Source organism: Bacillus sp. EB106-07-01-XG149, assembly GCF_058791555.1.
On the sequence record NZ_JBYTDP010000002.1, the window covers coordinates 1,018,622 to 1,073,475 of the forward strand.

The 54,854-nt window shown below is 35.4% G+C and carries 69 protein-coding genes, 2 pseudogenes and 2 riboswitches (1 of these 73 cut by a window edge); of the genes and pseudogenes, 38 read left to right on the forward strand and 33 right to left on the reverse strand.

All coding sequences use genetic code 11. From position 1 onward, the window contains the following. The 6 genes and pseudogenes from mnmM to AC3WTA_RS11455 all read left to right on the forward strand — a co-directional run. Positions 1–87, forward strand: the 3' portion of a protein-coding gene (gene mnmM / locus AC3WTA_RS11430) for a tRNA 5-(aminomethyl)-2-thiouridylate-methyltransferase MnmM (RefSeq protein ID WP_000764504.1). The gene continues 486 nt to the left of window position 1, outside the view; only the last 87 of its 573 coding nucleotides appear in the window; the start codon falls outside the window, past its left edge; its stop codon occupies positions 85–87. Positions 88–351: 264 nt separating this feature from the next. Further along, complete coding sequence (locus AC3WTA_RS11435) at positions 352–1,185, forward strand: ABC transporter ATP-binding protein (protein WP_000959719.1); 834 nt, start codon at positions 352–354, stop codon at positions 1,183–1,185. A gap of 18 nt (positions 1,186–1,203) precedes the next feature. After that, positions 1,204–1,884, forward strand: coding sequence for a hypothetical protein (locus AC3WTA_RS11440; RefSeq protein ID WP_000457768.1), 681 nt, complete (start codon positions 1,204–1,206; stop codon positions 1,882–1,884). A gap of 24 nt (positions 1,885–1,908) precedes the next feature. Next, a complete protein-coding gene (locus AC3WTA_RS11445; protein ID WP_000579319.1) occupies positions 1,909–2,577 on the forward strand; it encodes an aspartate/glutamate racemase family protein in 669 nt (222 codons plus the stop codon). A 2-nt stretch (positions 2,578–2,579) separates the two neighbouring features. Next, a pseudogene (locus tag AC3WTA_RS11450) lies at positions 2,580–3,104 on the forward strand (hypothetical protein). A gap of 115 nt (positions 3,105–3,219) precedes the next feature. After that, positions 3,220–4,521, forward strand: a complete 1,302-nt coding sequence (locus AC3WTA_RS11455; protein ID WP_492332883.1) for a PepSY-associated TM helix domain-containing protein — start codon at positions 3,220–3,222, stop codon at positions 4,519–4,521. 35 nt (positions 4,522–4,556) lie between these two features. On the opposite strand, the gene AC3WTA_RS11460 is transcribed toward AC3WTA_RS11455, so the two are convergent. The 3 genes from AC3WTA_RS11460 to AC3WTA_RS11470 all read right to left on the reverse strand — a co-directional run bounded on the left by AC3WTA_RS11460 (position 4,557) and on the right by AC3WTA_RS11470 (position 6,736). After that, positions 4,557–4,769: a hypothetical protein gene (locus AC3WTA_RS11460; protein ID WP_000811315.1), complete on the reverse strand. Its 213-nt coding sequence runs from the start codon at positions 4,767–4,769 to the stop codon at positions 4,557–4,559. Positions 4,770–4,830: 61 nt separating this feature from the next. Next, a complete protein-coding gene (locus AC3WTA_RS11465; RefSeq protein ID WP_001102481.1) occupies positions 4,831–5,895 on the reverse strand; it encodes a tetraprenyl-beta-curcumene synthase family protein in 1,065 nt (354 codons plus the stop codon). A 37-nt stretch (positions 5,896–5,932) separates the two neighbouring features. Further along, the gene (locus AC3WTA_RS11470; protein ID WP_000267433.1) at positions 5,933–6,736 is read right to left on the reverse strand and encodes an alpha/beta hydrolase; all 804 of its coding nucleotides are present in this window, start codon (positions 6,734–6,736) and stop codon (positions 5,933–5,935) included. 74 nt (positions 6,737–6,810) lie between these two features. On the opposite strand from AC3WTA_RS11470, the gene AC3WTA_RS11475 reads away from it, so the two are divergent. The 3 genes from AC3WTA_RS11475 (at position 6,811) to AC3WTA_RS11485 (ending at position 9,153) form a co-directional block, all read left to right on the forward strand. Then, complete coding sequence (locus tag AC3WTA_RS11475; protein ID WP_000640203.1) at positions 6,811–7,323, forward strand: gamma carbonic anhydrase; 513 nt, start codon at positions 6,811–6,813, stop codon at positions 7,321–7,323. Positions 7,324–7,464: 141 nt separating this feature from the next. Next, positions 7,465–7,998, forward strand: coding sequence for a phosphatase PAP2 family protein (locus AC3WTA_RS11480; protein WP_000868584.1), 534 nt, complete (start codon positions 7,465–7,467; stop codon positions 7,996–7,998). A gap of 12 nt (positions 7,999–8,010) precedes the next feature. After that, positions 8,011–9,153 (forward strand): glycosyltransferase family 4 protein, encoded by a 1,143-nt coding sequence (locus AC3WTA_RS11485; protein ID WP_098251602.1) that lies wholly within the window; start codon positions 8,011–8,013, stop codon positions 9,151–9,153. A 282-nt stretch (positions 9,154–9,435) separates the two neighbouring features. Here AC3WTA_RS11485 and AC3WTA_RS11490 read toward each other — a convergent pair whose 3' ends face one another. Both AC3WTA_RS11490 and AC3WTA_RS11495 read right to left on the reverse strand, forming a co-directional pair. Then, positions 9,436–10,038 (reverse strand): molybdenum cofactor guanylyltransferase, encoded by a 603-nt coding sequence (locus tag AC3WTA_RS11490; protein ID WP_097860436.1) that lies wholly within the window; start codon positions 10,036–10,038, stop codon positions 9,436–9,438. Beyond that, positions 10,035–10,544 carry a MogA/MoaB family molybdenum cofactor biosynthesis protein gene (locus AC3WTA_RS11495; RefSeq protein WP_000115584.1) on the reverse strand — a complete coding sequence of 170 codons (510 nt, stop codon included), beginning with the start codon at positions 10,542–10,544 and terminating at the stop codon, positions 10,035–10,037. The genes AC3WTA_RS11490 and AC3WTA_RS11495 overlap by 4 nt, the downstream gene beginning before the upstream one ends. A 331-nt stretch (positions 10,545–10,875) precedes the next feature. Between AC3WTA_RS11495 and AC3WTA_RS11500 the strand changes: the two genes are divergently transcribed. Both AC3WTA_RS11500 and AC3WTA_RS11505 read left to right on the forward strand, forming a co-directional pair. Then, the gene (locus AC3WTA_RS11500) at positions 10,876–11,055 is read left to right on the forward strand and encodes a hypothetical protein (protein WP_000424809.1); all 180 of its coding nucleotides are present in this window, start codon (positions 10,876–10,878) and stop codon (positions 11,053–11,055) included. A 6-nt stretch (positions 11,056–11,061) separates the two neighbouring features. Further along, entirely contained in the window at positions 11,062–11,241 is a 180-nt protein-coding gene (locus tag AC3WTA_RS11505; protein ID WP_088107412.1) for a hypothetical protein, read from the forward strand. A gap of 41 nt (positions 11,242–11,282) precedes the next feature. On the opposite strand, the gene metK is transcribed toward AC3WTA_RS11505, so the two are convergent. After that, entirely contained in the window at positions 11,283–12,482 is a 1,200-nt protein-coding gene (metK, locus tag AC3WTA_RS11510) for a methionine adenosyltransferase (protein WP_492332884.1), read from the reverse strand. Between the two features lie 169 nt (positions 12,483–12,651). Continuing rightward, positions 12,652–12,773: riboswitch (SAM riboswitch) on the reverse strand. 228 nt (positions 12,774–13,001) lie between these two features. On the opposite strand from metK, the gene pckA reads away from it, so the two are divergent. Beyond that, entirely contained in the window at positions 13,002–14,588 is a 1,587-nt protein-coding gene (gene pckA / locus AC3WTA_RS11515; RefSeq protein ID WP_000108819.1) for a phosphoenolpyruvate carboxykinase (ATP), read from the forward strand. 314 nt (positions 14,589–14,902) lie between these two features. Beyond that, positions 14,903–15,100: a hypothetical protein gene (locus AC3WTA_RS11520; protein WP_078182819.1), complete on the forward strand. Its 198-nt coding sequence runs from the start codon at positions 14,903–14,905 to the stop codon at positions 15,098–15,100. 114 nt (positions 15,101–15,214) lie between these two features. Here AC3WTA_RS11520 and AC3WTA_RS11525 read toward each other — a convergent pair whose 3' ends face one another. Then, entirely contained in the window at positions 15,215–15,598 is a 384-nt protein-coding gene (locus AC3WTA_RS11525) for an ATP synthase subunit I (protein WP_000624934.1), read from the reverse strand. 291 nt (positions 15,599–15,889) lie between these two features. Here AC3WTA_RS11525 and AC3WTA_RS11530 point away from each other — a divergent pair, with 291 nt between their 5' ends. After that, positions 15,890–16,111: a hypothetical protein gene (locus AC3WTA_RS11530; RefSeq protein ID WP_000639042.1), complete on the forward strand. Its 222-nt coding sequence runs from the start codon at positions 15,890–15,892 to the stop codon at positions 16,109–16,111. Positions 16,112–16,139: 28 nt separating this feature from the next. Here the strand turns inward: AC3WTA_RS11530 and AC3WTA_RS11535 are convergent, their stop codons facing one another. Together AC3WTA_RS11535 and AC3WTA_RS11540 are read right to left on the reverse strand one after the other, a co-directional pair. Further along, entirely contained in the window at positions 16,140–17,045 is a 906-nt protein-coding gene (locus tag AC3WTA_RS11535; RefSeq protein WP_001255388.1) for a DMT family transporter, read from the reverse strand. A 196-nt stretch (positions 17,046–17,241) separates the two neighbouring features. After that, positions 17,242–17,565 (reverse strand): iron-sulfur cluster biosynthesis family protein, encoded by a 324-nt coding sequence (locus AC3WTA_RS11540; protein WP_000289559.1) that lies wholly within the window; start codon positions 17,563–17,565, stop codon positions 17,242–17,244. A gap of 123 nt (positions 17,566–17,688) precedes the next feature. Between AC3WTA_RS11540 and AC3WTA_RS11545 the strand changes: the two genes are divergently transcribed. Next, entirely contained in the window at positions 17,689–17,853 is a 165-nt protein-coding gene (locus AC3WTA_RS11545) for a hypothetical protein (RefSeq protein WP_088610036.1), read from the forward strand. A gap of 215 nt (positions 17,854–18,068) precedes the next feature. Then, positions 18,069–19,238 carry a collagen-like domain-containing protein gene (locus AC3WTA_RS11550; RefSeq protein ID WP_492332885.1) on the forward strand — a complete coding sequence of 390 codons (1,170 nt, stop codon included), beginning with the start codon at positions 18,069–18,071 and terminating at the stop codon, positions 19,236–19,238. 263 nt (positions 19,239–19,501) lie between these two features. Here AC3WTA_RS11550 and AC3WTA_RS11555 read toward each other — a convergent pair whose 3' ends face one another. Continuing rightward, positions 19,502–20,722, reverse strand: a complete 1,221-nt coding sequence (locus AC3WTA_RS11555) for an ATP-binding protein (RefSeq protein ID WP_001030580.1) — start codon at positions 20,720–20,722, stop codon at positions 19,502–19,504. Continuing rightward, the gene (locus AC3WTA_RS11560) at positions 20,719–21,975 is read right to left on the reverse strand and encodes an ATP-binding protein (protein ID WP_000678737.1); all 1,257 of its coding nucleotides are present in this window, start codon (positions 21,973–21,975) and stop codon (positions 20,719–20,721) included. Before AC3WTA_RS11560 ends, AC3WTA_RS11555 begins: the two co-directional genes overlap by 4 nt. 184 nt (positions 21,976–22,159) lie before the next feature. Here AC3WTA_RS11560 and AC3WTA_RS11565 point away from each other — a divergent pair, with 184 nt between their 5' ends. Continuing rightward, the gene (locus AC3WTA_RS11565; protein ID WP_001013527.1) at positions 22,160–24,190 is read left to right on the forward strand and encodes a catalase; all 2,031 of its coding nucleotides are present in this window, start codon (positions 22,160–22,162) and stop codon (positions 24,188–24,190) included. A gap of 16 nt (positions 24,191–24,206) precedes the next feature. Then, positions 24,207–25,016: an alpha/beta fold hydrolase gene (locus AC3WTA_RS11570; RefSeq protein WP_000498269.1), complete on the forward strand. Its 810-nt coding sequence runs from the start codon at positions 24,207–24,209 to the stop codon at positions 25,014–25,016. A 207-nt stretch (positions 25,017–25,223) separates the two neighbouring features. Here AC3WTA_RS11570 and AC3WTA_RS11575 read toward each other — a convergent pair whose 3' ends face one another. The 3 genes from AC3WTA_RS11575 to AC3WTA_RS11585 form a co-directional block, all read right to left on the reverse strand. Then, entirely contained in the window at positions 25,224–27,368 is a 2,145-nt protein-coding gene (locus tag AC3WTA_RS11575; RefSeq protein WP_002096251.1) for an LTA synthase family protein, read from the reverse strand. Positions 27,369–27,640: 272 nt separating this feature from the next. After that, the gene (locus AC3WTA_RS11580; RefSeq protein WP_000227436.1) at positions 27,641–27,871 is read right to left on the reverse strand and encodes a hypothetical protein; all 231 of its coding nucleotides are present in this window, start codon (positions 27,869–27,871) and stop codon (positions 27,641–27,643) included. 11 nt (positions 27,872–27,882) lie between these two features. Then, entirely contained in the window at positions 27,883–28,179 is a 297-nt protein-coding gene (locus tag AC3WTA_RS11585) for a DUF3986 family protein (RefSeq protein ID WP_000384368.1), read from the reverse strand. A gap of 120 nt (positions 28,180–28,299) precedes the next feature. On the opposite strand from AC3WTA_RS11585, the gene AC3WTA_RS11590 reads away from it, so the two are divergent. The 3 genes from AC3WTA_RS11590 to AC3WTA_RS11600 are packed head-to-tail and all read left to right on the forward strand — an operon-like array spanning position 28,300 to position 30,882. Beyond that, on the forward strand, positions 28,300–29,307 hold the full coding sequence (locus AC3WTA_RS11590) for an ABC transporter substrate-binding protein (protein WP_000733208.1): 1,008 nt from the start codon (positions 28,300–28,302) through the stop codon (positions 29,305–29,307). 11 nt (positions 29,308–29,318) lie between these two features. Then, a complete protein-coding gene (locus AC3WTA_RS11595; RefSeq protein ID WP_000009039.1) occupies positions 29,319–30,083 on the forward strand; it encodes an ABC transporter ATP-binding protein in 765 nt (254 codons plus the stop codon). After that, complete coding sequence (locus AC3WTA_RS11600) at positions 30,076–30,882, forward strand: ABC transporter permease (RefSeq protein WP_000368787.1); 807 nt, start codon at positions 30,076–30,078, stop codon at positions 30,880–30,882. The genes AC3WTA_RS11595 and AC3WTA_RS11600 overlap by 8 nt, the downstream gene beginning before the upstream one ends. Positions 30,883–30,915: 33 nt before the next feature. On the opposite strand, the gene AC3WTA_RS11605 is transcribed toward AC3WTA_RS11600, so the two are convergent. Both AC3WTA_RS11605 and AC3WTA_RS11610 read right to left on the reverse strand, forming a co-directional pair. Further along, complete coding sequence (locus AC3WTA_RS11605) at positions 30,916–31,143, reverse strand: hypothetical protein (RefSeq protein WP_000849118.1); 228 nt, start codon at positions 31,141–31,143, stop codon at positions 30,916–30,918. Between the two features lie 214 nt (positions 31,144–31,357). Beyond that, positions 31,358–32,470: a hypothetical protein gene (locus tag AC3WTA_RS11610; RefSeq protein ID WP_000661687.1), complete on the reverse strand. Its 1,113-nt coding sequence runs from the start codon at positions 32,468–32,470 to the stop codon at positions 31,358–31,360. A gap of 93 nt (positions 32,471–32,563) precedes the next feature. Here AC3WTA_RS11610 and AC3WTA_RS11615 point away from each other — a divergent pair, with 93 nt between their 5' ends. The 5 genes from AC3WTA_RS11615 (at position 32,564) to AC3WTA_RS11635 (ending at position 35,618) form a co-directional block, all read left to right on the forward strand. Then, positions 32,564–33,235 carry an HAD family hydrolase gene (locus AC3WTA_RS11615; protein WP_000617315.1) on the forward strand — a complete coding sequence of 224 codons (672 nt, stop codon included), beginning with the start codon at positions 32,564–32,566 and terminating at the stop codon, positions 33,233–33,235. A gap of 226 nt (positions 33,236–33,461) precedes the next feature. Next, positions 33,462–34,385 (forward strand): ATP-binding protein, encoded by a 924-nt coding sequence (locus AC3WTA_RS11620; RefSeq protein ID WP_000238739.1) that lies wholly within the window; start codon positions 33,462–33,464, stop codon positions 34,383–34,385. 14 nt (positions 34,386–34,399) lie between these two features. Beyond that, positions 34,400–34,744, forward strand: a complete 345-nt coding sequence (locus AC3WTA_RS11625; protein WP_000604190.1) for a hypothetical protein — start codon at positions 34,400–34,402, stop codon at positions 34,742–34,744. A gap of 27 nt (positions 34,745–34,771) precedes the next feature. Then, positions 34,772–35,164, forward strand: a complete 393-nt coding sequence (locus tag AC3WTA_RS11630; protein WP_000719388.1) for a hypothetical protein — start codon at positions 34,772–34,774, stop codon at positions 35,162–35,164. A gap of 13 nt (positions 35,165–35,177) precedes the next feature. Then, positions 35,178–35,618 (forward strand): hypothetical protein, encoded by a 441-nt coding sequence (locus AC3WTA_RS11635; RefSeq protein ID WP_000234732.1) that lies wholly within the window; start codon positions 35,178–35,180, stop codon positions 35,616–35,618. Positions 35,619–35,844: 226 nt separating this feature from the next. Here the strand turns inward: AC3WTA_RS11635 and mutTA are convergent, their stop codons facing one another. Together mutTA and AC3WTA_RS11645 are read right to left on the reverse strand one after the other, a co-directional pair. Continuing rightward, on the reverse strand, positions 35,845–36,324 hold the full coding sequence (gene mutTA, locus AC3WTA_RS11640) for an antimutator 8-oxo-(dGTP/GTP)ase (protein ID WP_000276386.1): 480 nt from the start codon (positions 36,322–36,324) through the stop codon (positions 35,845–35,847). Positions 36,325–36,408: 84 nt separating this feature from the next. Continuing rightward, on the reverse strand, positions 36,409–36,726 hold the full coding sequence (locus AC3WTA_RS11645) for a hydrolase (RefSeq protein ID WP_492332886.1): 318 nt from the start codon (positions 36,724–36,726) through the stop codon (positions 36,409–36,411). A gap of 83 nt (positions 36,727–36,809) precedes the next feature. On the opposite strand from AC3WTA_RS11645, the gene ytzI reads away from it, so the two are divergent. The 6 genes and pseudogenes from ytzI (at position 36,810) to AC3WTA_RS11675 (ending at position 38,191) form a co-directional block, all read left to right on the forward strand. Further along, entirely contained in the window at positions 36,810–36,959 is a 150-nt protein-coding gene (gene ytzI / locus AC3WTA_RS11650; RefSeq protein WP_000472802.1) for a YtzI protein, read from the forward strand. Then, positions 36,952–37,149: a DUF3953 domain-containing protein gene (locus tag AC3WTA_RS11655; protein WP_492332891.1), complete on the forward strand. Its 198-nt coding sequence runs from the start codon at positions 36,952–36,954 to the stop codon at positions 37,147–37,149. Before ytzI ends, AC3WTA_RS11655 begins: the two co-directional genes overlap by 8 nt. A gap of 43 nt (positions 37,150–37,192) precedes the next feature. Beyond that, the gene (locus tag AC3WTA_RS11660; RefSeq protein WP_088064643.1) at positions 37,193–37,423 is read left to right on the forward strand and encodes a YczI family protein; all 231 of its coding nucleotides are present in this window, start codon (positions 37,193–37,195) and stop codon (positions 37,421–37,423) included. A gap of 28 nt (positions 37,424–37,451) precedes the next feature. Further along, positions 37,452–37,685 (forward strand): annotated as a pseudogene (locus AC3WTA_RS11665) (DUF3953 domain-containing protein). 24 nt (positions 37,686–37,709) lie between these two features. Then, entirely contained in the window at positions 37,710–37,949 is a 240-nt protein-coding gene (locus AC3WTA_RS11670; RefSeq protein WP_000548100.1) for a hypothetical protein, read from the forward strand. Positions 37,950–37,960: 11 nt separating this feature from the next. Then, complete coding sequence (locus AC3WTA_RS11675) at positions 37,961–38,191, forward strand: YczI family protein (protein ID WP_000475806.1); 231 nt, start codon at positions 37,961–37,963, stop codon at positions 38,189–38,191. Positions 38,192–38,217: 26 nt separating this feature from the next. Here AC3WTA_RS11675 and AC3WTA_RS11680 read toward each other — a convergent pair whose 3' ends face one another. The 4 genes from AC3WTA_RS11680 to luxS form a co-directional block, all read right to left on the reverse strand. Then, on the reverse strand, positions 38,218–38,532 hold the full coding sequence (locus tag AC3WTA_RS11680) for a DMT family transporter (protein WP_000312450.1): 315 nt from the start codon (positions 38,530–38,532) through the stop codon (positions 38,218–38,220). Position 38,533: 1 nt separating this feature from the next. Then, complete coding sequence (locus AC3WTA_RS11685) at positions 38,534–39,229, reverse strand: DMT family transporter (protein ID WP_000126254.1); 696 nt, start codon at positions 39,227–39,229, stop codon at positions 38,534–38,536. After that, positions 39,226–39,990 (reverse strand): MerR family transcriptional regulator, encoded by a 765-nt coding sequence (locus AC3WTA_RS11690; protein WP_098076019.1) that lies wholly within the window; start codon positions 39,988–39,990, stop codon positions 39,226–39,228. The genes AC3WTA_RS11685 and AC3WTA_RS11690 overlap by 4 nt, the downstream gene beginning before the upstream one ends. Positions 39,991–40,118: 128 nt before the next feature. Then, positions 40,119–40,592: an S-ribosylhomocysteine lyase LuxS gene (luxS, locus tag AC3WTA_RS11695; protein ID WP_001141371.1), complete on the reverse strand. Its 474-nt coding sequence runs from the start codon at positions 40,590–40,592 to the stop codon at positions 40,119–40,121. Between the two features lie 128 nt (positions 40,593–40,720). Here luxS and yidD point away from each other — a divergent pair, with 128 nt between their 5' ends. Then, complete coding sequence (gene yidD, locus AC3WTA_RS11700) at positions 40,721–40,957, forward strand: membrane protein insertion efficiency factor YidD (protein WP_000809334.1); 237 nt, start codon at positions 40,721–40,723, stop codon at positions 40,955–40,957. On the opposite strand, the gene AC3WTA_RS11705 is transcribed toward yidD, so the two are convergent. Then, the gene (locus tag AC3WTA_RS11705) at positions 40,954–41,517 is read right to left on the reverse strand and encodes a beta-class carbonic anhydrase (RefSeq protein ID WP_000838167.1); all 564 of its coding nucleotides are present in this window, start codon (positions 41,515–41,517) and stop codon (positions 40,954–40,956) included. The two genes, yidD and AC3WTA_RS11705, sit on opposite strands and share 4 nt — an antisense overlap. Positions 41,518–41,741: 224 nt before the next feature. On the opposite strand from AC3WTA_RS11705, the gene cydA reads away from it, so the two are divergent. Both cydA and cydB read left to right on the forward strand, forming a co-directional pair. Then, positions 41,742–43,091: a cytochrome ubiquinol oxidase subunit I gene (gene cydA, locus AC3WTA_RS11710; RefSeq protein WP_098654854.1), complete on the forward strand. Its 1,350-nt coding sequence runs from the start codon at positions 41,742–41,744 to the stop codon at positions 43,089–43,091. Beyond that, positions 43,081–44,109: a cytochrome d ubiquinol oxidase subunit II gene (cydB, locus tag AC3WTA_RS11715; RefSeq protein WP_000017650.1), complete on the forward strand. Its 1,029-nt coding sequence runs from the start codon at positions 43,081–43,083 to the stop codon at positions 44,107–44,109. The genes cydA and cydB overlap by 11 nt, the downstream gene beginning before the upstream one ends. A 164-nt stretch (positions 44,110–44,273) precedes the next feature. On the opposite strand, the gene AC3WTA_RS11720 is transcribed toward cydB, so the two are convergent. Together AC3WTA_RS11720 and AC3WTA_RS11725 are read right to left on the reverse strand one after the other, a co-directional pair. Further along, positions 44,274–44,507 carry a spore germination protein gene (locus tag AC3WTA_RS11720; protein WP_033657613.1) on the reverse strand — a complete coding sequence of 78 codons (234 nt, stop codon included), beginning with the start codon at positions 44,505–44,507 and terminating at the stop codon, positions 44,274–44,276. A gap of 82 nt (positions 44,508–44,589) precedes the next feature. Beyond that, positions 44,590–45,363, reverse strand: coding sequence for an S-layer homology domain-containing protein (locus AC3WTA_RS11725; RefSeq protein WP_001049554.1), 774 nt, complete (start codon positions 45,361–45,363; stop codon positions 44,590–44,592). 710 nt (positions 45,364–46,073) lie between these two features. Here AC3WTA_RS11725 and AC3WTA_RS11730 point away from each other — a divergent pair. Further along, positions 46,074–47,108, forward strand: a complete 1,035-nt coding sequence (locus tag AC3WTA_RS11730; protein WP_000273522.1) for a YdcF family protein — start codon at positions 46,074–46,076, stop codon at positions 47,106–47,108. Positions 47,109–47,296: 188 nt separating this feature from the next. After that, on the forward strand, positions 47,297–48,169 hold the full coding sequence (locus tag AC3WTA_RS11735; protein WP_000411242.1) for a YitT family protein: 873 nt from the start codon (positions 47,297–47,299) through the stop codon (positions 48,167–48,169). A 109-nt stretch (positions 48,170–48,278) separates the two neighbouring features. Here the strand turns inward: AC3WTA_RS11735 and AC3WTA_RS11740 are convergent, their stop codons facing one another. The 5 genes from AC3WTA_RS11740 to AC3WTA_RS11760 all read right to left on the reverse strand — a co-directional run bounded on the left by AC3WTA_RS11740 (position 48,279) and on the right by AC3WTA_RS11760 (position 51,101). After that, complete coding sequence (locus AC3WTA_RS11740; RefSeq protein WP_000158332.1) at positions 48,279–48,497, reverse strand: hypothetical protein; 219 nt, start codon at positions 48,495–48,497, stop codon at positions 48,279–48,281. 98 nt (positions 48,498–48,595) lie between these two features. Beyond that, positions 48,596–49,411: a DUF4247 domain-containing protein gene (locus AC3WTA_RS11745; protein ID WP_070169169.1), complete on the reverse strand. Its 816-nt coding sequence runs from the start codon at positions 49,409–49,411 to the stop codon at positions 48,596–48,598. A gap of 12 nt (positions 49,412–49,423) precedes the next feature. Continuing rightward, positions 49,424–49,930, reverse strand: coding sequence for a DUF4178 domain-containing protein (locus AC3WTA_RS11750; protein WP_000051753.1), 507 nt, complete (start codon positions 49,928–49,930; stop codon positions 49,424–49,426). 21 nt (positions 49,931–49,951) lie between these two features. Then, positions 49,952–50,356, reverse strand: coding sequence for a DUF350 domain-containing protein (locus tag AC3WTA_RS11755; RefSeq protein ID WP_000220323.1), 405 nt, complete (start codon positions 50,354–50,356; stop codon positions 49,952–49,954). A 79-nt stretch (positions 50,357–50,435) separates the two neighbouring features. Beyond that, positions 50,436–51,101: a PspA/IM30 family protein gene (locus AC3WTA_RS11760; protein ID WP_000110287.1), complete on the reverse strand. Its 666-nt coding sequence runs from the start codon at positions 51,099–51,101 to the stop codon at positions 50,436–50,438. A gap of 403 nt (positions 51,102–51,504) precedes the next feature. On the opposite strand from AC3WTA_RS11760, the gene AC3WTA_RS11765 reads away from it, so the two are divergent. Continuing rightward, positions 51,505–52,083 (forward strand): lipoprotein BA_5634 family protein, encoded by a 579-nt coding sequence (locus AC3WTA_RS11765; RefSeq protein WP_000737478.1) that lies wholly within the window; start codon positions 51,505–51,507, stop codon positions 52,081–52,083. A gap of 38 nt (positions 52,084–52,121) precedes the next feature. Here the strand turns inward: AC3WTA_RS11765 and AC3WTA_RS11770 are convergent, their stop codons facing one another. The 3 genes from AC3WTA_RS11770 to AC3WTA_RS11780 are packed head-to-tail and all read right to left on the reverse strand — an operon-like array spanning position 52,122 to position 54,518. Beyond that, entirely contained in the window at positions 52,122–52,289 is a 168-nt protein-coding gene (locus AC3WTA_RS11770) for a FeoB-associated Cys-rich membrane protein (protein WP_000989597.1), read from the reverse strand. A gap of 16 nt (positions 52,290–52,305) precedes the next feature. Then, positions 52,306–54,294 carry a ferrous iron transport protein B gene (gene feoB / locus AC3WTA_RS11775; protein WP_001044805.1) on the reverse strand — a complete coding sequence of 663 codons (1,989 nt, stop codon included), beginning with the start codon at positions 54,292–54,294 and terminating at the stop codon, positions 52,306–52,308. Then, positions 54,291–54,518 carry a FeoA family protein gene (locus AC3WTA_RS11780; RefSeq protein WP_000060521.1) on the reverse strand — a complete coding sequence of 76 codons (228 nt, stop codon included), beginning with the start codon at positions 54,516–54,518 and terminating at the stop codon, positions 54,291–54,293. The genes feoB and AC3WTA_RS11780 overlap by 4 nt, the downstream gene beginning before the upstream one ends. A gap of 194 nt (positions 54,519–54,712) precedes the next feature. Continuing rightward, positions 54,713–54,814, forward strand: a riboswitch (TPP riboswitch). The last annotated feature ends 40 nt before the right edge of the window (positions 54,815–54,854 follow it).

Genomic DNA, 54,854 nt, shown 5'->3' on the forward strand with positions numbered 1-54,854 from the left:
GACCAAAAACAAGCTCACGTACTGCGATATGGCTTCATTAACCAGCAAAATAACCCGCCATTTATTGTAGCGATTGAGAAGCGATAAAGTGAAACTTTAATCAGCCCTCACCAATCGGGAATTTGCTTGAGAATTATATCAACGATTTTTCAATTATATCTATCGTAACTCCCAATATATCAAAGATTTTTTCGATATATCTATCATAACTTACAAAATATCAACGATTTTTCAGATATATCGATCGTTCGACAAAACATAACAAAAAAAGACGTGCACTCATTGCACGTCTTCTTCTTATTCTCCTATATAATGGATGTATACAATATTTGAAGAAAGAAGGATAGAACTTTGCTAGTAGAACTAAGGGGAATTCAAAAGAAGTATGGCAAATCACTTATACTAGACAACATTGATTTATCCATTCCAGAAGGAGAAGCACTCGCTATTATTGGCGGGAACGGGACTGGAAAAAGTAATCTACTCAAAATAATTGCAGGATTTATTTCACCTACGGCAGGGACACTTCAAAAAAAAGAACATATACAAATTGGCTATGTACCTGAACATTTTCCTGAAGGGATTCGTTTTACGTTAGAAGATTATCTATATCATCTCGGCCACATTCACGGTTTATCAACAAAATATTTAAAAGATAAAATTCCGATGCTTCTTGAATCTTTTCATTTACATCATGCAAGACATTCCGTTGTACGAAACTTTTCAAAAGGTATGAAACAAAAAACTGGTATTATGCAAGCATTGCTTACGGACGTCCATTTATTAATTTTAGATGAACCTCTTTCTGGGCTCGATCCTAACTCTCAGCAAGAATTGGAACATATTTTACTCTCATTAAAACGACAAGGCATATCTATACTCTTCACATGTCACGAAAAGCAACTATTAGAAAACTTCGCCGATAGAATTGTGACGTTAGCAAATCATACAATCAAGGAAAATATCTCTGTGCAAAAATTAGCAGAACAAGTCTATATTGAAGCAATTGTTCACGAAACATTTTCAGCGATAGAACTACGGAAACAATTAGGATTTATACACGTTGTACACAATTCAAATCAAAACCTTATTCAATTACAAATCGAAAAAGAATATACAAACGAAATGCTTCAGTTTTTATTACATAAAAAAGCATCTATCACACTGCTACAACCTAACTTTTAAATCGAAAGAAGGTTTATTATGTTCGCGCTTATTCGTTACCATTTTCTCGACTATACAAAATCGTATAAGTACGTCCCTCCTATTGCGATGTACTTTGTGAGCTTACTTTTTGTATATACATATAAACCGACTCCTATTGTACCAACATACTTAGAAACAGCTCTCGCCCTTTATTTATTATCTGCCTGGATTACAATCACAATTTTTCATACTGAAGACCCTGTACAAGAACAAATTACTATTTCTCATACAAATAATATTTCAGCATTATACGTTGGTAAATATATTACAGCTCTTCTCATTTGTACTGTTTTATCTTTTATATCCGTAATCTATCCAATTTTTTTGCAAATGTTTAATGAAGAAATGACAGTTTCTTTATTTTTAGTCGGATTTCTCGCTCACATGTCTTTCTCTATACTAGGAATTTCAATTGCAACTTTATTTACTAGAAATATGATTCAAAAAGCAAGCACAGCTTGGCTTAGCCTGACATTTATATTACTTATAACGATCGCCTCAATCCGGTTTAAGAAAGAGTTTCTATGGTTTTTACCACCTGTCGAAAGCTTCCTAATGCTTGGACAATACAAATATAATATACTGACTCACACGCTATGGCTCACAGCTTGGGCTATCGTATATTCATTTTTATTACTTACTTTATTTCTTTTTGTCATTCGCAAAAAACGTTTTTAATTACATATTAAAGGAGACAAACCAATGATCGGAATACTAGCAGGAATGGGACCAAAATCAACTGGACCATTCGTCGATACAGTTGTAGCAGGGTGCCAAACAATATACGGAGCAAAGCATGATATGGACTTTCCTCATATGATGATTTATTCTTGCCCAACACCGTTTTACATGGATCACCCTATTAATCACGAAGCAATGAAAAAAGCGATTATTGAAGGGGCACAAAAACTTGAAAGTACTGGCGTAGAATTTATCGCTATGCCTTGTAATACGGCGCATCTTTATTTTGAAGAATTACAACGTTCTATTTCTATTCCTATTTTGAATATAGTCGACGAGACGTTACAAGCTATTCCTGAAACTGCAAAAAGAGTCGCTCTTCTCGCAACAGAAGCGACAATTCAAGCTGGTATTTACCAAGACGGGATTGCAAAACGTAATATAGAGTACATTCATCATGAAAAATGGCAAGAAATGATTAATCAAATTATTACTTATATTAAATCTGGAGAAATTAAAGAAGCTCGCAAATTGTGGAATGCGCTCATTTTACAGTTGGAAGATGAAGTAGATACCGCTATTATCGCATGTACTGATTTGAATGTTGTGGCGAGTGAGGATTTTGTTGATTCCTCCCAATGTCTTGCTGAGGCGGTTGTGAAGATGTATGCAGAAACTATAAGGAGGTAACAATGAACATACCTTTTGAAATGGGGTACACATTTGATGAAAACCTTAGAGAAAAACCTATATCCCTTGCTGAAATGAAGCAAGGGATTGTGTTTTTGAAAGAGCATTTACATAAAAAATCGTTATATGGAAAAAACTGCGGCTTAATTGGCGTTTATGAACGAATCGCTGGCAACCTTTCTGAAAGTAAGTATTACGTACAGGAAGCAATTGCATATTATACAAATTTAAATAATAAAGAAGGACTCTTTGTTAACAAACTACGTCTCGCACACACATACCATTGGGAATAAAATTTCCATACGGCAAATACACTATTTACCGAACTTCAACATATGTTGCCGAACGTTCCTAGTTATGAAGACTTCTTCTACCAACATTACGGAAAAAGTAAATTAGATGAGGGTGACTTCCACACCGCCCTTACTTATTTTCAAAAGGCACTTCAAATTAGGCTACAAAAAGGAAATGAAGAGCTAATTCATTCAACTAAGCTTTGCATTGCGTATTGTATGTCTTGCCGATAAAATCTGCCCTAAAAACTTTTAACTTTCTTCACAATTCTTTCAAAGTAATCACACTTAATCTCGCTATATTAAATAAGTAGTTATTCATATAGGAAAGGTTAGGGGAACTGAAAGTATGAAAGTAAATCGTTCGCTTCATTACATTTTTTGGCGTTGGCATTTTTATGCCGGGCTTTTTATTACGCCGCTTCTTATTACATTGTCACTGAGCGGAATTGGGTATTTATTTCGGGAAGAGGTTGAAGATTTCATCTATAAAGATTTATATTTTGGGAAGAGTGCCCAAACAGAGTCTATTTCGATGGCTGATTCGCTTTTCTTAACAGAGAAAAAATATCCACATTATAGTGTGGCGAAAATTAGTGAGTTTAATGGGGATTATAATACGAGGCTTACTATTGCAAATGAATATACTGGGCAACAAAAATATGTGTATCTAGATAGCAATAATCAAATTGTTGGAGATCAAAATGCAAGTGAAACGTTTGCCAATATAATGAGGGAATTACATAGTTCTCTTTTAGTTGGTGGTACTGTCATTAACTACATTGTAGAGCTTGCGGCATGCTGGACAATCTTTTTAATTTTTACTGGGTTGTATATGAGTATACGCCAGTTCAAAAACACACCAGCATCCAATAGGCGAGAAAAAGCAAAACGACGTCATTCTATTATCGGTATTATATTTACAATTCCACTCATTCTGCTAGTCGCATCTGGATTACCTTGGTCAGGATTTATGGGTAACCAAATTTATAAAATCGCATCGTCGAATGAATCGATTGGATATCCAAAGTTGTATATGGCACCGCCTGAATCGAAGGTAAAAGAATTACCGTGGGCAACAAGAAAAGAAGCTCCTCCTGAATCGAATTCAAATGAGCCAAAAGCCATTTCAATTGATGAGTTACAAAAAGGAATTGAAATAAAGAAGCCATATGTTATCTCACTACCGGCTGATCCGAAAGGTGTATTCACCGTTTCGAAATCAAGTGGTTCCGGTATTACGGGTATGCATGTCGCACCAAATGAAGAAATAACAGCTTATTTTGATCAATATAGCGGAGAACTTATTTCCAAAACGGACTATCGTGATTATGGCTTATTTGCACAATGGTTCACTTACGGTATCCCGCTTCACGAAGGACATTTATTCGGATGGCCAAATAAAATATTATGCTTACTAACGACATTATCTTTATTACTTCTTATTTATTACGGAATAAAAATGTGGTTCGCAAGAAAACCAAAAGGAAAATTAGCAGCACCTCCAAAACAAAGAGATAAGAAAAGCATAATCGTTTTCTTTATCATGATGGTTATACTAGGCGCTGTCATGCCTTTATTCGGACTATCCGTGTTAGTTATTTTCGCGATTGAACTTCTTATATATGTATTTTCAAAAATACGATCATAATAAAAAGCATTTGTACTCCTGTGTACAAATGCTTTTTATTTACTATTTTCTTTTTTTCTACTACTTATTAAAAAGATAATATCTAATATGATAATCAATGCGATGATAATTTGAGCCATATAATCCATTGTAGTAGGACCACCCGCTTTATTCATCATCATATACATTCCAGTTACAAATGAAATGGAAAGTAGGACGAGTAATGTTACTTCAATATTGTCATATAACTTTCGAAACAATTGCTTCATTTTACCACCACCTTTACCATATTATAACAAGAAAACCACTCTACAAGAGTGGTTTTCTTCATCACTGCGCCATTTTCTTTCGGTACATCTTCCCGTTCCAATAGAAGAATCGTGAAGTAAGCCCTCCGTATTTTACAATGCGCCGTGCCATTTTGTGCATATTCTTTTGTGCTGATACTTTTTGATCTGATAAATAAATACCAAGTAACCCTCGGCTTATGAGACGATGAAACTTCGCATGAGGTAAATCACCAATGCTCTTCTCTGCTTCTTCTACAAAATGTTTCATACGATCTAATATCGCTTGCTCGTTTTCATAATAACTACAGAAATTCAAATCCCCGCCTATACGGTCTTCTTCTTGATCGATGAAATAATCAAGTAAAATGTGAAGTCCTTGTACGTAAGGGAAGTATCCTTGTCTAATTTTCGCAATATCTTCATCATGTAATTCATCATGAAATGCATATGCTACAAGACAGAAGATCCCAAGTGTAGAACCGGCACATGCTGAAAATTCAAACCAACTCATCTCTGGTAAGTTTTCTTTATGTGCTTCAAACCATGTTTTTAAGCGTGGTTCTCTTTCTTCTAACTTCACGTGTTTATGAATTTGCAAATCACAATAATAACAAGCAAGTTCATGAAGAACAGGAGCAATTTTGTCATAGTGCTTCGTTTTCTTTAAAACATCTTGGCATGTTTCAACAAGTTCATCTAAATAACCACCATCGTCTTGATCATCACGATAGCGATAATAATTACCGCCACCTTCTACTTCAGGTGATAATGCCATTAACATAGATTCATGCAGTGCGGCAAAATCATTTGGGTCAAGTGATGTACTGCGGTCACATAAATTATCTAAATAATCGCTGATTGTTTGATACGCTACGATAAAACGAATGCATTCCTCTCGGTGCTCATTTGCTAGCAGTGCTAAAATACCACCGCCTTCGCAATGAAACGTTTTATTCTCAATACTTGCGATTGCCTGACTATGAAGCTCATCATTCGGAATATGGTAGGCACGCTCTTTCCACACCGCTAGCTCATGGTGTACTACCGGAAACACATCACGGTATACTTTCGCCATGAGCGTTATGGGATTACTCGGTACGTTCACTTCTTCCTTCATCTCCTCTATTCAATGTACAAATAATTTACTTATTTGTTTCTATTATGTTATTGATGCGTATTTCAGTAAATGACTGAATATAATTCAAAATTTCATCACGCTCATACTCATTTAATAACTCGTGATAACAATTCGGCCATTCTTTAAAAGCCTTATCACTCATTTTAACATTATCAAACCACATGCGGACACGTGTTTTATCTACAAGTTTATCCTCACAAGCCTGCATTAGCAAGAGCGGAACATCTGGAAAATCATCTATTTTTTTATGAGCAATTTCGATAGACTTAATCAATTCACTATACCAACGTACTGATACTTTGCGCAAGAACAATGAATCATTCTCCATCGCGTCCCGAACTTCATGATTACGAGTGGACATTTCCACTGTAAGATTCGTTGCAAATTGCAATTTTGGTGCAACAACATTTAATATTTTTGAGGCAACTTGAAGCGGTGCTGAAGGTCCAGCTACTACGCCTAAACATGGCGAACTTAAAATAATGCCGTCTACATCTTCTCTCTTCGTTTCTTGCATCATACGAATGACAATAAGACCACCCATACTATGACCAAATATAAAAATAGGTAACCTATACTTTCTTGCCTCTTTCACCCACAATTTAACTTCCTCTATGTATTCATCAAATGAATCAATATGTCCTCTATTTCTTGAAGTCGTTCCATGTGACGGAAGGTCCCCCATTACGACGTGGTAGCCGATATGATTCCACATTTCCGCAACGGCTTCGTAACGTCCGTGATATTCCATTGCGCCGTGCACGATAACAACGACAGCTTTCGCTTCCTCTGCTTCATAATTCCACATACGGCTCTCCTCCATTTCACTCTTTCTCATAATTTGATACACTAAAACTAGTCTCTAGGAAAGGAAGGCTTTACATGATATACCCTTACAAAGAAAAAAATCCGAAAATTGCGAGTAGTGCTTTTATCGCTGACTATGTTACCATTACAGGCGATGTTTCCATTGGTGAGGAATCAAGTATTTGGTTTAATACAGTCATACGCGGCGATGTGTCACCAACAATCATTGGAGACCGAGTAAATGTACAAGACCAATGTACACTTCATCAAAGCCCGCAGTACCCTCTTATTTTAGAAAACGATGTTACAGTTGGGCATCAAGTTATTTTACATAGCTGTCATATTAAAAAAGATGCTTTAATTGGAATGGGATCTATTATATTAGATGGTGCTGAAATTGGTGAAGGAGCCTTTATCGGTGCTGGAAGCCTCGTTTCTCAAGGAAAGAAAATCCCGCCAAACACGTTAGCGTTCGGTCGCCCAGCGAAAGTCGTTCGTGAGTTAACAGAGGAAGACCGTAAAGACATGGAGCGAATTCGCACACAATATGTTGAAAAAGGTCAATACTATAAATCATTACAGAAATAAATTTCCGCTGCCATAAGATTGGCAGCTTTTTTGATGAAAACTAACTTTTTATTTACAAAACATTATTACTCCCTCAATAAAATCTTATTAAAATAAAAGCTAATATCTCCATATATATGTAAACGAGGGAGGAGAATTTTCATGAAGGTCAGTGGACTATATAAAATAGAATGTTACATTTTCAAAGGAATTAACCGATACTTTGATCAAAAAACATTAAATATCTTTTTCAGCAATATTACTCATATAGGTGGTGCTACTTTCTCAATCGCACTCACACTTTTCTTTTTAATTTTTGCAAAAGGGACTTTGCATCAAGCTGCAATCGCAACTGCTATTTCTTTAGCAATTAGCCATATTCCTGTGCAAATATTAAAAAGATGGTATCCGCGAAAACGTCCTTATTTAACAATTCAGGATGCGAAATATCCAGTCCATCCATTAAAAGACCACTCTTTCCCGTCTGGTCATACAACAGCCGTTTTCTCTGTCCTTATTCCATTTGTTTGCTATAATCCAAGCTTATTTGCTTTTCTATTACCGTTAGCATTATGCGTTGGTATTTCTCGCATTTATTTAGGGCTTCACTATCCGTCTGATGTATTCGTCGGTATGTGCCTCGGCACTTGCTCTGGCATCATCTCTTTTTATCAATTCATCCCACTTTTCACATAAAGGAGTGATATGATGAGAGTCGCCATTTTTACCGATACTTTTACGCCACAAGTCAACGGGGTTGCGAAAACACTAGAACGATTAACACGTTACTTTCAGAAAGAAAAGATCGCCTATTCTGTTTTCGCCCCTCAGCATACAGCTGAAGATAATTTCGTAGCTAATGTGAACAAGATGAGAAGTATCCCGTTAACAATATTATATCCAGAATGCCGCTTTTCTTTTCCTACTCCGCGCATTAAACGAGAACTTCTTTCCTTTAAACCTGACATTATTCACATTGCCACACCTTTCAACATGGGACTTTGTGGATTGTATTATGCAAAAAAGTTAAACATCCCAGTTGTCGGTTCTTATCATACTGATTTCGATGCTTATTTACGCTATTACAAAATTGAATTTCTCTCTAACATGCTTTGGAACTATTTAAAATGGTTTCATAGTCATATGCAAAAAAATTTCGTTCCTTCTTTTGAAACGTTACACCAACTCAAAAATAAAGGCTTTCAGGCCCTCTCCATATGGGGACGGGGTGTAGATTGCACACTCTTTCATCCATCTTACAATACAGACCTATTCCGAAAAAAATATAATATTACAGCAAAGTATGTCCTTTCCTATGTTGGACGGATTGCCCCTGAAAAAGATATTGATACGTTGCAACACCTTATCGTGCAAACAGCGCGTACTCGAAACGACATTCATTGGCTCATCGCAGGAGACGGTCCTCTAGCAACAAATTTACGTGAATCTGTTCCGAAAACAAATGTCACTTTTACTGGATATTTACAAGGTAAGGATTTAGCTGAAGCATATGCTTGTTCTAACATCATGGTATTTCCATCCGCTACTGAAACGTTCGGAAATGTCGTACTCGAATCACTTGCATGCGGAACACCTGTCATTGGTGCAAATAGTGGCGGGGTTAAAAATATTATTACAGATGGAAAAACGGGAGTTCTTTGCCCCTCCAAACATGCGGATTCATTTCTATCATCCATCCATTCTTTATTGCAAAATGAACAGAAACTAATACAAATGGGGCTAGCTGCTACGTCTTATGCCAAATCAAAAAGCTGGGATGAAATCTTTCGTGGCTTACTTGACCAATATGAAGAAGTCCTTCAGCATAACGCATCAGAATTACTCGCTTAAACAGAAAAACTCCCTTCAAAAAACGAAGGGAGTTTATTACACAGTTATAAATTTTAGTTTACTAAATGATACATTAGGTGAAATATCTATTTATTTTCATATCCATTATAACAAAAAGATACATAACTAAACAGACTTGTAATAAAAACCCATAAAAATTAATATATGGTTATACAGTATTTTTACTGTATGGTGATTTTAAGCGATTCCCCTTAAAATCAACGTACTCACATACCTTTATACAGTAATTGTTCCCCAATTTCTGTATATCAAAAAAACCTTTCATTCATTTGAAAGGTTTTTTTGAGCCTGCACATATTCTTCTTTCGTATTCACATTTATAAACCAATCCGCATTCGCTTGTACATCTTCACCAGCAATATATTTCACATTACATTGCGATAAAAGCTGGCCCATACTTCTTTTTTCTTCCTGAAGCAAAGCATAAATCTTTTCTTTGACACGGTTATGATACGCTGCAAGTAACGGTTGTTTTCTTCCATTAATAATAGGTACAACCGCATCATATTCATAACTCGTTTGCTCTAGCAAAATGGTAAACCATTCATGCGAAACATTCGGCGCATCGCAAGGCATAATAGCGTACCAATCTGCTTCTATATATTCCATTCCTGATACAATTCCAGCAAGTGGTCCATTTCCTTTATAATGCGGAATATCTTCTATAACAGGAACTTGTACGAGTTGCTCTACTCGCTCTTTTATATCGGAGTTACTAATGACCACAACTTCTTGTAACGCAGTTGTCATCACTTTCAAAATATGCTCAATAAAAGTACTACCTTGCCAGCTCGCTAACGCTTTCGGCTCACCGAATCGACTCGACATACCACCTGCCAATACAATTCCAGCATACTTACTCATTGGCGATGCAGCTCAAATGTAATATGACCTAATTCCGGTAAAATTAACTTATTCATCGCAAGACGAACTGCTCCGCTAGACCCTGGCATGGAAAAGACAACTTTGCGCCCAACTGTACCGCCAATCGCTCTACTTAACATTGCGCTGCTTCCGATATCTTCTAAATAACTAATCATGCGGAACAACTCACCAAACCCGACAATTTCTTTATCTAATAACGCTGACACCGCTTCAATCGTCACATCACGTTTCGTAATACCAGTACCTCCATTTGTTAACACGACATCAACATCTTCCCTATGATAACCAGCTAACACTGCTTGCTGAATACTTTCTTTATCATCTTTTACAATTTCATAAGAGGTCACTGTATGGCCTGCTTCTTTTAACAATTCATGTAATAGTTGTCCGCTCTTATCTGTCTCTTCCGTACGTGTATCGGAAATCGTCACGACCTTACAACGCACTTCTTTTGGCGCTTGTTTTTTATGTTCATTGACACTCATTTTTCATCTTCCCTTTCATTTTCTTGTAAAATTATGTATGAAGCAAAGAATTCAACATGATACAATATAAGTACATTTATCTATATAAAGGATCTTATTTATGTTTTATAACATAAAACGATACGTACCCATTATACCATTCCTAATTATTTTATCCCTTTTTCAATGTATCGCTTACGGGTTTGATATTAACTTTTTAAAATTGTATGTGCTTATGACTGATGGTGGTATTCGTTACTATTTGACTAGCACATTAATTCCTCTCGTACTTGCCTATATAGTAGATTTTATTTTTAAACATTCAATCTCTAAATAAGGAGGTCCACATATTATGGAACTTTATAAAAAATTAACAACAACATTTATCCTCTTATTTGTCGCTTCCATTACTGTTGGCTTTTCTCTAAAAGGCGCAATTCCATACGCTACATTAGTAAGCATTATATTCGCAACACTATTTTTACTAAGCAGTGCCTTTTGCGTGGGTAAAGCACGTCAAATGAAAGGTTGATTACATATGTTCGAGAAGAAACCAATCCTTTGTAAATCATGTGAAAAGGAAATACAAACGTATGAAAAAGCATGGATTCATATGCCCTTTCCAGCAAGTGGTATGACTAATATGAAAAAGTATATTGAGCTAGACGGCGAAGTTTATTGTGGTTCTTGCATCCAAGTAGTAAATAAAACAAAATAAAAAAAGCTTTGCGCTCACGGCGCAAAGCTTTTTTTCATATATTATAGACCAGCTTGCTCTTTTAAAGCTGCAGCTTTGTCTGTACGTTCCCATGATAGATCTACATCAGTACGTCCGAAGTGGCCGTAAGCTGCTGTTTGTTTGTAAATTGGGCGACGTAAGTCTAGCATTTTAATAATACCAGCTGGGCGAAGATCGAAGTTGTTACGAACTAGTTCTACTAGTACGTCTTCAGATACTTTACCAGTGCCGAATGTATCAACTGAAATTGATACTGGTTGTGCTACACCGATTGCGTATGCAAGTTGTACTTCTGCTTTGTCAGCAAGACCAGCTGCTACGATGTTTTTCGCAACATAACGAGCTGCATATGCTGCAGAACGGTCAACTTTCGTTGCATCTTTACCAGAGAATGCACCGCCACCGTGGCGAGCGTATCCACCGTAAGTATCAACGATGATTTTACGTCCTGTTAAACCAGCATCACCTTGTGGTCCACCAATTACGAAGCGGCCAGTTGGATTAATGAAGAATTTCGTTTCTCCATCCATTAATTCTGCTGAAACTACAGCTTTAATTACATGCTCTTTTAAATCGCGATCGATTTCTTCCCATGTAACATCTGGATGATGCTGTGTAGAAATTACGATTGTATCTACACGTACAGGTTTACCATTTTCATCATACTCAACTGTAACTTGCGTTTTTCCATCCGGACGTAAGTATGATAATGTGTCATCTTTACGTACTTCAGTTAAACGGCGAGCTAATTTGTGAGCAAGCGAGATTGGAAGTGGCATTAATTCTTGTGTTTCATTACATGCGAAGCCAAACATTAAACCTTGGTCTCCCGCACCAATTGCCTCAATCTCAGCGTCAGTCATTAGACCTTCGCGTGCTTCTAGCGCTTGGTCAACACCCATAGCGATGTCAGCAGATTGCTCATCGATAGATGTTAAAACTGCACAAGTTTCTGCATCGAATCCATATTTTGCGCGTGTGTAACCAATGCCTTGAATTGTTTCACGAACGATTTTTGGAATATCTACGTAAGTAGAAGTCGTAATTTCCCCCGCTACCAATACTAAACCAGTTGTTACAGTTGTTTCACAAGCTACACGTGCATTTGCGTCCTTTGATAAGATCGCATCTAAAATTGAATCAGAAATTTGGTCACAAATTTTATCTGGATGTCCTTCAGTTACAGACTCAGATGTGAACAGATGACGTTTTTTTGTCATGTGGTAAACCTCCCTACAGTAATTGTATATATTGTACGGAACTCATCCTTAATTTGCCACAAACTGCGACATACATTTATTCTCCCACACAAGCATACAGAAAAACCTTTCCTACTTTACATAGAGGAAAGGTTTAATTTGCTACTTGCATACTGCTTTTTGCCCTTTGCTCTTATCGTTCGAGACCGTTAGCCTCGCACAGGTTTTAGCACCTATTCACCTGTATTTACCACTACAAATGAGGTTGCTGGGCTTCATCGGGCCTGTCCCTCCGCCAGCTCGGGATAAGAGAGTATCCGTCCCAACCTATACTAAAGAAATGATATTCATTTGTCAATTAATATTCACATTTTCCTGAAAGTTTTTCTCAATACGCCTGGAATGAAATATTAATAAGGAAATAATACATTCACACAAACAAAAAGAAATAAATAGTATACATTATTTATATAATTGTGTTATACTCTTGTTGGGGATTACGAGAAATATTTCATTAAATGAAAAGGATGGTATATAAATATGAGTACTGTGAATGTCCAAATTGGTTTACACGAATTATTGAACGGAAGCAATGCACAGATTCAACTAAGTGTTCCGCAATTAGTGGAAAAAGTATTAATGCGAAATGAAGGGAAATTAACTTCTACTGGTGCCGTTTCTGCTTCAACAGGAAAATATACAGGACGTTCTCCTAAAGATAAATTTATTGTGAAAGAAGCATCGGTTGCTGACAAAATTGCTTGGGGAGCAGTGAATCAGCCGATCTCTGAAGAACATTTTAATAAATTATATACTAAAGTTTTAGAATACTTAAAAGAAAAAGAAGAGTTATTCGTCTTCAATGGATTTGCAGGCGCTGACCGCAATTACCGCCTACCAATTCAAGTTATTAACGAATATGCATGGCACAATTTATTTGTACATCAATTATTTATTCGTCCAACTGAAGAAGAATTAACAACTCATGAATCAGAGTTCACAATTGTTTCTGCACCGAATTTCAAAGCTGATCCAGCTGTTGACGGTACAAACTCTGAAGCATTCATTATGGTTTCATTCGAAAAACGTATCGTACTAATTGGTGGTACAGAATACGCTGGAGAAATGAAAAAATCAATCTTCTCTATTATGAACTTCTTACTACCTGAACAAGATATTCTTTCTATGCATTGCTCTGCAAACGTAGGTGAAGAAGGCGACGTAGCACTATTCTTCGGTTTATCTGGAACAGGTAAAACAACATTATCTGCTGATCCACACCGTAAATTAATCGGTGATGATGAGCATGGTTGGTCTGATAACGGTGTATTCAATATTGAAGGCGGTTGCTACGCAAAATGTGTAAACCTTTCTCACGAGAAAGAACCACAAATTTTCGATGCAATCAAATTTGGATCTGTTTTAGAAAACGTTATCATTAATAACCAAACGCGTATCGCAGACTATAACGATACTACTTTAACAGAAAATACTCGTGCTGCATACCCTATGCATGCGATCGACAATATCGTACTGCCAAGTGTTGCTGGACACCCAAATACAATCATTTTCTTAACTGCTGATGCATCTGGCGTATTGCCTCCAATCAGTAAGTTATCAAAAGAACAAGCTATGTATCATTTCTTAAGTGGTTACACTAGTAAACTAGCAGGAACAGAGCGTGGTGTTACATCTCCGCAAGCAACATTCTCAACTTGCTTCGGTTCACCATTCTTACCACTTGATGCATCTCGCTATGCTGAAATGCTTGGTGAAAAAATCGAGAAACACGATGCGAAAGTATTCTTAGTAAACACTGGCTGGACTGGTGGCGAATACGGCATTGGTAAACGTATGAACTTAGGTTACACTCGTGCAATGATTCAAGCAGCATTAAGCGGCGAACTTGCGAAAACTGAAACAGCTAAACATGACATCTTCGGTCTTGAAGTTCCACTTCACGTACCAGGTGTACCTGACGAAGTGTTAATGCCTGAACAAACTTGGGCTGATAAAGCTGCTTATAAAGAGAAAGCAATCGAACTTGCAAGCGAATTCAAAGAGAACTTCAAAAAGTTCGACAGCGTTTCTGAAGATATTATTAACTTAGGCGGTCCAATCGCTTAAGTACAAACTTTCTGTTGGAATAACCCTTTTACTCATATGAATAAGTGTCGTGTAACCGTAAAGTTTCGCGTACTCACCGACAAAACCCAATGCGGCTTAACGGTTACACACACTTACATAAAAAAGAAGCTTACGTTTTTGACGTAAGCTTCTTTCTATATCTTATATAAAGTACAACTTTAATCTCTTCATCTGTGACTTAGCTCATAAAATTGCATACCAACATCTATAAACTTACTGAAAATTCATTTTATAATCATTCGTTTTATAGTTTTTTATGATAAAATTTACATATACAGGAAAGGAAGAGGGCTATGAAAAATTTTTCTCGTACAGGAAAAATATTATTCAGTTATGGAGCCATTCAAATGTTTTGGGGACTTGTGATGCTTAACGTTAATTTATTTGAGCATACAAGTGAAACGATAAAATACATTATTCTAATTACCGGAATATTTTGTTGTATTGTATCTAACTTTTTTAAAGAACCTGAGAGTCATACTACTAAGTGATTTCATGTTAACTTATTGGAAGCGGAAACCTATATTTTATGCAAAGTTACGCTTCCTATTGTACTATCCCCCGCCGGATCCTCTATTTCATCTAAAAAGAGGCTTTTTATCTTTTTAGCTCTTTGTTAATTCTTCCTCATCTTTCATACTATAGTAGCCTAAATTCACAACGATTAAGAAATAGCCACCCAGAATCCCTACTGCAAATGCCCACATAACCATATGATGTTCAATTTCGTACATAATAACAGCACCTAAAATAGCAGCTGCAAACCGATTAAACATACCGAGCGTCGGTGCTTTCGTTTTCTTTACGATACTATCTCCAAGCTTCTCAATTCTTCTCCCTAAAAGCCAAACACAATACATACTTACAATCAGTCCAATTCCAGCACCTAGAAAATGAGCTGAAAACGGCGTTAACATCCATCCTAGTAAAAGAAAACCTAGTAAATAATACGATTGAATTTTAAACGATCTTAATGACATACTAATCATGCTGTTCTCCTCTTCAGTAATTTTTATCTATCCAACAAAAGCTGTATAACTCATTTCTTTCGAGTTCATACTACTTAAAATTCATTTCACTCAAATTAAAAACAACATAAACAGTATGTTTATGTTGTTTGAATATTTTCAGGAAATAATATTATACAAGATTTTAAACATCATATTCTCATAATTTGTGACGTTTTTCCAAACATTTTTCGTCCATTTATGAAAAAAGTGATATCAATCTATGAACATACGGATATGATGTAATAAGTACACAAATAAAGGGGGCGTCTAATGATTTATTTTCTAATGGCTCTCATTCACCTCATTATCCCTGCACTTATTGGACTTTCATTGTATTGGTACACGAAGAATCATAGTATTTTCTACGCTGTCCTCGGTGTTCTTCTTCCAGGTATTATTCTTATCACACTCTTCCGTATTCCATTTTTAAACTTAATTCCACTTATTACTGCTATCTTATTTCTCATCTTCTTACCAAAAATAAAAAAATAGGAAAGCAGATCATAGGTGATCTGTTTTCCTATTTTGATATAGGTTCCCCCGCATTAGAATGAATTTTTACTTTCTCTAATTTCACAAACCATAGACCGAAGAAAATAATAATTCCACCGATTATTTGTTGAAATGATACATATTCATTTGCCCATACAGCTGCAAATAAAACAGCTACAAGCGGCGTTATATACATATATACCATCGTATGTGACGCGCCAATTTTTTGAATACCAACATACCACATCACTAAACCAAATACTGTTACAAAGAAAATGGAATATAGTAAAGCGAATAGTGTCATTCCGTGTGTAATGTGAAATGGCATTATAAATACATGTGGTCCACTTAACAATAAAAGCGGAATCGCGCCAACTAACGCTGACCATGCGGTAACACGTAGTGCTGAATATTTTTTAATTAATGGACCTGCTAAAACAGGATAAAGCCCCCAGCATATTGATGTAATAAGTCCAATTCCGTTACCATAAAAAGAACTAGCAAGCGAATGCCCTGCTACTAAAACTAATGCAGCACCACCAAAGGCAATTATAGAACCGATGAGCTTTCGAGAAGAAAACTTTTCTTGTTTCAAGAAAATCGCAAATACAGTTGTAAAAATAGGTGAAATAGAAATGAGTAAAGAGGCATTTGTAGCGGATGTATATTTGACAGTTTCCATAAATAACGTTTGATACAGTACAATACCTACAACGCTAACGATGATTAATCTAGGTATATCCTTTCGTTCCATATAAACCGACTTTTCAATAAAAAATGTAAGGAGTAACATAAGCGGTGCCGCTGATATCATCCGAAGTGCAGTAAACTCAATTGCTGTAAATTCTAAAAGTCCATATTTAGCAATCGTAAAATTAATCCCCCAAATAATAACGACTGCTAAAATTAATAACTCAATCCCCCATCTTCTCATGCGTATCCCCTCCGCAAATACGATTATACAGAAAATTCAATCATATGTACATTTCATTATGTGAAAAAATCTTTGTGTTGTATGGAGAGGTTTTCTTTGTTTAGTACATGAAATTATATCAGCGATTTTTTAAATATAGCGACTTAGACAATAAAAAAAGATGGTCCAAAAATATTTTGGAACCACCTTTTCTTTCTTACACTCGAACGTGTAACTTCATATTTGGATTATAAAATTGGCTTGGGCTCTTCAGCTGAAAAGTTCCTCCAACTTCATGCCAATCAACTGTTAACTTATCATCCATAAATACAAGCTTTGTGCGATCTGCGATAAAATTCATTACGCTAGATTCGATATCCACATCGCGCTCATCTTTTTCTGCTACAGCTACTAAATCGATAATTCCGCTCATGACACAACCACAACCCTCATTATCGTAAAATAACTTTATATATTTCGTTTCATCCGGAATCGTATCCATAATCTTTTTATATGCGGCTTCTGTTACAGTAACATACATACGCTACTCTTCATCCTCTCTTCTCATATCCTTCATATATTGTACCATCATTTTTCTCTAAAATTATATACAGAAAATTAAGACTAATATACAATATATGTAATAAAGGAGGTTGTATCACTCATGTTCAAATTACTGCGATACCCCATCTTCTTAGGCCTACTCGGTAGCTTTTTTATTTCTAGCGGAATGGTATTACAACATATACTTCCCTATTCTCCTTCTATTGGTTGGATTTTAGGCTTTATTTGTTTCCTAACCGCTTCTTATTTTGCTATGAAAAAATAAGAATCACTTTAAAATCTATTTGCAGCTTAATTTTGACTTGGGTGTTACTTTCGGCCCACAAGAGAAACGTTGGCTCTATAACGATTCAACTCTCCTCTCTATTTTGAAATCTATACACAATACGATTGAACACACAAAAATATAGAATTCATAATATGTATATATTAGTTCTATTTTTAAAACAAATTTTTCAAAATATAGAAAGGAGAACATACATGTACCCACGTAATTGTTTTAGTTGCGATGGCAGACGCAACAGTGGCTCTAACGGAAACACTGGGCCCACTGGTAGCACCGGACCTTCTGGAAACAATGGCTCTACCGGCATTACTGGACCTTCCGGGAACACCGGACCCACTGGTAGTACTGGACCTACTGGCTCTGCCGGGCCTTCCGGAGCTGGTTTCCAAAGTACTACCGCCTTTAGTCTAGCAGCCGCTCCCACCTATAAAAAAGGACAAGTTGTCACTTATACGAGCAGCGGCTATGTTGTAAAAAAAGATGCACCTCAAGGGTTTCCGAATATATCTCCAGATTATATCGTATTAGTAGATAGTGGACCTACTGGGAACACTGGATCTACCGGCAATACCGGACCTACGGGTAATACTGGACCTTCTGGTAGTACTGGATCTACTGGTAGCACTGGACCTTCCGGCATCACTGGACCTACGGGTAATACTGGATCTACTGGTAGTACTGGGCCTTTTGGGAACACTGGGTCTACCGGCAGTACCGGACCTACGGGTAATACTGGACCCACTGGGAACACCGGACCTTCTGGTAGTACTGGATCTACTGGGAACACTGGACCTTCCGGCATCACCGGACCCACTGGGAACACTGGGCCTTTTGGAAACACTGGATCTACTGGTAGTACCGGGCCTACTGGAATTGCCGGCAGTGCATCAGCAAAAAGTATTGTTTTTCAAGGAACAAATGCTGGTTTTCAACGTATAGCAGGTTCTCCTGGAATTGACTCCAATGTTATTCCATATGTCACTGCTGGAGCCGGTAATATAGTTGGCTTTGCTGCATCTATAAATGTAAATAACTTACCTGCTGCTGTTTATACGATTAATATTTGCAGGAATGTCCCAACAAACCTCACTGCCCCTACCTCTAGTTACATCCTATCTACTCTTACTTTAACTACCACTGACAAAATTACAGGAACTATAGTATTTTCAATTAAACCAACGGATACTGGATCAGGACAAATTCAAGTGTTTAATCCTAATCCAACAGTAGGTCCCGCTACTGTAACTTGGACTAGCATGACAACTGGAAACTCAGTTTCGAGAGGAGATGCTATTTCCCTTCATATTACCCCTGGCATTACTGCAAGTGCTGTATATTCTATTTTTTTAATCACTGATATATAGCCCTTACTAAAAAATAATTTATTTAACAAAAAAAGACCCGAGATTCGGGTCAGCAAATAGAAATATAAATGAATTAAAATAAATAACAGACAAGTTCAGTATATACTATCATTGTAAATATATCCATATATTGGGTTTTGGAATTATATACACTATGTTAATATAATTAACTTACCTACCTTTATCAGAATGCCTTACTCTCATCCACAATAAAAAAGGGAGATCACTCTCAAATAAGTGATCTCCTTTTTAAAAATAGTTTTTCATGATATCGGCAATATAACCTTCACCGTCGTTCCAACCCCAACTTCACTTTCAAAACTCATTTTACCGTTGTGGTCTTTAATAATTTTTTCTGTAACTACTAAACCTAAACCTGTTCCCGTTTCTTTCGTTGTGTAAAAAGCTTCATTTAACTTCGGAATTTTGTCTTTTGGAATACCGCAACCCTCATCCTTAACTTGGACAATGATTGCATCTTCTACAGTCACTTTAATCGTAATCGTTCCGCCAACTGACATTGCTTCAATCGCATTTTTAATTAAATTAAAAAATACTTGCTTTAATCGTTTTTCATCGCATGTAATCGACGGTATGTCTTTACTATAAATACCTTGTATGTGCACTCCTTGCTTTAAAGCAGGCTTTCCCATAACTCGGATAACATAAGCGATAATTTCTTCTATATTATGAACTTCTGATTCTAGTGATTTAGATTTCTCAAATCCACTAAGTTCTGTAGCGATTGTATGAATTCGTTCTACTTCTTGTTTCATAATATCACTATATATTTTATCCTCTGGATATTTAATCGCTTGCTTATTAACAAATTTATCTAAGTTAGCTAGCGGTCTTCTAATTTTGTAACCAATAACTGTAGCCATTTTCCCAACAGTTGCTAGCTTTTCTGTTTGTTGTATTTCTTTATCCATCATCTCAAGCGTACGAACGTAAGATTGAAACCTTAAAAACATAATCCAACATATGATAGTAAATACACTATATAACGCCATCGGGATTAAAACGAGTGACGAGTGAATAATGATTCCTATAAGAGCGTATTTCCCAACAAGTATGCTCGGAACTAACCAAAAATATCTTTTATTCACAAAGAGTGGGGCAAATAAAATAAAAAATCCTTCTACTATATTCCCACCATCAAACTCAGCATCACTACCGTAGTAAATCATAAAATTATGGATAAAATCTAATAGGTTATATCCAATTAGAATAATATACTTTACTGCAAATGGGTTTTTCCATTTCATAAAGTATATTCCAGTGCAAAATAAGATCACCATTAGAAAATAAAGCCATAAACCTAAACCATCTTCAAATTGTCCTACTCCTTCTTGCTCTCCTCCTATTAAAGGTACAATAAATTCGTAGGCAAGATCGTATACAAAAAATATAATGAAAAATAAACTTAAAAATATTTTCAGTGCCTTCATTTCTTCATTTTTAAATATATCGTCTTTATTCATATCGTAACTCCTAGCTTTTCTCCCTCTTGGATTTCATTATTTCCACGTTGCTTCGGGAGCATGATATCTATTCTAGTTCCAATATCTCTTTCACTTGAAATATGTAATTCACCAAGATGCTGCTCAGTAACAAGCCGATTCGCTACAGTAAGTCCTAAGCCAATTTTATCTTGTTTCGTTGTATAAAAGGCCTCTTTAACACGAGCTAAATTTTCTTTCTTAATACCGTAACCATTATCAATTACACTTAGCATTACATAATCTTGTCCTTTGTTTTCTAACCGTAACTCTAATGTGCCACCTTGCTCCATTGCCTCCAGAGCATTTTTTATGACATATAGAAAGACTCCTCTTATTTTCCGCTCATCACATTCAACTTCTATCGTCTTTTCTTCCACATTAGAAATAAACTGGACGCTCGATTCATTCATTTTTTCGCGAACAATTGTTACTGCTTGTAATGCAATTTCACCTATATTATGTTTCTTATAAACAGAAGGTTTACATGTAGCAACTTCCATTAACTCACTTATCATATTATTCATATTTTCTATTTCAAAAATCATCTGTTTGTAAATAGGGTCCTCCCCATGCTTCTCTCGTTGTAATTGCGTAAACCCTTTTAATGAAGCAAGTGGATTTTTAATTTCATGTCCCACTGTCGCTGCCATTTTTCCAATTACTGCTAATTTTTGTGATTCACTAGCAATCTTAATACTTTCCTTTACCGCTGAAAGGTATTGTATAAATCGATTTAAAATGATGTATGCCGCTATTAATACGAGTGTATACATAATGAGGAACATAAATCCTTTTACTTCCTTTAATACAAATAAATAAATCACATATTTCCCTACAATAGTCGAAAGTACAAACACAAAATATTTTTTATTTAAAAATATAGGTACAAAGAAGATGAAAATAATTTCTATTATATTTACTCCATCAAATGCCGCCTCATTATAAAGCATATACGAAAGTATATTAACGATTTCTATTCCTATGTATGCAAATACACATGCATATTTAACAAGGTTAGCTTTCTCTTTTTTTATTAAATATACATTCACACCGAGTATTGCAGTTCCGCAAATAACTTGCCATAGTATGCTATGTCCCTTATCCGTTAGCAATTTGTTCTCTAATACGATTGCATAGAAAATTTGGTATGAAACAACAATGACATACAGCACCCATAAAAAAATTTGTGCATTCCTTTCTTCTTCTTTATATGATAGAAAACTTCCTTTCACTTCAACACCCCTTCAAAATAATATCTCGAAGAATACCATTTATTATAATAAATGATTTTCATAGACAAACAAAGATAAATCGAACATTTGAGGGAAATCATTCCAATAGAACAAAGTATCTTCAGACTATATATAAGCATAAAAGCTATAAACAATAATACGTTTATTATGGGAGGTGTTTTATATGAACGGCAAAAAAAATAAAAAAACAGAACAACTGGAATCCTTCACGCGTGAGAATGAAGGAAAGAAAATGACAACAAATACAGGTGTTACAATTTCAAATGATGAAAATTCTTTAACTGTTGGTGATCGTGGCCCTACCCTTCTAGAAGATTTCCTGATGCGAGAAAAGCTTTCTCATTTTGACCGTGAACGAATCCCTGAAAGAGTCGTTCACGCACGTGGATACGGTGCACATGGTATTTTTGAGCTATATGAATCTTTAGAAGAGCTAACAATGGCACACTTTTTACAAGACCCTTCCAAAAAAACACCTCTTTTCGTTCGCTTCTCTGAAGTCGCTGGATCAAAAGGTGCGAATGAAACAAATCGAGATGTACGAGGGTTCGCCGTTAAATTTTATACAGAAGAAGGAAATTTTGATTTAGTAGGAAACAATATTCCTATTTTCTTCATTCAGGATGGCATTAAATTCCCTGATCTTATTCATGCCCTTAAACCTGAGCCGCATAATGAGATTCCACAGGGACAAACAGCACATGATACATTTTGGGACTTCATCGCCAATAACCAAGAATCGGCTGCGATGATGATGTGGATTATGTCTGATCGTGCCATTCCAAGAAGTTTTCGAATGATGCAAGGGTTTGGCGTTCATACATTTCGCTTAGTGAATAAAAATGGAAAGTCACGATTCGTAAAATTTCACTGGAAGCCGAAGCTCGGCATTCACTCATTAATTTGGGATGAAGCGCAAAAATTAGGTGGTGCTGATCCAGATTACCATCGCCGTGATTTATGGGAAAATATTAATGCTGGAAACTACCCTGAATACGAACTTGGCATTCAAATTTTAGAAGAAGAGGATGAATTTAAATACGATTTCGATATATTAGATGCGACGAAAATTTGGCCTGAAGAAGATTTCCCCGTTAAAATCATCGGAAAAATGACATTAACTCGCAACGTCGAGAATGTATTCGCTGAAACAGAACAAGTCGCACTTCATCCTGGAAGTATCGTCCGTGGTATTGATTTCACCAATGATCCGCTCTTACAAGGTAGGCTCTTTTCTTATACAGACACTCAATTGGCACGCGTCGGTACAAATTATCAAGAATTACCGATTAACCGTCCAATATGTCCATTTCACAACAATCAAAGAGATGGTGCATCTAAATATATAATTGATAAAGGAAAAATCGCTTACCATAATAATTCCTTAGCAAATAACACTCCTTACACTGTACCCGGTACAAAGGGTGGGTTCGTTACATATCCTTCCACTGTATCAGGGCATAAAACGAGAGAAACAGCCGCCAGTTTCAAAGATCATTTCTCTCAAGCACGTTTATTTTGGAATAGTATGAGTAACGTCGAAAAGGTTCATATTATGCAAGCCTTCTCCTTTGAATTAGGAAAAGTAAAAAGTAAATCGGTCCGTCAACAAGTCGTAAATATGATTGGACATATTAGTAGTGAACTAGCTACATTAGTCGCTGAAGCGGTCGGAGCAAAAGTTCCAAATATTCAAGAATCGGTCGTTACGAAATCATCGCCAGCACTCAGTATGGCAAATACGACATTTAGTCCTAATACATTACGAGTAGGTGTCATTGTTGCAAATGGATATGACGGACAAAACGCGCAATATATACTAAATCAATTCAAACAAGTTGGGCTGCAGCCTGTAATTGTTTCCGAACGATTAGGTATTGTACAAGGAACGCAAAATGTACGTTGGGACGTGAATGATACTTTTTTAACAGGATCCTCACTTCTTTATGACGGGCTACTTCTTATTGGAGGAAATCTTGATGAACAGTTTCTTAATAAAGCGAGTTCATTTGTCGTAGAATCATATAATCATCTTAAGCCAATTGGTGCCTTCCAAAATGGATCTACTGTTATTCAATCTTTAAATATTAAAGGAAAGCCTGGTGTCTTAATAGAACAGAACCCTACGCTCCTGGCAAATGAATTTATTAAAGCTATGACGAAACAACGCTTTTGGGATAGAGCATATGAATAGGTTAGGGGGATAATTTATGTTTGTTACTGTCGAGAAAGATGTGCATATTTTTGTGCAAGACGTTAATCCCGGACCCGGTAGTAAAACCTTGTTCTTCGTCCATGGCTGGCCTTTAAATCATCAAATGTACCAATATCAACTCAATGTGTTACCACAGCACGGTTTCCGCTGTATCGCTATGGATATACGCGGAAACGGACAATCTGATAAACCGTGGACTGGTTACACATACGATCGTTTAGCAGACGATATCGCCATTGTTCTAGAAGCACTTCAAGTAGAAAATGCTACATTAGTCGGTTTTTCAGTAGGTGGTGCTCTTTCTATTCGGTACATGTCTCGCTACAATGGTCATCGCATTTCTAAACTTGTATTAGTCGATGCTGTTTCCCCCTCTTTCGTTAAAAATCAAGAATCTCCCTATGGTGTCCCAAAAGAACAAGCAGATACCCTCATTAATCAAATGTATGCCAATATGCCTAAATTTTTAAATGATGTATCTTTATCATTTTTCAATAGAAACTTAGGATCTGCTACTTTAGAATGGTTTTCTTATCTCGGCATGCAGTCTGCTTCCTACGCTCTCATCAAAATATTGCAAGCAGCCGCAAATGAAGACGTAACGAAAGATTTAAGTAAAATTAACGTCCCAACAAAAATATTCCACGGTGTTCACGATCAACTGATCCCTTACAAAAGCGCTGAACTCACACAAAAGCGGATTAAAAATTCTCAGTTACATCCTCTTACAAATAGCGGTCACGGCTCGCCAATCGATCAAGCGGATGAATTAAATGAAGAACTTATAAAGTTTTTGCATTCATAAAAATCTATACCAAATCGTTTCGATAGAAACGCAGTTTTTGAAAAGATTAAAATTCACATATTTCTCACAAACCAATCAATAAAACGGTTACATTTTCATTTATACTAAATGTACAGGTAATACTCCCTAAACCCAGCTTGTCTGGTTACCCCGTTAAATACTATAAAAAAAGAACTTGTATCGTTATACAAGTTCTTTTTGTTTGTTCTATTTAAAAAGTATATCTTTACTATACTGCTTTCCAGCAAGTAAATCATATTGGATCATTTTATATTGCTCTAACATTTCTTTTTGTTTCTTTGTTAAATCTGTTATCTCTTCACCATCTTTATTAACCTTTAACTCATCTTTAAGGACTGGTATTTCTTTATGCATTTCCGATAAAAATTGATAAAACGGTGATTTATTTATCCCTGCATAATCAAAAACAAGATTAGAAAAATAAATCGGACTTACTAAACCTAAATTGTCATTTGGCAAATCGAAATTTGCGTACATTAACAATGGTGTTTCTGACATAGCTAATCTTTCATTCAGAGTTTCTTCATTCTCTATATATCCAGCTTCTTCATAGATAGCTTTATTTACCCCTAATATTGGTAAGTGATCTCCAAAGAAAACCAATATAGTAGGTCTTTCTAGCTCTTGAATTTGTTCTACTAAATATTTTAGAGCCTCATCAGAACGACGTACACCCTCAGTATATGTTTCTAATTCTGCCTTCGATCCCTCATCTGTTAAGCCGCTAATTTCTATTTGCTTTTCTTCAAATCGTCCTGGATTGAATGGAAAATGATTTTGCATCGTAACTGCATGAATAAACGTAGGTTGCTGTCTCTTATTCAATTCCTCTATTATTTCTTTACTAATAGATACATCGCCAATATAATCCCCATCTACCTCTATGTTGTTCATTGTATCTTCTGCGTTGAAATTATCAATTCCTAAAACATTATATACATCATCCCGCTTATAAAATGATCTTCCATAAGCATGAATTGCATTCGTATAATATCCATGTTTTTTCAATTCACTTGCGATAGACGGAATTTCTCTCTGCCCTGTCACCGCTTGTTGATATGGTATAGAACCTTGCTTTAAAAAGCTCATTGAATAGCTCGTTAACGCTTCAAATTCTGTATTCGCTGTGTTTCCCCCGAATACAGGAGCTACTGTTTGTCCACCTGGATAATTCTCAATATAGTGATGTAAATTCGGCACCGGATCTTCGCTAAATGAAAGATTCATTAGCTTTGTTGGATCCCAAAAAGCTTCACTCATGAAAAATATAATATTTGGCTTCTCGCTCTTCTCTTTTTTTCCTACATCGTTTCCATATTGTTTCTTTATATTATTTGAAATTTGTAGCATAGTTTCTTTTGAATATTCTTCTGGCTTCTCAATGACAGTTGTGTCCAAGTTACTGACAAATCCTAAAACAAAACCATTATCAGTATAGTTTACATTTTGATTCCAAGCCACGAAGGTTACCCCATACTTTTGCAATACATTACTCATAAATGTATTAGGATAATTACTATATGCATACACCATAAACGTAGAGCCACATATTAAAATAATTCTCGTAATTATTTTAGGCTTTATAACTGGAATATACTTTCGTATATACATAATTAAATATACAAGCAGAGTAATCCCGAATATCCCCAAAAATATAGTCCACCAACTAAAATAGTCCATAACCATTGGTATAACGGACTGCATTTGAGTAATCTGTGTGAAATCAGACGGATAGAATGGATCTCCTCTAAAAATAAGTTTAAAATGGTTCACAATCCCAAAAACAATTAGCACCAAACTTGTTATCGTGACGCTCAAAAATATTTGCCCAAGCAAACTGTACACAAAAACATATATCATATAAATAAATAATAAGCTTAATATATACTGTCCGTATCGCTCATAAACCCAGTTATTAACTAATACAAGGCTCATATTTTCCTGTATCATGATATACATCCAATTCATTGTATGAGCGATTAAAAATAATACGACATGAACTCGAATAGCCGGCCTAAGCTTATGACTAATACCTTTATTTAAATGAATGGTGTATAGTAGTACACCCCACAAAATAATAATGAGTATACTTAGCTGTATTGTTCCATTGAAAAATCCTTTAGTTCTCTCGAATTCGAAAGATCTTAACAAAACAAAAAACAGTGTTTCTAAACAAATCGCCCACATTCCACTAAGAATGATAGAAATTAATAGGTTCTTCCTCGACTCCTGAGGAGAAAAACTAAGATAAAATTCATCTCTTCTTCGTTGTCGTGTTAAAAAATCAAAACGCAATTTATTCCCTCTTTCCTTTACCCCTTCGTCTCGCATCCACAAACATATTGTCCTATACAAAATACCATATTTGTATGCAGCTAGTCTCCCTATGTGCTTGTAATATACACATGTATCCTTAATTTCCCCTTAAAAATACAGTGAAACTTTAATAAGTCCGAATCATTCAAGATTGAACGGGATAAAACTTCTTCGCTCTATATTCTAACAGCATAAATGAACTATGCTTCACAAAATTATTACCATAAAAAAAGAACCTACCAACACTGACAGGTTCTCCTTCAGTCTAACAGACATGAGCATATGTATTATATAAGAGAATACATCCATACTTTCCATATAATACACACAAGTACGATAACTACAAAATCAAAAAGATCTAATCTTGGGCCCTTCTTCATATTCATCTCTAGCCACATATGAATCCATTTTCTTTTTGTATATTTTTGAATGTTTTTCTTTGCAAATCGATAAACGAGTACTTGCATAATAAAAAATCCGACTACGAAAATGAACAAGAAAATGAGAAAATCGACCACAAAATTCCTCCCTATTTTTGCAGCGATTTTTCTACTATTTGATTTCTCAAAACCCACTCTTCAAATTGAGCACTTCCAAATTCCCAACTAAGATCACGAGCATGTACAGAAAAAACGTAATGACCAGCATATTCGTCCATAAATCTACCTGTCTCGATCTCATCTTTCTGAAGACCATATGCCCCAAAATTAAAATACACATCCCACACGTCTTCATTCCTCCGCTTATAAGCAATCGATTCCATATCACATTCTGTTCCGAAATAATCAAGATGTAAATGTACGCTATCATCATATTCGTAATCCATTTTATCACCCCTTATATTTGTACTTCTTTATCACCAAAAAAATTCCTGCTATCCACACTCACATATGGGCACTTACCTACATATCATGCTTGTAGAGTGACTTCTAGGAGGTGTCATATAGTGAAAAAATTAATAGCTGTTTTTTGCATCATGTTACTAGCTGTTTTCACATTTGCTGCTTGCAGTAGTAAAAAGGAAGGTACGAAAGAACAAACGCAAAACATTCGCATCGGCGAAGTTACCCATTCTCTCTTCTACGCCCCGTTATATGTCGGGATTGAAAAAGGATTTTTTAAAGATGAAGGATTAAATATTGACCTCCAAACAACAGCTGGCGGAGATAAAACGATGACCGCCCTATTATCTGGCGGAATTGATATTGCTCTCGTCGGTTCTGAAACGTCTATTTACGTTCATCAACAAGGTGCAAAAGACCCTGTCATTAACTTCGCACAACTTACACAAACAGACGGAACATTTTTAGTTTCGCGTAAAAAATTAGACACTTTTAATTGGAATGATGTAAAAGGTGTTACGTTTTTAGGACAGCGTAAAGGCGGCATGCCGCAAATGGTTGGAGAATACGTTTTAAAGAAAAATGGCATTGATCCTCACAAAGATACAAACTTAATTCAAAACATCGAATTTGCTAACATTGCAAGTGCCTTTGCATCTGGTACTGGGGAATTTGTACAGCTCTTTGAACCGACTGCAAGTATATTTGAAAAAGAAGGAAAAGGATTTATCGTCGCTTCGTTCGGAAATGAATCTGGAACTGTTCCGTATACAACGTTCATGGCAAAAGAAAGCTTCTTAAAGAAAGATAAAGATGCTGCTGAAAAGTTCACACGCGCGCTCTATAAATCACAACAATGGGTTGATACACATAGTCCAGAAGAGATTGCTCATGCCGTTTCTCCGTTATTTAAAGACACTTCAAAGGACATTACAGTAAAAGTAATTGAACGTTATAAAAAACAACATTCTTATGCGACAAATCCGCTATTAGATGCTGAAGAATGGAAACAGCTCCAAACGATTATGAAAGAAGCTGGCGAATTACAAAAAGAAGTTCCACATGAAGCGCTCGTCAATACAAAAATTGCCGAAAGCGTTATTAAGAAATAGAGGCGAAGTGTATGAGTTTTTTACAAATACGTAACGTTTCTCACTGCTTTTTCGCAAAAGAGAATGCTAAATTGATTCTCGAAGACATGAGTTTACAAGTGGAAGAAGGCGAATTTATTTCTATACTCGGTCCAAGTGGTTGCGGCAAAACAACACTCCTCTCCATTATTGCCGGGTTACTTGATCCTATTGAAGGTATCGTCTTTTTAGATGGTGAGCCCATTACAACGAAAACTGCATCTATGGGATATATGTTGCAGCAAGATTACTTGTTTCCTTGGAAAACAATCGAAGAAAACATCATGCTTGGGCTTCATACGCGAAAGATTTACGATGAACAGACGAAAGAACACACTTTAAAGCTTTTAAAACAAGTCGGTCTACATGATGTAGAAGAGCAATACCCTCGTGAACTGTCCGGCGGTATGCGTCAACGTGCCGCTCTCGTTCGGACGTTAGCGACCGATCCGAAAATTTTATTGCTAGATGAACCTTTTTCCGCTCTCGATTATCAAACGAAGTTGAAACTAGAAGATCTCGTCTTCACATTATTACGTAACTATAAAAAAACATCACTACTCGTGACACATGATATTGAAGAAGCCATTGCGATGAGTGATCGTATTTATTTACTACAAGCGAACCCTGGAAAAATCGCAAAAACATTTATCGTCCCAGAAAGCATCCGTTCCTTATCACCGTTAGAATCACGCCACCACCATGACTTCCCAAACCTCTTCCAAGATATATGGAAGGAGCTGGAGCGCCTTGGATAACATAAAGCAACTGCATGAACAGTTTCGGAAGAAAGAACGTAGGCGCGCATGGTTAGCACGCTCACTGCAGCTTTTACTACTCATTCTTTTCTTTGCACTATGGGAAATAGCTAGCAAAAAAGAGTGGATTGATCCTTTACTCTTTAGCTCTCCTTCAAGCATTTGGGATCTCTTCCTTAGTAAATGGATTGACGGTTCGCTGTGGGTTCACATATGGACGACATTACTTGAAACAGGAGTAGGCTTCATTCTTGGAACAGTGCTCGGCGCTATTATCGCTACTTTTCTTTGGTGGATGCCACTTCTCGCTCGCGTGCTCGACCCCTATCTCGTCGTCCTAAACGCCATGCCAAAAGTGGCACTTGGACCCATTATTATTGTAATCTTCGGTCCAAATATTTCTTCGTCGATTGCAATGGGGGTAATCATTTCCATCATCATTACCATTCTCGTTATTTACAGCGCATTTCAAGAAGTCGATTCTAACTATATAAAAGTGATGGACACATTTGGCGCGAATAAATGGCAATGTTATAAGCAAGTCGTTCTCCCTGCATCCTTCCCAGCAATTATTTCAACGTTAAAAGTGAACGTTGGTTTATCATGGGTCGGTGTTATATTCGGCGAACTTCTCGTCTCTAAACAAGGTCTTGGCTACTTAATTAGCTACGGATTCCAAGTGTTTAATTTCACGCTCGTCTTACTGAGCGTACTACTCACCTGCGTCCTCGCAACACTTATGTATGTGTTTGTTGAGGCATTTGAAAAACTTTTAATTGGAAAACGAAAAAGAAGCTGACTTAGGACGATAGACTATAGTCAGCTTCTTTCTTTACCTTTTATCACACATCTTTGTTTCATTTGTAACGTTTCCATCCGCAACCGTAACTGTATGGAAACAATCTTTCACACGTACTGTAACGACATTTTCTTTTCGATCTATTACATGATAATCATCATACTTTTTATTTAATGCACTACGAATTTGCTCTCCTTCAAAAATCGGAAAACCGTGAGACATTACCCAAATGAGACCAGCAACCGCAAGAATCGTTTTCATACGTTCCATTACCTCCTTGAGAGTAAACTTATAGTCCCTACAATATGCGCATTATAATTGTGTCTAATTTGTGACATTTTTATACTAATTCTCTTTTAAAGCTTCAGTTCCTTCTTCTTTTTTAAAAAAAGACAGAATTTTCAAATTTATCAACATAAAAAACGCAAAGAACTAAAATTCTTTACGTTTTCTTGGCTAAAATATATACCTTTCATTATTGTCCGCTTTGTTGTTCTATCGTTTTTGAGATATCATCTAATCCCGACAACACTTCCGCTCTCATTTTTACAAGCTCAGGGAACTGATAGAAGAACGCAATTTTTTTATACTTTAACTCCGATCCTTCTTTCACCTTTTTTGAATCTTGCAAAATAAATGCTGTAAACGTATCTGCAATATCTTCCGCTACATTTGTCGTTCCATACTGTGATACAAACTCCTCATGCTTTTCTTTAAAAAATTCAATTTGAGTTTCTTCACTTTCTTCCACTTTCTTTTCTGTCCACTCCTGCTCAATGTCCTTCCAGAAAGAGTTATAAAATTGATAAATATAAGATTTTCCCTTCGCACATCCCTCTTGTAAGAAAAGTGTTTCACAGTTATTTCGGTACGTTGAAATATCTTTATCTTCTTCAAAATCCTTTACATACTTTTCATCTACTGGTATTTGCTTATGCCCGAGCGTCAACACGTGAGCCGTCTCATGAATTAATGTTTTCATCACTTCATCGATATTTACCGCAGAATCAAGCGTATCTAAGCTAAAAATCCAATCTTTCGGATTCTCCATACTAGGCATAACGTGGGCAACAACGCCATCATAACCGTCCGTTATTAAATCAAATTCTGTTATATTCCCGCGATATTTAGCTGGAATGAGAGTACGGTACATATCCCATAAGTCCTCATGATACCCTCTATCTTGACGCTGTTGTAGCACCTCTTCTTTCGCTTCTTTATCTTCAGCGAATACTTTATTTAAACGTTTTCGTTCTATTTTTTCAAAATAAGGATCTACAATTTCATCACCATCAATATAATAAGAAGCTAAAAAGAAATAATTTTCGTCATCCTCTTTTTTCTGCTCTGCCCATTTCATATCCGCATTTTCATGCTCTTCTATATCATAATCTTCTACTGCTTCAAGCTCAGATAATCCATCTATTTTTTCATATACTTTTTGAAGTTTATTATCTCCTATTTCCACGCATTCTTCTTCTGTTTTACAAACTTCTTTTTCCTTCACACTCTTCATAGAACTATCGCATCCTGCTATTAAACCAATTGCGACGATACCCCCTACTAACTTGCCATACAGTTCCTTCATATAAACCTCCGTCGTTCCATTCTACAAAAATATCATAATCATTTTTTAACGAATATGCGATAATTAATTATACAAACTGTAAGGAGGTTTCCCATGATTCGAGCAGTCTTATTCGACTTAGATGGAACACTATTAGATCGGCGCCAATCTCTAGAACAATTTATTCATGATCAATATAATCGCTTTGCCTCTCACTTAATGAACATAGAAAAATCAGAGTATTATTCTCGATTTCTTGAGCTAGATAATAATGGCTATACGTGGAAGGATAAAGTATATGCTACTCTCCTTTGCGAATACAACATTACCACTTTAACACCAGAGCAACTGCTGCACGACTACATTACAAACTTTCAACATCATTGTATTCCTTTCCAAAATATGCATGAATTACTTCAGCGTTTAACAGAACAAAATATTAAAATTGGGATTATTACAAATGGCTTTACTGACTTTCAAATGAATAATCTTCGCTCACTAAACATACATACGTATACAAATACAATTCTCGTTTCAGAAGCGGAAGGAATTAAAAAACCACATCCTGAAATTTTCGAACGAGCTTTGCAAAAGCTAGACGTTAAGGCCGCAGAGTGTCTTTACGTTGGAGATCATCCAGAAAACGATGTGCTTGGTTCTGAACGAGTAGGAATTCTTGGTGTGTGGAAGAGAGATTTGTTTTGGGGTGACTTTGAACATCCACGCACGGTGAACGCTTTGTTAGAGGTGCTTTCGTTTGTAGAGGTAAAGATGAAAACAATATGATAGTAAATAAATTACATCGGCAATTATTTTAACATATCAATTTTGCAATATTAATAGCAGGCTAATAGCGGAAGAAGACTGTTCAAAAATAACCTTTTAAAACAGCCTTCTTTCGTTATTTATAAATCAACTATAATTTTTCGAATTGGATTTATTTAACTTTTTATATTAAAATGTTTAAGTAAAACATTATAAAGATATCCTTATATACAACAGGAGTGATTTTATGGTTAAAATCGGAAATAGAATAGAAAAAACAAATCCTTCCTCATCTAAAGAAATTATTCAAAAACCAAGTGCATCATTTACTACTGAAAAGCCTAAATATTCTTTCGATGACATTATACTTAATGAAAAAACAAAAGAGGAACTTTTAAATGTATTATCTTATCAAAAGAATAGCGAAGTTGTTTTTGAAGAATGGGGACTTAATAATACCCATAAATTTTCAAAAAAAATTGGGATTAATTTATATGGTGATCCTGGCACAGGAAAAACTATGGCTGCTCACGCAATTGCACATAAGCTTCAACGTGACTTAATGGTAGTAAACTATGCTGATATTGAATCAAAGTACGTTGGAGAAACTGCAAAAAACTTAGTACATATTTTTCAAGTTGCTAAGGAAACAAATAGCATTTTATTTTTCGACGAAGCTGATGCAATGCTAAGTAGACGTGTTACCAATATGTCTAACTCTACTGATGTAAGTGTAAACCAAACTCGTTCTGTTTTACTCATGTTACTAAACGATCATCAAGATATTATTTTATTTGCAACAAACTTTATCTCTAATTTTGACCCTGCATTTATGAGAAGAATTTTAGCTCATATACACTTTTCATTACCTGATGCAGAACAAAGAGAAAATCTATGGCGAAAATTAATCCCTCGCGAACTTCCGCAAAGTCTCGATTTAACTGAAATGGCAACTGAATACCCAGGAGTCACTGGAAGCGATATATCTAACGCTATTTTAAATGCAGCATTTGCTGCAGCTAGAAAAAATGAATCTCATGTCTCTGATAAATACTTTAAAGACTCTATATCAAACATATTAAAAAGTAAAAGGCATAATCATCAACAAAATATTAAAACTACCGATCGGATTGTTGATGAAAAATATGTAAAAACACAATTACAAAAATAACAGGAGGATTTAATATGATTTTAACTTCACTCATAGTCGGCGCCGGAATTTTAATAGGTGGTAGTTTATTAGCTAGATATTGGAATAGTGTAGTTGATTGGTTAAAACGAGCTATTTCTAAAGTACAAGAAATGATGCAAACGGTCATTTACGGTACAAAAGTTTTCATCAAAAAAATGTATGAAGCTATGCAAGAAATTTCAAAACACTACACTCGTGACCAACAAGGGCAATGGCATGAAACTGTTGTAACTCGTGAAGTATCAGAATACGATGTGCCACCCGAAATTTTAGCAAAAGCTAATAAAACTTCTCAAGAAACTGATATAACTCATGAATTAGAATTACAATTAAATTAACATAATTGAGGAAGGAAAATAAAAATCATGAAAAAAATAGGAGATTTTAAAAAATTCATATCATTTTTAGAAGATACGGAAGAGTTCATAAAAGTATTTAAACAGTTTCTTCCATCGCCAAAAATGCAATATAACTTAAATGAAATCGCTGAACTATACTCAAAAAGTACAGAAGAAATTATAAAAAAAATAGAAGTAAAAGAAGAATTAACATTTGCAGGTGGCATTTTCAAAATAACTTACACGTCTTCTAAAGAATTTAAAGTATCAATGGAAGGTTACTTTCAAGATTCGGCCAAAAAATGGGTAAAGAAAGAGACCAATAATTTACTTCCAACATCAAATTTAACAGAAAGCGCCTTAAAAGAATTACAGGATGCTAAAGAAGTATCCTATGAAATCTCTAATTCAGCTGAATAAGGTGGGATTACATATGGTCATTATATTGTATATATTAGGCGCTCTCTTTTGTTTAGGTATTATACTTGTATTACTGCGCTTTATAGGACAACTATTATTAGTTGCTATAGGAATGGCCCTTATAATAGGGGTAGGATTTTTAATTGTTGCCTTTTTCCCTTGGTCCTTAATTATACTAGCTATACTTTTCACCCTCGGTTACTTTATGGATAAATCTATTGATAAAAAAGTAAAATCATACTTTTATCAATACGAAATGGGAACTTATACAGACATTGTAAACTTCATCGATAGTAAGGATAGTGCAAATCAAGTACAAGACAAATTAAATGATCTTGTTCAAAAAGGGGTAATAGAACGTTTAGAGTTTAATCAAAATCAAATTGCTTATCGCTGTTTAGAAAAAAGAACTTATCCCAAAGGAGTTATTACTCACCATATTTCTTTAGACTAATATATAAACATCCACTTCAAGAGAGGGGCCTAATTCAGGGTCCCTCTCTTGTTTACCTTATTCATTAAATAATTTCATTCTATAACCTTCCTCGATAAATGATACAACGAAATCTACTTCAAAAAAAAACAGCCACATAAGTTCTTTTTTAATAAAAATATAATGTCCCTCAAATATCTTAGAAAATTAATCAAAATCAACCTCAATAAAAAAGAAACCGGCCACTTTACTTCGTAAAACAGCCGATTTCTTCTATATGTTTCATCGTGCGCGCCAATACATCGTCACGCATTATAAAGCTAAATTTTCTATCCGTTTTAATATTGTCAGGAATGTCTGTTAATAAAACAGATCCTTTCGTTTCTTCGTAATGCGTATGTTCTTCTACCGCACTAATTGTTGCAAAATAAATGTTTTTAATGATTATTTTGTCTTTTCCAGATACTTTATATTGTCCTAAGTAAGTTAAATCAGAAACTATGCCGCCAGTTTCTTCATGAACCTCTCGAACTGCCGCTTCTTCCGGTGTTTCCCCTAGTTCTACTTTACCACCTGGAAATTCAAGACCGCGACGTAAATGATGCGTTAATAACCATTGATCCCCGTACCGGCATACAACCCAAACATGCTTTGGCTCAGGAGAAAATGGATAACGTTCAAACGATAATTGTACAGTGTTGTGGTAATAATCTTTAAATTTGTACATGCCATTACTCCCCTATTGATGGTTACAAGTTTTTCCTACCACAAATTGTAGCATATTCTCGCTTTTCTGCATAATATTATCCAATTACAATCCATTGATTATTCCCATTTGCGCGACTAATTCTTTCGTCTCATGATTACCTAAATCGTAAATCATTTTATATGCTTTTTGTAGTTGTTCATCATATCGGTCATTATTCGAATCGTAATGATACTCAACAAATGGAACGTGAGAACGTACAAATGAACCTAAATCCTCTACATATGCTTGATCGAAGTACTCTCTTAATTCCGTAATTTCCTCATCACTTGCGGAAATCTCAAAATTATACGTATCCGCCGTCTTCACTTGTGAAATTTGACCATTTCCTATTGATATATAATATGTTTTTTTCTGCTCCATGTAACACCCTTCTTTCATCCTTTTAATTTCTATTGTTTTCATCAATTACAAAATTATGTAAAATAAAGAAAAGGAGGGATTACATGTTCAAAATATTAATTATCGGTATTATAATCGTCCTAGTCATACTAGTACTCTCCGTCATGACGATTAATAAAGGCTACGCTTATAAACATTCTGTTGATAAACCAGAAGATAACCCTTATACAAAAAACAGCAAGAAGAATTCATAATACACTTCATATACTACTTATTTTAACCCACATCATATTCAGCATTCGTTTACTGTCAGGTCAACATAACTTTCTACCACTTTCACAATCTCTATTAGGAGTTTTACTGCTTCTTATTACCATTGAACAAATAAGGAAAAAGGATTCAGGAACTAGATTTATTTGTATTGTTGCAGGTGCTTTCATTTAGATTGTTCTCATCATTACCTACATAAACTAGAAGGAGGGCTTTTATGTTAAAAGGCGTTCGAATTACTTTTGCACTTATCGCCTTATCTATAGCAATCTATGGATTTATTAGTGGTAACAGAGACATTATGCCTTACATGTTCATTTTCTTAGGGGCTATGGCTTTCACTATAGGTTTAGAGGAAATAAAAAAACAGAAACAATCTAGCAGCATACTTGCTTTCATGGCTGGAGCTGGTGCTTTACTGCTTGGCTTCTCAGAGATATTCCGGTAAATCATCTATTTAAAAGGTGGAGATTTGTATGCTAAAAACATTACGAATTGTATCGGCTCTTATCGTCATCGTTCTCGCTCTATCCGTAATATTTACAAACGCACTTGTTACAATGCCTTATATGCTCATCGCCTTATCTGTTATGACCTTCATCATGAGCGCAGAAGAAAAATAGAAACAAAAGAAAGTACATAGTACACTCTCCTTCCTTGCTGGCGTATTCACTTTAATCGTTGCTATTATAATTTTTGTCTCTCAATAACTATCTTTCCACTAGGAGGTTAAAATGCATATAAGAAAATTACAGCTAACCATCGTTTTTATTACTTTGATCTTATGTTTATACAGCACATTTACAATGAACTTTCAAACCTTTTCACCTATCATTTTGTTCCTCTTTAGTTTATATGGCATTTTAGTAGGAATTGAGACGATTCAAAAACAACAAAAACAAATTGGAGCTATTAGCATCGGTTTAAGTCTTTTTACGATTGTTTTTATTATTCCATTTATAATGTTCTTTTAAAGGAGGATTATATGTTTAAAAACATTCGAATTATAATAGCTACTATCGCACTTATTCTCGCCCTATTTAGCTTCTTCGCAAACCTCTCTATGCTTTTACCATACGTTTTTATCCTTTTGAGTATTATGTTTATCCTTTTTGGAATCGATGAAATAAAAGAGCGACAAAAAGCAAAAGCATTTGTTTATTTTCTCGGTTCTGCCTTTATTTTATATGTTGGGGTGTCTAGTATACTTTCATAAAAAAGAAGAGCATGTTTTGCTCTTCTTTAACTCACCATTTTCAACCCAATAATCGTCCCCATAATTCCAACGATACAAATAATCCGAAAAGCATTTTTCGGCTCTTGAAAAAATAAAATACCGACAACTGCTGCCCCGAGCGTCCCAATTCCAGTCCAAACTGCATATGCAATTGATAACTGAATTTCTTGGAGCGCCATCGTTAAAAATTGAAAACTAATAATAAATCCACCTATTAAAATAATATTATTCGTCCAATTATTATCTTTTGCTACTTTCTTTATCCCAATTACACCGACAATTTCAAAAAGCCCAGCTATAATTAAATACATCCACGCCATTTTATTTCACCTCTTCCTTGTCGCCACTAAATTTCAATCCGATAATAAATAGTGCTAAAAAACAAACAAGGAAAATTTTAATAAACGAAAATGGCTCTTTAAAATATAAAATATCTACTACTATCGTTCCCACTGTCCCAATTCCAGTAAATACTGCATATGCCGTTCCAATTGGGATTCTTTTAGTTGCTTCAATTAATAGATGAAAACTAACTAAAATTGCAATAAGTGTCAAAATGCTCATCGAATTTGTTTTTAATCCTGTTGCCCAATATATTTCGATTAAGCCTCCAAATACTAAATACAGCCACGCCCTATTTGTACTAATCTCCTTTTTCTTTTCCACTCCTTCTTTTACCTCTTGTCGTGTTTCTTGCTTTAGCGAACTACGTTTCTTTTTCGGAAAAAAGATATACGACATCGCCCATATAAAATGAATAATGAGCACCGATGTCCAAACACTGATAATGGTATTAACAGTTTCATTTTTATAAAAGCCTATTTGTTTATTCAAAATCCATTCTTTCATATGAAGAATATAAGATCCACTTGGTAACTCTTGAGCTGGTACAAGCCCTATTAGAAAAATAAATAAAAGCTGCGCAAGAATGAAAATGCCCACATGTTTATAAAAGTATTGCCGCTCTAATCGTGCGTGCCCCTTTCCATATAGCTTCTCTTTTTGCATAGCTGTCATTTATCTTCCTCCTTTTTCAAATAATAATCTACCATTTCATCTATATATTTCATTGTTTCCGAATCAAGTCCATATACTTTTGCAATCTCCCCCTCTTCAGGTCTAATTAATTCCCAATACTTATTTATTAATTGTTCATCTTCTTGAAATATATGCATGGAAAAAGTCACTACTTTTTCCGCCAATTGTTGAACTTCTGGTGAATCTACTGGTTCATTTATACGCTCGCGAATTTCTCTTAATACTTGCAGCCACTCTTTCGTTCTTTTATCGTTTTCTTCAAATGTTGGTAAGCCCTGAATAATCTGCTGCTCTTCCTCATTAAAATATCTTTTCCAAAATTTCTCCCTCTGATCAATTCCCTGTACTGATTTTATAAATAACATTAAATCTTCTGTTCTAAGCTCTCCTGTTAATTCAATGGAATGAAATGCTGTATATAGTAGCTTTTCTAAATCCTGTAATCTTTTTACTTCCCCTTGTATTGTTTGAATTTCATTTTGAATCGCATTTTTCCATCTTCCTTCTTCTGAAATCCCCTTTTCTTCTTTTAATACTTCTTTTATTTCTGAAAGCTTAAAACCAAGCTTTTTAAAAGTTGTGATTTGCTGCAATGTAATTACATCATCTTTTGAATAGTAACGATATCCTGAATCAGCAACATAAGACGGTCTTAACAATCCAATTTCCTCATAATATCTAAGTGTTCTCGTCGTTACATTCGTTTCTTTTGAAATTTCGCCAATGCTATACTTATCCATCATTTCCTCCCTTTACTTACTTTATTTATCCCTACTATAAACTTTGACGTATACGTTAAAGTCAATACTCTTCATAACATATATTTCTACAAATAAAAAAACTGCCCTTTCACAGGCAGTTTTTCTTTCTATCCAAATACTTTCTCAAGTTCATCTTTATCTTGGCTTAACCAGAAGTTCATTAAGCGTTGTGCTCCTTCTAAGTCGTGAAGCTTCGCTTGGCCACATTGTGTTTCATTTGCAGCTGGAATTTCTGTAATTTGAACCGCATCTTTTAATGTTAGTTCTAATAAATCAATAATTTCTCGAACTGTTGGTGTTCCGCTTACTACAAGATAATATCCTGTTTGGCAGCCCATTGGTGAAATATCGATAATATCAAAATGCGGATAACGATCAATATATTTACGTAAATTGAATGCTAATAAATGTTCTAACGTATGAATAACATCTGGTTTCATTGCTTGTTTATTCGGTTGGCAAAAACGAATATCGAATTTATTTACAATACCGTCACTACCTACGTTGTGAACTCCGCAATGTCTTACATAAGGCGCCTTTACAATCGTATGATCTAATTCAAAGCTTTCTACTGATGGCATACAACATCTCTCCCGCTTTTAATTTAATTCCGTTATATCCAATATGATATAACGGAAATCAACATTAGTAAAGTATTATGTACAGTCGTGCTATAATACTTTAAGACTATGCTGAAAAGGAGACCATTATGAAACAGATTTTTATTGGGATTATACGCTTTTATCAAAAATTCATTTCTCCAATGACACCACCAACATGCCGCTTTTATCCAACTTGTTCTCATTACGGATTAGAAGCATTTCAAAAACATGGTGCTCTGAAAGGATTTTGGCTTACATGCAAGCGTATATTAAAATGTCACCCTTTCCACCCGGGAGGATTTGATCCTGTCCCAGATAAAAAGGATGACAAAGTAAATTCTTAATTATCGTAGCCATTCACAACTAAATCTAACTTTCCTGTATCAGGATCTATAACAAGACCGTGAACAGGTACTTCTTCAGGAAGTAACGGATGGTTGCGAAGTATTGATACGCTATGTTCTACACTTTCTTCTACACTAGAGAATCCTTGTAGGAATCTTTCTAAATCGATTCCAGAATAACGAAGTGTATCTAATTTCTCTTCTGTTATACCGCGCTCTTTCATCTTCTCAATTGTACTGCTTGCTTGAATTTTTGCCATACCACAATCATGGTGACCAACTACACAAACTTCATCAGCACCAAGCTCATATACAGCAACTAAAATACTACGCATAATACTTCCAAACGGATGTGAAATAACAGCGCCTGCTACTTTAATAATTTTCACATCACCGTTACGCATATTCATCGCTTTCGGTAATAATTCAACAAGACGAGTATCCATACAAGAGATAATTACCATCTTTTTGTTTGGAAATTTACCTGTTTCGTACTCTTCGTATTTTTTTTCTTCAACGAATTTTTCATTGTATTGTAAAATCTCTTCTAATGACTTCATAGTAAAGAACCCTCTTTTCTCTCATTTACATTACTTATATAGTGTACCAAAATTTAAAAAACTCAAAAAGGATATTGCTTTATAGTAAAAATAAGATATTTTCAGATAACCGACATAATTCTTTCAAAATATACACACACCTTTGTAACAAGTCCCCCCTATTTAAAACGTATTTTCACTATAAACTGATTGTAGATAATGTAAAAAAGGAGTGAATATTCATTATGTCCGACGTTCTGTTACTGAGTCGTTTTCAATTTGCAATTACTATTTTTTATCACTTTTTATTTGTACCTTTGACAATCGGACTTGTTATTTTAGTAGCATGTATGGAAACTCAATACGCCCGCACATTGAATCCAACATACCGCAAAATGGCAAATTTCTGGGGTAAATTATTTACAATTAACTTCGTAATGGGGATTATAACCGGGATTACGATGGAGTTCCAATTTGGAACAAACTGGTCTGAGTACTCCAAATATATGGGAGATATTTTTGGATCACCTCTCGCAATCGAAGCACTCGTTGCCTTCTTCTTAGAATCTACTTTCATGGGAATATGGTTATTCGGTAAAGACAAAATTTCACCAAAGTTCCGTGCCTTCTGTATGTGGATGGTTGCACTTGGAACAAATATTTCCGCCCTTTGGATTATTACAGCAAACGGCTTTATGCAAAACCCAGTTGGCTACGTCGTACGTAACGGCCGCGCTGAATTAAATGATTTCTGGGCACTTGTTACAAATCCATATGCGTGGAACATGTTCTTCCATACGGTAATTAGTTGTTATATCGTTGGCGCTTTCTTCGTTATGGCAATTAGTGCCTATCATTTATTACGTAAAAACGAAGTTGAATTCTTCAAAAAATCATTTAAGTTTGGTTTAATGTTAGGTTTATTCGCTGCAACTGTTACACCGTTTATGGGGCATCAGTCTGGTGTATCAGCAGCTAAATACCAGCCAGCTAAAGGTGCTGCGATGGAAGCTGTTTGGGAAACTGGAAAAGGACAAGGATTCTCGATTGTTCAAATTCCTGATGTAAAAAACGAAAAAAACTTTGAATTCCTTACTATTCCGAAACTAGGAAGCTTCTTCTACACAAACTCATTTGATGGCGAAATTGTTGGTTTAAAAGATATCCCGAAAGATGAACGTCCAAATGTTAACCTCGTGTACTATAGCTTCCGCTTAATGGTTGCACTTGGTATGTTCTTTATGGCATTAACTTGGTACGGTTTCTACTTAAACCGAAAAGGAAAACTAGAAAACTCAAAACGTTATTTAAAAATCACAATGTGGTCTGTTTTACTACCATATATCGCAATTAACGCTGGGTGGATTGTTGCCGAAGTAGGTCGTCAACCATGGACAGTTTATAAACTGATGCGTACAGCGGAATCTGTATCACCTATATCTGTTCCACAAATTTGGTTCTCCTTAATTAGTTTAATCTTGTTCTACACATTACTTTTAATCGCAGATGTATACTTAATGCTAAAGTTCGCGAAAAAAGGACCTGCTGCATTAGAAGAGCCTGCTACTGAAGGAGGTGCGGCTCATGTCTCATGATATGCTCGCAATCATCTGGTTTGGTTTATGGGGCGTAATTTGGACAGTTTACTTCATTCTTGATGGCTACGCACTCGGTAACGGGATGATTTTCCCATTCGTTGCGAAAGACCGACAAGAACGAAATCAATTACAAGAAGCAATCGGCCCATTCTGGGGTGGTAATGAAGTATGGTTAATTACAGCTGGTGGCGCAACATTTGCTGCCTTTCCAGTCACATATGCAAATATGTTTAGTTATTTATATACACCACTATTTTTAGTATTACTTGCACTGTTTGCTCGTGCTGCCGGACTTGAATTTATGCATAAAGACGATTCACCAATTTGGCAAAAAACTTGTAAATGGGCATTTACAATTGGTAGTTTCCTAATCGCCTTCTTATTCGGTGTTACATTCGCTAACCTTTATTACGGACTACAAATCGGAAAAAATGGGTACGAAGGAAATTTACTTAGCTTACTAAATCATTATGGTATTTTAGGAGGTCTGTTCTTCACTGCTATATTCGTCGTATCTGGTGCCCTTTGGGTTATGATTAAAACGACTGGTGAAGTATCGGATCGTGCTTATAAAATCGCAAGACCATTTTCAATGGCAGCTGCTATCATTTTAGCTATCTTCTATGTAGCAACTGCAAATCGTACAAATTTATTCCAAAACTTCACAGAATATCCGGTACTATTCATTCTTCCGGTACTTGCCATGTTAATGAGTGTACTCGCACTTATTATGGTGTACAAACATAAAATCGGTCTTGCATTCACATTCGTTTGCTTAACAATCGCAATGTTTATGACAACTGGCTTTGCAGGTATGTTCCCAAGAATGTTACCGTCACGTATTAACGACGCATATAGCACAACGTTATACAACGCAGCAGGTAGTCAATTAAATTTAAAAATTATGTTCTTCGTGGCAATGGTTATGGTACCGATTGTTATTGGATATCAACTTTGGAGCTACAGTATCTTTAAAAATAAAATTCATAAAGACTCTGCTAAAGGGTATCACTAAAATGAAAAAAGACACTTCGTTTGAAGTGTCTTTTTTACGTATGATTTTTGATAAGATGTTATATTTCCAATCTAACAACTATAATACAGAAGAATCATGAACAGCTCACAGCTAGATTGTAGCACAGGGCAAGTTCATCATTTTATGCAATTTTACATATTGATCTATAAAGTAAATTGTATTCCCTGATCATTCGCATCGCTATCCCTTACATCTGCTGTACTAATCCCACTAAATGTTTGTACTTTTTTTCCTGTATTCGATGATCCTGATCCATTATAAGCTTTCGTTTTTTCAATTGGCTGCACGTTATATTTATCTCCTAAATTAATCGTTCCGTTACAGTTTTCAATAATAACGCCTTCCACAACTGACGGCATTTTGTCACCTACTTTCATTTCCTTACTTTTATTTTATGAGAATCGCCTAAAGAAATAGCATGTTTCCATAAGAAAAAGCACTCAGGGTGAGTGCTTTTTTTTATTTACCGCTCTTCTCTCTCTCACAAGCAATTCCATCGCCATCACGATCTAAATGCTTACCGTAGTATGGACTATCTCTTGTAATATCATAAAATCCAGCATCGTTTGCTTCTTTACAATTAGCAAAGCGCTTTGGCTCTTGATTCGCGCCTGGTCTTTCCTCATATGGTAATGTCGCATTATATAAGAACTGTACATATTGTTCACGAGTTACATTCATCTTAGGTGAAAACATATTATCACCTGTTCCAGCAGCAATTTTATTAGATTGTACAGCGCTAATCGCTTTATTCGACCATGATTTTCTATCTACATCTACAAATGTATGCTCTGATTTTGCCACTAATTTATATGCATTTGTTAACACTTGAGCCATTTCTTCACGAGTCAAAGAAGCTTTTGGTCTAAAGTTCCCTTTTTCATCCCCTGCAAAAATCCCCATTTCTGTTAATGCTAAAATTTCCTTTTTAAAATTTGTTGAATGATCATTAATATCATTATACGGATTATTGTAATTCTCTTTCGATTCCGGCTTTAGCTGAAGATACATAAGTCTAGCAACTTGCTCACGAGTCACATCATCACCAAACCCAAAAATTCCATTTCCGTACCCACTAACGATATTTTTACTTGTTAAATCTAAAATTGCTTTATAAGACCAATGCCCTGTTGGAACATCTTTGAAGATAATACTTGCTTGTGCCGTTCCAATAGATGTAAAGGCAGTTGTTACGACAATTGCGCCTGTTAAAAATATTTTCTTTAAATTCATTCTAAGATCCCCTTTTACTTTTCTTAATAACCATTTAACATAATAACAAATTATAAGAATACAATTTGTCATATCATGTCGAACACAAAAAAGAATCCTGCTGGATTCTTTTTTGCTAAGCATGAATGGCAATTTTGGAGACAGTTGACTTCTTCAAAAATTTATTAGGGGTAATATTTTGAAAAAGAAAGCCTTTCATATGTAGGTTAACACCACTGGAATATATAGTAAATTGATAATATTTATACGGAAGATTGCTAATGTTTAGTATAGATACTTTCCACTATATCAACAGTGAAAAGTATCTACATGAAACAACAAAAAGGTGCCTTCAAAGAGGGCACCTTTCATAAACAGACGCTATAAAACAGAATTATTTATTGTTATACGATTGTTAGATACAAAAAGTAGAGGGAAATGTTTGTAAGAAATTCTGCTTTATATAGTCTGCCTACCACTTATATTTTAATCCTCTTCACTTGAAAATAAATATAATATGCATAATTACATATCAAAAAGAAAAGACACTCCATAGAGTGCCCTTTCAACCATTTTACTTCTAATAAATCACCTTACATACATTTTAACATATGTATCCATACATTTTATTGAGAAAATTCGGAATCATTTTTCCTTTCATTTTCAATTATAAAATCATGTAATATAGAAGGTATGTCAAATTATTATACAAATTGAGGTGTACTATATTTATGTATTTCGGAATTATTCCTCTTATATTGTTTATTATTTTTCTTATCTCATATTTAAAAGATCCACGAAAAATAATAAATGGCTTTTTATTTAATGCCTTTTTCTGTTCATTTCTATTATTTTGCGCTATAGCCTCATATGAGTCTGGTAGTAACTCTTTACATTTTATCGTTATTATTCCCATGTTAGCGCTAATTGTAATGATACCTTTTGCTATAGTCGCTTTAATGTTTGGACTATTTCTTAATGCAAAAATTTTAATGCAACGTGAAGGAAGACGCTTCACAAACTCTTTAACTTTAATTGCTGCTTTAGGGATTTTATTCTTTATTATGCTCGCTATCATAAATCCAGCAAATTTATTCTCAGAGCATTTTCAATTTATTTTTACTGCGATTTCGCTTATAACTATGTATTTCTTTGTACATTTGTCTAACTTCTTAAGCGCATATTTTTTATATCAATTCAATAGACCAAGACGTAATCAAGATTTCATCATCGTTCTTGGTAGTGGCTTAATTAATGATAAAGTACCACCTTTACTTGCAAGTCGTATTAATAAAGCAATCGACTTTTATTGGAAACAAGCCTCTGTAAATACACCACCAACAATCATTTTCTCTGGTGGACAAGGTCCAGATGAAGGTCTTCCTGAAGCAGAAGCAATGCAAAAATATGCTGTTGAAAAAGGAATTCCGTTTGAACATACAGTACAGGAAAATCGCTCTGTCAACACATATCAAAACATGTCGTTCTCTAAAGAAATTATGGATTCTTTAAAACCAGAAGGTAAGTATAGGAGTATCTTTACAACGAACAACTTCCATCTTTTCCGCGCTGGTATATATGCAAGACAAGCTGGTCTTAATAGCCAGGGAATTGGATCAAAAACAGCATTTTATTACTGGCCTAACGCAATGATTCGTGAATATGTCGCAATTGTTGTAATAGGACGTAAGCGCCATATGAAAGTGTGCGGGACTATTTTAGGTTTCGCTTTATTCCTAACAGTCCTTAGTTTTATTGTTTCTTAACATTCTCCCATCCTTTCATAAGGATGGGATTTCTTATACTTATTTCAAAAATATTTTAAAGATAATATGGTGATAATATTCCCTGCATACATCCATTAAAGGAGAAATTTTTCAAATTAAATGTTAAAATGAAATTTAGGTGTGAATTACGTAACAAATAAGAAACTAGTTTGAAACGAGGAAATTACATGGAGAAAATTATCAAAAACAAGCCCAATAAGCTAAAAATCGCTTCAAAAGCTTTGATGATTATTATTGGGGCATTTATCACAGCATACGGATTAGAAGCGGTATTAATTCCAAATAACGTATCAGACGGTGGTGTGACTGGTTTAAGTATCGTTAGTTCAAGATTATTTGGATTGCCATTAGGAGCTCTAATCGCAGTTATTAACATTCCTTTCGTTTGGTTAGGATATAAACAAATAGGTAAAAGCTTTGCAATTTATTCTATTATCGGGATTGCTTCATTAGCAATAGGTACCGTTGTTATGCACGGAATACCTACTATTATTGAAGGCGATACACTACTCGTTACAGTTGTTGGTGGTATTATTATCGGTTTCGGTATGGGACTAGCATTACGTAACGGTGGCGCATTAGATGGAATCGATATGCTAGCTGTATTACTTTCTCGTAAGTTACCTTTTGGAACAAGTGACCTTATTTTATTCTTAAACATGTTCGTATTTATTTTCGTATCAACAGTATTCGGTCTTCAAGGAGCTATCCTTTCGGCAATTGCTTACTTTATCGCTTCGAAAGTGATTCATATCGTTGAAGTTGGTTTAAGTGGTTCGAAAACATTTAAAATCATCACGAAAGAACCTGAATTAATGGTAGAAACAATTCGCGATCGTTTAGGTCGAAGCGCAACATACAATGAAGTTTATGGTGGTTATTCAAGAGAGAAATTCAAAGAAATTTCTTGTGTAATTAACCGTTTAGAAGAAAGTAAAATGAAAGACTTGATTAATGAAATCGATCCAAATGCCTTTATTACAGTTTATGACGTAGCAGAAGTAAAAGGCGGTAACTTTAAGAAACGTGATATTCATTAATCATTATGAATAAAGAGGGTGTGCCAACAATTTGGCACACCCTCTTCTTATTATTAAGTTGCAGTCTTTGTCGGTAAGTCGCTATATTTTAATAATCGCTGATATAATTTTACTCTCCCCATCTTCTTCCTCTCTTAATCCATGCTACGTATTTTTGAAAGGCGGGCACTTCTTGTTGAAAACGAAGCAGAACATATAGAAAGAGAGTACATGTACATAGTATCCATAGAATACCTACTACAAAGTGAAATTTCATCGTTGTGCTAATAAACAAACTGAGGAATAAGACGAGGAACATAATCAAGCTAAACCTTTTATATATAGTCATACTAATCTCCTCCTTATAACTTAATTGCACCAGCTACAAGGAATTTATTTCCATAATAAAAAGACCGAAAAGCATATTCCACTTTCCGATCTCTATAACTATCTTCTCTTCGTAATTTTTCCTGAACCACCGACCCTCGTTTTCGGAGGAGATGTATTCCTTGGCGGCGTTTTAATAGATGATTTCGGCTTCACATCTGATCCGCTCGAGCCACCTGGTGTTTTTGTAATTTTCCCTTTGCTTCCAGTAGAAGGCGGAGGCGTACTACTTCCTTTTTTCGTAATACTTCCTGTATCTCCTACGGAAGGTTTCGAATCTACATTATCGCCTCGCTTAATGATAGATCCTTTCCCTTCCTTCGTAATTGGAGGCGGGGTTTTCTTTTCTTCTTTCGTAGGCGGTCTCTCTGGAATAACCGGTTTATGATTTTGTCTGTCATTATATCCGCGATAATCACCGTATGATGATTTTCGTGAACCGAATATATCGTTTAAAATACTTCCCATAATATATCCTTGCAGGAAGGATGGTTGGTAATTTTGACGGACAAATTCTTTATTACTTATTTCAATTAACGTATCAGAAGGTTTCTCTTTATCCTTTTGCAAGTTATAAATCTTATCAGAATAAACGAGGAACATTTGATTTTCGTCTTCTTTAGATGCTTGCTTCGGTTCTCTTTCATTAATGAGTTCCTTCGCTACTTCAGGAACTGACCGATTGGCGGCCCTATACACGTAAGATTCTTGTTTACCTTCCTTTGCGACAGATTCAAGTGGATAACGGTCTTGAATCGACTTTGTCTGTCCGCCTTGACAACCTGATAAGGCATATCCAGCAACAACAAGTAACGTAACGATAGCAAGTATAGGGATCGCGAACGATTTAATCATGGTAAACAATCGGTTTGACATGATTACGCCCCCTTACGTTGCTCTTATAATTTGTACATCAGCAGGAATAATTGCTTCTCCCTCATACATCATTGTGCGACCATTTTGCCATTCAATACGTAATAATTTTCGGTTATCTGATTGGAATTCCCATACGTACTGTTCCTCTGAAGCAGAGAATGGTGTTTTCCCCATCACAACAACACGTCCGTTATATTGCTCTTCCATATGGTACTCTGTATCATCCATTTCAATTGTCGTCGGAACTTCATCAATTGAATCTAAACGACCATCGATTGGTGTATATAATTTGTAATACGTATTTTCACGGTCTTCAATTTTTAAATACCGAATATCTTTCCCGTCTTGCAGCGTTAAAACAATTTCTTTACGAGAATGCATACTCGTTTTCCCAGTTAATTCATACATGACTAATGAAACTTCAATCATATCGCCAGGAGCTAACGTTAACAAACTTTTCTCTGGTTTCGGCGGTTCTGGGCTCTTCATTATATTTTTAATTCGTTTAAATAAACTCATGATTTACCCCTCCTTCTCTCTTTATAAACAAGCACCTAAAATAAGTGCACCAACGATATGTAATGATCCGGCCAACATCGCATGCGCAACACTGCCTTCTTTCGTACCTTCTTCTAGATCTAAACCAGACATTTTCTTTAACACAAATTCAATAAACATTTCTACTACTAATAAAATAACGAAAGAAACTGCTGATGCAAGTAGTGCTTGCCATAAGTCGTTTGCTTTCGTTATCGATTGAGATAAAATGTACCCTTGCGCGAATAATTTCATAACGAAACGAGTTGTTACAGCTGTATTCCCATTCTTTATTTCTTTTAAATCATTGTATTTAGTAAAAATTGAATCAACCCACATAATTGCAAATAAAAGTACTGCACTTGCTCCAGTCCATACAAGCATGGCTAACACATTTGTCCATGTCATTGCAAAACCTCCTCTAAAAAGTAATAGAAAACCGACATGAATTCTCTTCAGACATGTCGGTTTCTTTGTCTATTCTATATTATTTCTCATACTGCTTCATAATACGAGCCAATTCATCGTCAACAGCAGAATTTTTGTTTAAGCTTGCGAATTCATCATCTAATGACTTTTCTTTTTTATAAACTTCGCCACTTGCTTCTGCTTCAGCCTCTAATTGAAGAGCTTTCTCTTCCATACGGCTTAAACCAGCTTTTGCTGAGTTTGAATCAAATCCAGACATCGCCTGATTAATATTCTTTTGTGCTTTCGCCGCATTTACACGTGCTACAAGTGTTTCACGTTTATTTTTCAGCTCTGTTAATTGCTTACGCATTTCTTCTAGCTTCAGGCGAAGATTATCAGCAGCAGCTTTATTTTGCTCATAGCTTGCTTTATATTCATTCATCTTTTGCTCTGCATTTTGTTTTTCTTCAAGAGCACGACGCGCAAGGTCAAGATTGCTTGCTTGAACAGCCATATGAGCTTGCTCTTCACGTTTTTTCACAAGTGCTTCTTGCTCTTCAAATAATATTTTGAATTTCTTCTCAAGTGCAATTTGAGCTGCTACACTTTTCTCAGCTTCTTGTACATCCGCTTGCATATCACGTAAATATTGATCCGTCATCTTAACTGGATCTTCCGCTTTTTCAATTAATGAATATACATTCGACATTGTTAAATCTCTTAATCGTTTAAATACAGACATTCTAATTCCTCCTATGACTTACCTCATATTTCAAATTCACTACTTGGAAAACTGAAAAATCTCCCTTAACAGTAAAGAATATTCATTTTTACAGCCTATGTGTTTATTATAACAAAACTAATATGTCCTTACATGTTATTTCCAAAATACAACCAATATAATATGACATTCTAGATGAAACATTGTATTCCTAATATATTCTCATTAATCCCCTTCAGAATTGACTTATTTTTATACACTTTCACTAAATTACATTATTGTAATGTTACTGTAAGCTAACTCGATAGTTACGTTGCAATATTTCTTATACACTAATACCAGAAGCAACGAACAAGCTTCTCATCATTTCAAGACTAATACAAAAAATGTATTTACTATAAAACATATAAAAGGAGAAATCATCATGAAAAAATTAGTAGGAATCGGATTAGCAGCAGCAATTTCATTCGGAGCATTATCAGGTTGTTCTTTATTAGGAGAGAAAGCGAACGGCTTTGTACTATATGGAACAGATGAGCAAGTTCAACAAATTACAGATAAAAACAAAAAAGAAGTGAAAGAAAAAGACTTCTATAAAATGAAAATGACAACATTAGAAGGTAAAAAAGTTCTTGTCATGGATAAGAAAACTGGTGATGAACTTGTTAAGAAAGAACTACTTAAAAAAGTTGATAAAAATGATGATACAAAGGCAATCGATAAATTACCAGCTGTAACAGCAGAGCAAGGTGTATTATTTGCTAAAGAAAAAGTAGAAAATGCTACGCTTGATGGAGCAAAATTAAAATATGAAGGCAACACAATTATCGGTGATGGCCGTTCTTATGCAGATATGTTTGCTATCGTTGATGATGCAACATATGTAAATGTAAAAGGTGAAGAAAAATCTGTAGGTATTTTGAAATTTGATAAAGACCCAAGCAAAGAGCTACCTGGAGCAAATGGAGTAGAAGCTTCTCAACTTGTAAAAATTAAAAAATAACAAAAAAAAGCTTTGCGAAATTCGCAAAGCTTTTTTTGTTATTTGTGAGCAATTTGCTCCATATCCGGGCTACAAGTTTGCGACTGACATGACTTATTTAAAGAACATGCTGCGCATTTTCCTTTTTTACTTCTCTTTACAAAATTAACCAACGTGTATGCTGCATAACCAAAAATGATAGCTCCAATTATAATATTGACCATCATCACAATACATCTCCTTCTAGAATCCGAGTAAAGATCCAACTTGGTATATAATGAGCGTTAATACATAAGCAACTACGAGCGGATAAACGACTGAGAAAATCGTCCATTTCGCTGATCCTGTTTCACGTTTAATAACAGCTACTGTCGCTAAACACGGAACATATAATAAAATAAAGAACATAAATGCATATGCTGATAACGCAGTATAATGTGCTCCCATAACATTTCCTAGCACATCTTCTTTCACCGCATAAATAATTGCCATTGTAGAAACGACAACTTCTTTCGCTAAAAATCCTGTTAAAAGAGATGCTGCAGCTTGCCATGTTCCAAAGCCGAGCGGTGCAAATAGTGGTGCGATAAACCCACCAATCATCGCTAAGTAACTGTCTCCCATATCAACACCAAATCCTGATGGACCTGCATAGTTTAATAACCAAATGACAACAGAACCACCGAAGATGAATGTACCTGCTTTACGAACAAATCCTTTCCCTTTCTCCCACGTGCTTAGCCATAACGTTTTCGCTTGTGGCACGCGGTAAGGAGGTAGTTCAATGACGAAAATAGACTTTTCCGCTTTTAAAATAGTAAGAGACATAATTTTTGTAACTAATAACGCAAGAACAATACCTGCAACATATAAAGAAAATACAACAGTTGCCTGACTATTAGGGAAGAACACTCCCGCAAATAATGCATATACAGGTAAACGCGCTGAACAAGACATAAATGGTGTTACAAGAACTGTAAGTAAACGTTCTTTTTCTTGTTCAATCGTTCTCGCTGCCATAATACCTGGAACATTACATCCAAAACCGATAATCATCGGAATGAACGCTTTTCCGTTTAAACCGAAGAACTCCATAATTCGATCCATAACAACTGCAATTCGCGCCATATATCCTGAGTCTTCTAATAATGAAATGAAAAAGAATAGTGCAAAGATTTGTGGAACGAATACTAATACTGCACCAACACCGGCAATAATACCTTCTGTAACGAGTGCTTGAATAAAATCAGAAGCTCCAACACTTGTGAGACCAGCCGTCACCCAATCTGTAAGCTGTCCACCAAAAAAGCCATCTAACATATCCGATAAAGGTGTACCAATCCACGTAAACGTAACCTGAAAAATAAAAAACATAACTGCTAAAAAGATTGGAAGTCCTAAAATTTTATGTGTAATTAATCTATCAATTTTTTCCGAAAAAGGAATTTTTCCTTCTTTCTCATGCTTCATAACATTTGTTTTTAACTTTTCAATATACGCTTCACGAGTTTTGTAAATGTGCTCTTCCAACGTACAATCAAGTTTTCCTTCTAAGCGAGATCGAATGGCTACAAGTTCCTTACAAATTGGTAATGCTTTCATTTCTTTTTCTACTACTTCGTTATTGCTTAAAAATTGCAGGGCTAACCATCTTGGATGCTTATAATTCGCTGTCTCTAAAAGAGCTATTACCTCTCCAATTCCTTCATCCATTTGTACACCATATGAAATAATGAATGGCTTTTTCTCGTTTTTGTCATTTTCTTTAAGAGTAGCAAGTAGTTCTTCACAGCCTTTTCCACTTCTTGCAACGACAGGAACGACTGTTACACCTAATAGTTCTGATAATCGTTTTACATCAATTACAATGCCTCGTTGCTTTGCCACATCGACCATATTTAATCCAATTGAAACCGGCTTTCCAAATTCAAGTAATTGCAACGTTAAATGCATATTTCTCTCGAATTGCGAAGAATCCACTATATTTAACATATGATGAAATTCGTCTGTTAGTAGAAAATTTGTAACGACACCTTCATCACGCGAAACTGGATTCAAATCATAAACACCTGGTAAATCAATTAATGTCCCTTGCTTATCTTTTAATTTACCAACCTTCTTTTCTACTGTTACACCGCTCCAGTTCCCTACATACTCATAAGAACCAGTAAGTGCATTAAATAATGATGTCTTTCCTGTATTCGGATTCCCTAGCAAAGCTACCTTATTCACGCTAATTCCACCTTTATCATTTTCGCGTCACAATGACGAATACTAATTAACTGTCCACGACACTCCAATGTACAAGGACCTTTGAACATCGCTTTTTGCTTCATGCGAAGTTCGCTTCCTTCAGAAAGACCGAAAGCAGCCAATCTTCTCTTTAGTAAATAATCTAAAGACTGAACACTTTTTACTAGCACTTTCTCACCGATTTTAATATCTACTAAGCTCATAACCTTCCCCCTCAGAAGAGAATGATAATTATTTTCAGAAAAATTATAGCACAATCTATTTCTCTTGTACTATACCCTTTTGCTTCATATTTATTAACATTTCACTACAATTCTATTTCAATAATTGTCATACCGTATTTATTTGCCATTCTCATCCATTTCGCTTACAATAAACAATAGCAAATAAAGAATCTCGTTATCACAGGGGGAGCCATGCCGCTGAGAGGGAACACTTCGTTCCGACCCTTCGAACCTGTTAGTTAATGCTAACGCAGGGATTGTGCAAACGTCCGAAATACATACCTCTTTTTTATTTACGTATTTCGTATCCTCCTA

What these genes read in the sequence shown, in the direction of transcription:
- AC3WTA_RS11595 (WP_000009039.1), top strand. Translation starts at nt 29,319, where the DNA reads ATGAGTTTTTTACAAATACGTAACGTTTCTCACTGCTTTTTCGCAAAA.
- AC3WTA_RS11645 (WP_492332886.1), bottom strand. Translation starts at nt 36,726, where the DNA reads ATGGAGCAGAAAAAAACATATTATATATCAATAGGAAATGGTCAAATT.
- AC3WTA_RS11545 (WP_088610036.1), top strand. Translation starts at nt 17,689, where the DNA reads ATGTTCAAATTACTGCGATACCCCATCTTCTTAGGCCTACTCGGTAGC.
- mutTA (WP_000276386.1), bottom strand. Translation starts at nt 36,324, where the DNA reads ATGTACAAATTTAAAGATTATTACCACAACACTGTACAATTATCGTTT.
- AC3WTA_RS11765 (WP_000737478.1), top strand. Translation starts at nt 51,505, where the DNA reads ATGAAAAAATTAGTAGGAATCGGATTAGCAGCAGCAATTTCATTCGGA.
- AC3WTA_RS11610 (WP_000661687.1), bottom strand. Translation starts at nt 32,470, where the DNA reads ATGAAGGAACTGTATGGCAAGTTAGTAGGGGGTATCGTCGCAATTGGT.
- AC3WTA_RS11525 (WP_000624934.1), bottom strand. Translation starts at nt 15,598, where the DNA reads ATGATTAGTATGTCATTAAGATCGTTTAAAATTCAATCGTATTATTTA.
- AC3WTA_RS11520 (WP_078182819.1), top strand. Translation starts at nt 14,903, where the DNA reads ATGAAAAATTTTTCTCGTACAGGAAAAATATTATTCAGTTATGGAGCC.
- AC3WTA_RS11505 (WP_088107412.1), top strand. Translation starts at nt 11,062, where the DNA reads ATGTTCGAGAAGAAACCAATCCTTTGTAAATCATGTGAAAAGGAAATA.
- AC3WTA_RS11585 (WP_000384368.1), bottom strand. Translation starts at nt 28,179, where the DNA reads ATGGATTACGAATATGATGATAGCGTACATTTACATCTTGATTATTTC.
- luxS (WP_001141371.1), bottom strand. Translation starts at nt 40,592, where the DNA reads ATGCCATCAGTAGAAAGCTTTGAATTAGATCATACGATTGTAAAGGCG.
- AC3WTA_RS11625 (WP_000604190.1), top strand. Translation starts at nt 34,400, where the DNA reads ATGATTTTAACTTCACTCATAGTCGGCGCCGGAATTTTAATAGGTGGT.
- AC3WTA_RS11780 (WP_000060521.1), bottom strand. Translation starts at nt 54,518, where the DNA reads ATGAGCTTAGTAGATATTAAAATCGGTGAGAAAGTGCTAGTAAAAAGT.
- AC3WTA_RS11485 (WP_098251602.1), top strand. Translation starts at nt 8,011, where the DNA reads ATGAGAGTCGCCATTTTTACCGATACTTTTACGCCACAAGTCAACGGG.
- AC3WTA_RS11615 (WP_000617315.1), top strand. Translation starts at nt 32,564, where the DNA reads ATGATTCGAGCAGTCTTATTCGACTTAGATGGAACACTATTAGATCGG.
- AC3WTA_RS11445 (WP_000579319.1), top strand. Translation starts at nt 1,909, where the DNA reads ATGATCGGAATACTAGCAGGAATGGGACCAAAATCAACTGGACCATTC.
- AC3WTA_RS11565 (WP_001013527.1), top strand. Translation starts at nt 22,160, where the DNA reads ATGAACGGCAAAAAAAATAAAAAAACAGAACAACTGGAATCCTTCACG.
- AC3WTA_RS11740 (WP_000158332.1), bottom strand. Translation starts at nt 48,497, where the DNA reads ATGACTATATATAAAAGGTTTAGCTTGATTATGTTCCTCGTCTTATTC.
- AC3WTA_RS11685 (WP_000126254.1), bottom strand. Translation starts at nt 39,229, where the DNA reads ATGACAGCTATGCAAAAAGAGAAGCTATATGGAAAGGGGCACGCACGA.
- AC3WTA_RS11480 (WP_000868584.1), top strand. Translation starts at nt 7,465, where the DNA reads ATGAAGGTCAGTGGACTATATAAAATAGAATGTTACATTTTCAAAGGA.
- AC3WTA_RS11750 (WP_000051753.1), bottom strand. Translation starts at nt 49,930, where the DNA reads ATGAGTTTATTTAAACGAATTAAAAATATAATGAAGAGCCCAGAACCG.
- AC3WTA_RS11660 (WP_088064643.1), top strand. Translation starts at nt 37,193, where the DNA reads ATGTTAAAAGGCGTTCGAATTACTTTTGCACTTATCGCCTTATCTATA.
- AC3WTA_RS11705 (WP_000838167.1), bottom strand. Translation starts at nt 41,517, where the DNA reads ATGAAGTCATTAGAAGAGATTTTACAATACAATGAAAAATTCGTTGAA.
- AC3WTA_RS11690 (WP_098076019.1), bottom strand. Translation starts at nt 39,990, where the DNA reads ATGGATAAGTATAGCATTGGCGAAATTTCAAAAGAAACGAATGTAACG.
- AC3WTA_RS11455 (WP_492332883.1), top strand. Translation starts at nt 3,220, where the DNA reads ATGAAAGTAAATCGTTCGCTTCATTACATTTTTTGGCGTTGGCATTTT.
- AC3WTA_RS11470 (WP_000267433.1), bottom strand. Translation starts at nt 6,736, where the DNA reads ATGTGGAATTATGAAGCAGAGGAAGCGAAAGCTGTCGTTGTTATCGTG.
- AC3WTA_RS11635 (WP_000234732.1), top strand. Translation starts at nt 35,178, where the DNA reads ATGGTCATTATATTGTATATATTAGGCGCTCTCTTTTGTTTAGGTATT.
- AC3WTA_RS11540 (WP_000289559.1), bottom strand. Translation starts at nt 17,565, where the DNA reads ATGTATGTTACTGTAACAGAAGCCGCATATAAAAAGATTATGGATACG.
- pckA (WP_000108819.1), top strand. Translation starts at nt 13,002, where the DNA reads ATGAGTACTGTGAATGTCCAAATTGGTTTACACGAATTATTGAACGGA.
- AC3WTA_RS11475 (WP_000640203.1), top strand. Translation starts at nt 6,811, where the DNA reads ATGATATACCCTTACAAAGAAAAAAATCCGAAAATTGCGAGTAGTGCT.
- AC3WTA_RS11495 (WP_000115584.1), bottom strand. Translation starts at nt 10,544, where the DNA reads ATGAGTGTCAATGAACATAAAAAACAAGCGCCAAAAGAAGTGCGTTGT.
- yidD (WP_000809334.1), top strand. Translation starts at nt 40,721, where the DNA reads ATGAAACAGATTTTTATTGGGATTATACGCTTTTATCAAAAATTCATT.
- AC3WTA_RS11680 (WP_000312450.1), bottom strand. Translation starts at nt 38,532, where the DNA reads ATGGCGTGGATGTATTTAATTATAGCTGGGCTTTTTGAAATTGTCGGT.
- AC3WTA_RS11605 (WP_000849118.1), bottom strand. Translation starts at nt 31,143, where the DNA reads ATGAAAACGATTCTTGCGGTTGCTGGTCTCATTTGGGTAATGTCTCAC.
- AC3WTA_RS11570 (WP_000498269.1), top strand. Translation starts at nt 24,207, where the DNA reads ATGTTTGTTACTGTCGAGAAAGATGTGCATATTTTTGTGCAAGACGTT.
- AC3WTA_RS11460 (WP_000811315.1), bottom strand. Translation starts at nt 4,769, where the DNA reads ATGAAGCAATTGTTTCGAAAGTTATATGACAATATTGAAGTAACATTA.
- AC3WTA_RS11550 (WP_492332885.1), top strand. Translation starts at nt 18,069, where the DNA reads ATGTACCCACGTAATTGTTTTAGTTGCGATGGCAGACGCAACAGTGGC.
- AC3WTA_RS11530 (WP_000639042.1), top strand. Translation starts at nt 15,890, where the DNA reads ATGATTTATTTTCTAATGGCTCTCATTCACCTCATTATCCCTGCACTT.
- cydA (WP_098654854.1), top strand. Translation starts at nt 41,742, where the DNA reads ATGTCCGACGTTCTGTTACTGAGTCGTTTTCAATTTGCAATTACTATT.
- AC3WTA_RS11735 (WP_000411242.1), top strand. Translation starts at nt 47,297, where the DNA reads ATGGAGAAAATTATCAAAAACAAGCCCAATAAGCTAAAAATCGCTTCA.
- AC3WTA_RS11500 (WP_000424809.1), top strand. Translation starts at nt 10,876, where the DNA reads ATGGAACTTTATAAAAAATTAACAACAACATTTATCCTCTTATTTGTC.
- AC3WTA_RS11755 (WP_000220323.1), bottom strand. Translation starts at nt 50,356, where the DNA reads ATGACATGGACAAATGTGTTAGCCATGCTTGTATGGACTGGAGCAAGT.
- ytzI (WP_000472802.1), top strand. Translation starts at nt 36,810, where the DNA reads ATGTTCAAAATATTAATTATCGGTATTATAATCGTCCTAGTCATACTA.
- AC3WTA_RS11440 (WP_000457768.1), top strand. Translation starts at nt 1,204, where the DNA reads ATGTTCGCGCTTATTCGTTACCATTTTCTCGACTATACAAAATCGTAT.
- AC3WTA_RS11630 (WP_000719388.1), top strand. Translation starts at nt 34,772, where the DNA reads ATGAAAAAAATAGGAGATTTTAAAAAATTCATATCATTTTTAGAAGAT.
- AC3WTA_RS11745 (WP_070169169.1), bottom strand. Translation starts at nt 49,411, where the DNA reads ATGTCAAACCGATTGTTTACCATGATTAAATCGTTCGCGATCCCTATA.
- AC3WTA_RS11720 (WP_033657613.1), bottom strand. Translation starts at nt 44,507, where the DNA reads ATGAAAGTAGGTGACAAAATGCCGTCAGTTGTGGAAGGCGTTATTATT.
- AC3WTA_RS11535 (WP_001255388.1), bottom strand. Translation starts at nt 17,045, where the DNA reads ATGAGAAGATGGGGGATTGAGTTATTAATTTTAGCAGTCGTTATTATT.
- AC3WTA_RS11770 (WP_000989597.1), bottom strand. Translation starts at nt 52,289, where the DNA reads ATGATGGTCAATATTATAATTGGAGCTATCATTTTTGGTTATGCAGCA.
- AC3WTA_RS11670 (WP_000548100.1), top strand. Translation starts at nt 37,710, where the DNA reads ATGCATATAAGAAAATTACAGCTAACCATCGTTTTTATTACTTTGATC.
- AC3WTA_RS11620 (WP_000238739.1), top strand. Translation starts at nt 33,462, where the DNA reads ATGGTTAAAATCGGAAATAGAATAGAAAAAACAAATCCTTCCTCATCT.
- AC3WTA_RS11725 (WP_001049554.1), bottom strand. Translation starts at nt 45,363, where the DNA reads ATGAATTTAAAGAAAATATTTTTAACAGGCGCAATTGTCGTAACAACT.
- AC3WTA_RS11490 (WP_097860436.1), bottom strand. Translation starts at nt 10,038, where the DNA reads ATGAGTAAGTATGCTGGAATTGTATTGGCAGGTGGTATGTCGAGTCGA.
- AC3WTA_RS11575 (WP_002096251.1), bottom strand. Translation starts at nt 27,368, where the DNA reads ATGCGAGACGAAGGGGTAAAGGAAAGAGGGAATAAATTGCGTTTTGAT.
- AC3WTA_RS11675 (WP_000475806.1), top strand. Translation starts at nt 37,961, where the DNA reads ATGTTTAAAAACATTCGAATTATAATAGCTACTATCGCACTTATTCTC.
- cydB (WP_000017650.1), top strand. Translation starts at nt 43,081, where the DNA reads ATGTCTCATGATATGCTCGCAATCATCTGGTTTGGTTTATGGGGCGTA.
- AC3WTA_RS11555 (WP_001030580.1), bottom strand. Translation starts at nt 20,722, where the DNA reads ATGAATAAAGACGATATATTTAAAAATGAAGAAATGAAGGCACTGAAA.
- AC3WTA_RS11730 (WP_000273522.1), top strand. Translation starts at nt 46,074, where the DNA reads ATGTATTTCGGAATTATTCCTCTTATATTGTTTATTATTTTTCTTATC.
- AC3WTA_RS11760 (WP_000110287.1), bottom strand. Translation starts at nt 51,101, where the DNA reads ATGTCTGTATTTAAACGATTAAGAGATTTAACAATGTCGAATGTATAT.
- metK (WP_492332884.1), bottom strand. Translation starts at nt 12,482, where the DNA reads ATGACAAAAAAACGTCATCTGTTCACATCTGAGTCTGTAACTGAAGGA.